Below are 57,671 nucleotides of genomic sequence, written 5' to 3' on the forward strand. Positions count from 1 at the left end.
TCTTGTTTGGAGTAAAGACTTTGCCATCATACTTACCGATGTATTCTCGCTTATGGTCAGCGCACTGTTTTTCAGCGTTCCAAAAAGGCTTGTCGATATAAGCGTAACCGTTCTGACATCTGACTTTGCTGGTGATCCAAGGCTCATTGATTTTCAGTTCCATGGTAATTACCTCCTTGGTATAATTATACCAAGGATAAAGAGGAATCGCAAGCAAACTGGGCACTTTTGATACAATATTTTGTAGTTGCAAAGCCAGTAAGCACAAGGCTTTGCGATGATTAGTCAGATGAGTTTATACCGAATCCTTGGTATAAATTCACGGGAGCTTAGGGTCAAAGTAAGCGCAACGAGAGCGTTGCACTTACTTTGCAAATCTAGCGGAAAGATTTTTTTGATTTAATGTAATAAAGACTATTGCACTTTAAAAGTCTAAAGCGTATAATACCATTCAGACAATGATGTTTGCGCAATGGGGCGTGGAGACCACTGGTTTCCTACGCCCTTTTTCTATTAAGGAAAGACGGTGTGCAGATACATTATGAATTGCGTTAATATGAGTTTTTACTCAGTAATTAAATGTTTTATGTGCTTTTGCACAGGAAGGAGAACCAAAAAATGTCATATGTAGATGAGATTTACGACTATGTCGTAGCAAAGAATCCTGCTCAGCCTGAGTTCCATCAGGCAGTAAAAGAAGTGCTTGAGTCACTTCGTGTTGTTATTGAAGCTAACGAGGACGAGTATCGTAAGGATGCTCTTCTTGAGAGACTTGTAACTCCCGAGAGACAGATCCTCTTCAGAGTACCTTGGGTAGATGATAAGGGACAGGTTCAGGTTAACAACGGTTTCCGTGTACAGTTTAACTCAGCTATCGGACCTTACAAGGGAGGACTTCGTTTCCATCCTTCAGTAAACCTTGGTATCATCAAGTTCCTTGGTTTCGAGCAGATCTTCAAGAACTCTCTTACAAGCCTTCCTATCGGCGGTGGTAAGGGTGGTTCTGACTTTGATCCTAAGGGTAAGTCAGACAGAGAAGTTATGGCATTCTGCCAGAGCTTCATGACAGAGCTTTACAGACACATCGGTGCTGATACAGACGTTCCTGCCGGAGATATCGGTGTTGGCGGACGTGAGATCGGATATATGTACGGTCAGTACAAGAGAATCAGAGACGTATACGAAGGCGTACTTACAGGTAAGGGCCTTACATATGGCGGATCTCTTGCTCGTACACAGGCTACAGGATATGGACTTCTTTACCTTACAGAGGAGCTTCTTAAGTGCAACGGCTCTGATATCAAGGGTAAGACGGTTGCAGTTTCAGGTGCAGGTAATGTTGCTATCTACGCTATCGAGAAGGCACAGCAGCTTGGTGCTAAGCCTGTAACATGTTCAGATTCAACAGGTTGGATTTATGATCCCGAAGGAATCGATGTTGAGCTTCTTAAGGAAGTTAAGGAAGTTAAGAGAGCACGTCTTACAGAGTATGCTGCAGCAAGAAAGTCTGCTGAGTATCACGAAGGTAAGGGTGTATGGTCAGTTAAGTGTGATGTAGCTCTTCCTTGCGCTACACAGAACGAGCTTCTTCTTGAGGATGCTAAGCAGCTTGTAGCTAACGGTGTTCAGGCTGTATGTGAGGGTGCTAACATGCCTACATCTATCGAGGCTACTGAGTATCTTCAGGCTAACAAGGTTCTCTTTGTTTGTGGTAAGGCTTCAAATGCAGGTGGTGTTGCTACATCAGCTCTTGAGATGTCACAGAACAGCGAGAGACTTTCATGGACATTCGAAGAGGTTGATTCTAAGCTTAAGCAGATCATGGTTAACATTTTCCACAGCATTGATGATGCAGCTAAGAAGTATGGCATGGAAGGCAACTACGTTGCAGGTGCTAACATCGCAGGTTTCCTTAAGGTTGCAGAGGCTATGAAGGCTCAGGGTATTGTTTAATACGTCTTCTTCATAACATATTTAATATATGGGAGGCTGTCACACTAAACGGTGTGGCAGCCTTTTTGAGCATATGATTCCACCGATAAATCCTACTATAACGCCGCTTACGGTGCCGGTGATCCAGAGAATTGCAAGATACCAGGCGATGTTGGCAGTGCCGGTTACGAACATGGCGACGATGATCTGGCCGATGTTGTGGGATACTCCGCCAACGGCGCTTACGCCGATGGGACTGAATTTGCCTGTCTTTTTTAACAGAATCATAATTGTGGTACTGAGAATGCCACCTACTGCGGAGAATATGAAAGCCATGAGAGTTCCGAAGAGCATGGAGACTATGGCGATTCTGACGAAGTTGATAAAAAGAGAGCTCTTATCGCCCAGTGAGTAGAGCGCGACTACCACAACGATATTTGTAAGTCCCGGTTTTATGCCGGGGACGGCGAAGAATGCCGGAAGCTGCATTTCTACATATCCAAGAATTATTGCTAGAGTGGTTAGTACGCCGTAGAGTGCTATTTTATTTGTTTTGGTATTTATATTCATAAATTCTTTTACTCCGAAATGGTGTCAAAGTTATTGTTATCTTTGGTTTTTCCTTTAATTTCAACGACTACTTTGTTTGGAAGGCAGATGATCGATTGCCCTTCTTTGCTAATATATCCCATGTTTACGCATAGTTTGTCCGGACAGGATGCATCTGTCAGATGTGCTTTTCCGTCTTTTATCTCAAGAATATTAGTGCTTCCGTGGAAGCCACCTATATTGTAGGTTGTATCTGTATCAAGGGGAAAAGATTTAACGGTCTTTCCGTCGACACTGATGACTACGGTTGCACCATCTTTTGAAAAAAAGGTGATGCCTATCAGCATGACGGCAGAAGCCAGCGCCAAGCAGATTATAAGGATCAGATCGTTTTTTTTGAATGTTTTATTGTCCACTAAAAAGCCTCGCAAAAAAATAGTTTCACACTAAAGTATAGCAGAAAACTTGCAGGAATTAGTAACAAAAAACTCACTACAAGGACTCAGGAACCTACTAAAAAACCGCTGAGCGGATGCATCAAAAAAACGTCTTGCAATTTTTATTTTTATATGTATAATAAATTTTTGTCAGTTTTCTGCTGACGAAATCCCGGATATTCATCCGAGAGGATTCCACATTTTTTAACAATATTATTTATTACTGTTTGGTGCGGTAAAAGTCTGCTTTTTTCCGCGCTTGATAAGTGATGGAAAGGAACGAAATGAATTTAAGAGAACGTTGGGAAAAGCAGAATAATTCAGTCAAACTGCTTATGAAGAAACTGAGAAGACACGACACTTTTGTTGTAACTGTGGCGGTTATCATCGCGCTTGTGCTGTGCGGGGGACTTATATACATGAGTACTCCCGTTGTTGCGGCGAGTGCAAGAGATCAAGTTGTGGAGAAGGAAAATAAGAATAACGAAAAGACTACAGAGAAACTTGATGAATTGCATAATTACCTGACGGATATCGACAAGATGATCGTTAAGAACCAGAAGGGTATTGATTCATATTATGAAAAGACCAATAACGATCGAATTGAGGGCGATAAGACTACAGATACGGTCAAAGAAAAAGTTGTTGGACTGGGTACGGACCTTAGGAATATTCATACTTCGGTAAACAGCACCGAGACCAGGATCGAGAGCCTTAAAGAACTTATCGAGAGCGGAAACGGTGAGACAAGAGAAAAGGCTGCCAAAGAATTTGACGCTATCGGAAAAGACATTGAGAATATAAAAATTGAATATGAAAATGTGAAGAAGCAGAACAAAGATCTGATGGAAAAGCTTGATGGTGCAATCAGAACCGAGGTAAAAAACGGGAATGAAAAGATATCAACGGATTCGATCAAAAGATATGAGGAGCTTCTTTCAAAGCTTACAGAGTTCGATAAGGAGCTTGAAAAAAGAAATGTAGAGTCTGTTGCGGATTTAAAGAGTGAGTTTGAATCTTTGAGTGAGGCTCTCGGAAAACGCGTCGATGAAAAGATTGATGATTATAATTCCGAAAGTAAAGCGAGGGGCGAAGCACTTGACCAAAAGATCGAGAATTATAATTCAGATAACAAGGCAATGGGAGATGCACTCGGAGAAAAAATAGAAAATTATAATTCAGAAAGTAAGGCAAGGGGCGATAAGATCGACGAAAGAATTACCAATGTCAATTCTGATATAAACAATAATATAAATGCCAATATAAATGGTATTAAAGGATATATCGATGAGAAAACTGCCGGGATAAGCAACAAACTCGACCAGGTTTTTCAGCGTGTGAGTAATGGTAAAAAGCTTTTGGCATCCGCATTACTCACTAAGGGAGTAAAGATTAAAGAGGATGCCACATTTATGGAATTTGCCAGAGCTATAGAGAAGATACCGACACAGGTTGTCGTTGATTCGGGTGATACCGCGGCAAGTATCGAATATGACTATCATTATCACAAGGACGGAAGAGGTCAGAATTGCGGTGATAATCTTGTTGCAACAGACAGATACGGCGGATGCTTCACGACTCCTGTTTATCACAGGCACAGCGACGCATGCTACAGAACAGTAAATACTTATATAATCAGTACGACCAAAGATACAAGAAATCGCGGTCATGTAAAAGATTATCATGACGGAACACCGGTTTATTCCTATGAGTGTAAATACTGCGGAGCGCGATTTAACGATACTCACGCAAGACATGAAGAAACCGTGTATTCTTTGGAGGAAGCAAGAGACAGAAACGGAAGAGTTGAAAGAGTTATAACCGATACTGTCCTTGTGTGTAATAAAAATGAGAGCACTGTTGAAGGCTATTCACCTTCTTGCGGCTTTGCGCACGGTCAGGTTGTTTCGGCGCATATTAAATTTAATGGCAGATATTCCGGATATAACTCTACTGTTCCTGCGATAAAATCATCCGGAGCGCTCAGGTCAAGAAACAGTATAGCTACAAAAGCCATCAAAGCTCCGATCACAGATCTTGATATCAATTTAGATGATATAAATTCCCGTCTTGAAGAAATGAAAAGTTATGAAGAAGATGTGGAAAAAGATGAGGAAAAAGAAGAGATTGCGGATAACACGAATAATACGTCCAATCTTTCTGAACCTATAAAAGAGGAATTAAATTCGCAGAGTGTGGATGTACAGGCTTTAAGCGAGGAAAACTCGGATAAAACAGACGACGAAAATGCCGGAGATAAAGAAGTATCTGACAGTGAAGTAAATGAAACAGATGAAGTAAAAAAAGACGAATTATCCGATGATACCAAAGTGCCCGAAGATGAGGATGAACTACAATCCGGAAATGAGCAAAAAGAAGGCGATGACGTTGAAAACGCCGATAACAGCGAAACGGCGATTCCTTGACATTTTGATACTGTGTTAATAGAATATACTTTGTTGTAGTAGATGTAGCACAGACTAACATGTGCGGAATGGAGTACAAATGACAAAGATTGATATTATATCAGGATTTTTGGGTGCGGGAAAGACTACCCTTATAAAGAAACTTCTCAAGGAAGCGCTTAACGGAACCAAAGTCGTACTTATTGAGAATGAGTTCGGTGAAATTGGTATCGACGGCGGATTTTTGAAGGAGTCGGGAATAGAGATAACAGAGATGAACTCAGGTTGTATCTGCTGTTCACTTGTCGGAGATTTTGAGACATCTCTTAAGGAAGTTATGACTACATATGCCCCTGAGAGAGTTCTTATCGAGCCTTCGGGAGTAGGTAAACTTTCGGATGTAATGAGAGCAATCCAGAATATCGCGGATTCAGACGACAATATGGAACTTAACAGTGCGGTTACTGTTGTTGACGTATCTAAGGCTAAGGTTTATATAAAGAATTTCGGTGAGTTCTTCATCAATCAGATTGAAAATGCCGGAACCATCATTCTTACAAGAACGGATAAAGCGGATCAGAAGAAGATTGAGGAAGCAGTTAAGCTTATTCGCAGCCATAATGAAAAGGCTACTATTATAACAACTCCTCTTGATGAGATAACAGGAAAAGAGATCCTTGATACATTCGAAGGAAACAGCGATCTTGAAGCTGAGCTCCTTAAGCTTGTAATGGAAGAGGAACAGGAACATCATCACCATCATCATCACGGAAGCCATAAAGAGGTGAATGAAGATGGCACTGTAGTATACAGAGCACACCACGATGATGACGATGAGGATGAGCATGAACATTGTTGTCACCATCATCACGACGACGATGAGGATGAGCATGAGCATTGCTGCCACCACCATCACGACGACGATGAGGATGAGCATGAACATTGTTGCCACCATCATCACGACGACGATGAGGATGAGCATGAGCATTGCTGCCACCACCATCACGACGATGATGATGAAGATGAGCACGATCACTGCTGTCACCATCACCATCATGACGACGATGATGAAGATGAACACGATCATTGTTGCTGCCACGGACATGACCACGATCATGCGGCACATGAAGTATTTACAAGCTGGGGAATGGAAACTCCTGTTAAATACACTGTTGAAGAGATTAAAGGAATGCTTGAAAAGCTTGACGAAGATTCTGATTACGGAATTGTTCTTCGTTCTAAGGGAGTTGTTCCCGCAGCGGACGGAACATGGATAGAATTTGACTATGTTCCCGGTGAAGCTGATGTTAGAAACGGTAATCCCGATGTGACAGGAAAAATCTGCGTAATAGGTTCAAAACTCAACGAAGATAAGCTTGAGCAGCTTTTCCGTAAATTATGATAAGGAGAGAGAAATTGAAACCGGTATATATTATCAATGGATTTCTTGACAGCGGAAAGACTGATTTCTTTCGTTATACAATAGCTCAGCCTTATTTCAGGACCAGCGGAAAGACACTTCTTATTGTCTGTGAAGAGGGCGAAAATGATTATGAAGAGAAACTTCTTAAGTCTACAAATACTATTATTGAAAAGATAGAAGACGAAGAGGAGTTTAATCCCGATAATCTTGTAAAACTTGATGCAAAGTATAATCCGGAGCGTATTCTTATCGAGTACAACGGCATGTGGAATTTCAAGAATCTGAAACTTCCCGTTATGTGGAAACTTGAACAGCAGATCACTGTGATAGATGCCTCTAATTTTGAGTTGTATTTCAATAATATGAAATCACTGCTTGCAGAGCAGCTTCGCGGTTCGGATCTTATCCTGTTCAACAGATGCGATGGATTAAAAGACCTTGCTTCATTTAAAAGAAATGTAAAAGCAATCAACCAGAAAGCGGATATCATATTTGAAGATATGAACGGTGAGGTTGATGTTACACTTGATGAGGATCTTCCTTTTGATCTTAATGCAGATCCGATAGAACTCAACAATTTCGGATACGGAATGTTCTATCTTGATGCTCTCGAGCATGTCGACAGATATGAAGGAAAGAATATCAAGTTTAAGGCAATGGTACTTGTTCCGCCTGAATTTCCGAAGAACAGATTTGTTCCGGGAAGAATGGCAATGACTTGTTGCGCTGAGGATATGCAGTTTCTCGGATTTGCCTGCGACTATGACAAGGTGGATACTCTTACAGAGAAAGAATGGGTGCTTGTGACAGCGAAAGTTACAAGGAAATTTGTTCCCGAGTACAACGGAGAAGGCCCTGTTCTTGAGGCTATTGCCATAGAGAAGACGGATGCTCCCGAGTATCCTGTGATTGATTTCTCCAACCCACAGCAATAATATAGCAATAACAGGAGAGCATAATGTTCGAATATCTACCCATACAGTGGTTATTTCTGTTTTATTTTTACAGTTTTTTTGGTTGGTGTTTTGAATCTGCATATGTCTCTATCTTAGAGAAAAAACCGGTAAACAGGGGCTTTATGAGAGGCCCCTTTTTGCCGTTATACGGATGCGGCGGCGTGATGATGCTTGTGGTATCAAAGCCTTTTTATGGAAATCTGCTCTTGGTATATGTGGCAGGTTGTATTGGTGCAACCACACTTGAGTATATCACCGGTGTAACAATGGAAGCTCTTTTCAAAGTCAGATACTGGGATTATTCTCATAAGCCTTTTAATTTTAAGGGTCATATCTGCCTTGAATCTACGTTGTTTTGGGGAGTTCTTACCGTTGTATTTTCTCATTTTTTGCAGATTCCCATTGAACATATGGTGCGTGCGATTCCCTATCATGTACTTTCTGTTCTTACTTTGATAGTAACTTTCTGCATAGGTGGAGATTTTATGATAGCATTTAAGACTGCCATCGATCTTAGAGACGTTCTTATCTACATGGAAAAGGCTAAGGACGAGATGAGAAAGATGCAAAAAAGACTTGATGCACTTGTTACATCCAAGAGTGAGAATGTGAAGGGCGGAATAGAGACTAGAGTGGATGCGCTCAGTGCGACACTTGAAAGCTCTTTTAAGAAGATAAGGGAAAAGATAAATGTAAATCCTTCAGGTTATGTAAATGATGTGAAGGATGAAATATCCGAACTGTACGCAAAATACCGTATTCTTATGTCTAAACTTACTCCGGAGCCCATAAAAGGATTTTTTGAATGGTACAGAGAAAAGACTATTCAGGGTAACCCGAGCATGGTATCTGAGAAGTTTAAGCTCAGTCTTGAAGAGATAAAAGAGAAAGTTTCAAACATCAGAAAGAAATAAAAGAATAGTTAAAAGCAATAAAAAACCTCATGCCGGTGAGAAGACATGAGGTTTTATTATATACACATTTAAAAATTATTAAGCCATTTTGTTTACGGCCTGAGCAAGACGAGAAACTTTTCTTGAAGCTGTGTTCTTCTTGAAAACGCCCTTTGACTCAGCCTTATCGATTGCAGATGTAGCAGCGAGAAGAGCCTTAGCAGCCTCATCCTTGTTACCTGCCTCGATAGCAGTTCTAACTTTCTTGATCTCAGTCTTAACTGCTGACTTGATCATCTGATTTCTTTCTGCTTTTTTCTTATTAACTAAAACTCTTTTCTTGGCGGATTTAATATTTGCCATAGTTACCTCCGAAAATAATATGATTATTATTTGTAAGTTCGTGTGCGCATTAAGCCGGACACGGACAGTTAATGCTACATACGGTAAATATATTAGATGAAATTCAAGAAACTGTCAATAGATTTTTGGCTATTATCATGGTATCATATGGTGATGTATGGAAATTAGATGATGAATAGAGGTAGTTTTGTGGACCAGAGTAAAATAAGAAATTTTTGTATAGTTGCACATATCGATCACGGTAAATCTACTCTTGCAGACAGGATGATAGAGAAGACAGGTGTTCTCACAAGCAGAGAGATGCAGAATCAGGTTCTCGACAATATGGACATTGAGAGAGAAAGAGGGATTACCATAAAGTCACAGGCTGTCAGAATGATCTATAAGGCTAAGGACGGAGAGGAGTATACCTTTAATATGATAGATACTCCCGGTCATGTTGACTTTGGATATGAGGTTTCGCGAAGCCTTGCCGCATGTGACGGAGCTATTCTTGTAGTTGATGCCACACAGGGTGTTGAGGCGCAGACTCTCGCAAATGTATATATGGCACTTGATCATGATCTCGATGTTTTTCCGGTTATCAATAAGATAGATCTTCCCAGCGCACAGCCGCAGGAAGTTAAGGACGAGATAGAGGATGTTATAGGTATAGAAGCTCAGGACGCACCTCTTATTTCCGCGAAGAATGGAATAGGTATTGAGGAAGTCCTTGAGGCGGTTGTAAATAAAATCCCTGCTCCAACGGGAGATGCAGACAAACCTCTTACGGCTCTGATATTTGACAGCATCTATGATTCTTACAGAGGAGTTATTGTATTTGTAAGAGTAAGAGACGGTGTTCTTAAGAAGGGAATGAAAGTTCGCTTCATGGCTACAGGTGCGGAATCTGATGTCGTTGAGGTTGGTTATTTCGGACCCGGAAGATTTATTCCGAGCGATGAACTTACAGCGGGCGACGTCGGATATTTCACGGCATCCATTAAGAATATTCAGGACACAAGAGTCGGCGATACAGTAACTGATTCTACAAAACCTTGCGCAGAGGCACTTCCCGGATACAAGAAGGTTATGCCTATGGTTTACTGCGGCCTTTATCCCGCAGATTCAGCGCACTACTCGGATCTAAGAGACGCACTTGAAAAATTGCAGCTTAATGATGCATCTCTTTTCTATGAGCCGGAGACATCACAGGCTCTCGGATTCGGTTTTAGAGCGGGATTCTTGGGACTTCTTCACCTTGAAGTAATTCAGGAGCGACTTGAGAGAGAGTATGACCTTAATCTTGTGACAACAGCTCCCGGAGTTGTATATAAGGTGCATAAGAATGACGGAACGGTATTTGATCTGACCAATCCATCCAATCTTCCGGATCCTACAGAGATAGAGTATATGGAAGAGCCTATGGTAAACGGCGAGATCATGGTAACTACAGATTATGTCGGTGCCATCATGCAGCTTTGTCAGGAGAGACGAGGCAGATATATAAGTACGGATTATATCGAACAGACAAGAGCAATACTCAAATATGAGCTTCCACTCAATGAGATAATTTATGATTTCTTTGACGCACTTAAGTCAAGGTCCAGAGGATATGCTTCATTTGATTATGAACTCAAGGGATATGAGAAGTCAGATCTTGTTAAGCTTGATATCCTCATCAACAGAGAAGAGGTCGATGCTCTTTCATTTATCGTACACAAAGACGGTGCTTATGAGCGCGGACGTAAGATGTGCGAGAAACTGAAGGAAGAGATCCCGAGACACCTTTTTGAAGTGCCTATACAGGCAGCAGTCGGTGGCAAGATCATTGCAAGAGAGACTGTAAAAGCTTACAGAAAAGATGTCCTTGCAAAGTGCTACGGTGGTGATATAACCCGTAAGAAGAAACTTCTTGAGAAACAGAAAGAGGGTAAAAAGAAGATGCGCCAGATCGGTAACGTAGAAGTTCCGCAGGCAGCATTCTTGAGCGTTCTTAAGCTTGACAGCACAGACTGATGAGGCGCGTTTTCGTGAAGAGATTAAGAGGCATTACCAAATGAGTAACGAACTATCTTTATATGTGCACATCCCTTTTTGCGTAAGAAAGTGCCTTTACTGCGATTTCTTGTCGTTTGGCGACAAAGAAAATCTTATGGGTGATTATTTTAAGGCTCTTTCAAAAGAACTTAAGGAAAGTGCGGACGATTATAGAGACAGAGAGGTTAAAACGGTATTCTTCGGAGGTGGGACACCTTCTTTGCCGGATGCGGATTATATCTGCGGCATTTTGAATGATATAAGGGACAACTTTAAGCTTTCAAATACTGCGGAGATAAGCCTTGAACTTAATCCCGGAACGGCTTCTTTTGACAAGATGAAAAGATATAAAGAAGCGGGATTTAACAGGCTCAGCATGGGAATACAGTCTTTTGACGACGAAGAACTCAAAAGAATCGGAAGAATACATGATTCAAAGACGGCGCTCAGAACTTACGAAGATGCGATAAGAGCAGGATTTGACAATATAAATATTGATATTATGAGCGCGCTGCCGGGGCAGAGTATGGAGTCTTACACGGACACTCTGAAAAAGGCGGTAAAGTTAGAACCTCGGCATATCTCGGCATACAGCCTCATTATCGAGGAAGGGACACCGTTTTTTGACATGGACCTTGATCTTCCGGGTGAGGATGCAGACAGGGATATGTATCACAAGACTGCTGAGATCCTTACAGAGCACGGATATCACAGATACGAAATATCAAATTATGCCAAAGACGGATTTGAGTGCGAACACAACAAAGTCTATTGGAAAAGAGGAAATTATCTGGGCCTTGGGCTTGGGGCAGCCTCATTGGTGGACGATGTAAGATGGAGCAATATCAGAAAGATAGATGATTACATATCTTATTTTTCGGGAAAAGGTTCCGGTGTCGGCGTAAGAGAAAATGTCGAGAATCTGGCACTTGAAGATCGTATGGAAGAGTTTATGTTTTTGGGGCTTCGCCTTATCGAAGGTGTTGACCTTGTTGAATTTGAATCTCTTTTTGGTCAAAAAATTGAAGAGGTATATTCCGAAGTAATTGATAAGTACGCAGAATTGGGATTGCTGCAACGTTTTGTAGAAAAAAAAACAGGCCATGAACATCTTTGTCTTACAACCAATGGGTTGGATGTGAGCAATACAGTGATGGCGGATTTTTTGCTGGATTAAGATTATCATCCGGGTGTCAAATGATGTTTTGGCACCCGGATTGCTATAAAAACTTTGATGTATATTGGGGGTCAAATGATGAATTACAATTTTTTTGCACTTATTTCAAGAATGAAATACATCGACAGATGGGCGCTTATGAGAAATACAAGGCAGGAGAATCTGTGCGAACATTGCATGGAAGTTGCCATGATAGCTCATGCTCTTTGTGTTATAGGAAATACAAGATACGGAAGGCATCTTGATGCGAATAAAGCAGCTTTGGTGGGGCTTTATCACGATGCGTCCGAGATCATTACGGGAGATATGCCTACTCCCGTCAAATATTACAATAAGGAATTAAAAGAAGCATATAAACAGGTGGAGGCTATTGCGGACGATAAGCTTTTGGAGAAGCTTCCCGATGATCTCAGACCTGCTTTTGAACAGGTTTTCAAAGCTGAAGATAACGAAGATGAGCGCTACATGAGAAAACTTGTAAAAGCAGCCGATAAACTTTCCGCACTTATCAAGTGTATGGCTGAGACAAGTGCCGGCAACAATGAGTTCAGAACTGCGAAAGAAAGTACGGAGAAGGCAGTAAGGAGTCTGTATATGGAATGCCCCGAGGTGCTTGATTTTGTGAATGAGTTTCTTTCGTCTTACGGAAATACTTTGGATGAATTGACGTGAATTAACTTGAGCTTTTATTTATTGATTTTTCCGCACGATAGCGCGATAATTAGTGTATAAATTGGGGTGTTATGCTTTGTATATATGGAGGAGATATTTACCATGCTTTTTATTAAGTGTGATGAACTTAGACCGGGGATGAGACTTGCAAGACCGATATACAGTAGGAAAGGCGCGCTTTTATATGACAGGGCCCATGTCCTTAAGGATGAGCAAAGTATTGATAATATCAGGAACTTTGGGCTTATCGGCGTGTTTATTCTTGAGCCCGCTGAGCCTGTGCCGCCTATGACTCAGGATGATATCGAGTTTGAACGTTTTCAGACTGTGATGTATCACGATATCATGGAGGAGCTTGCTCGTATTGTTAAAACGCACAAACAGGAGAAGTTTCCCAATATTTGTGCTCAGATCATAAAGAATTACGGTAATCTCAAAAAGAAGATTACTTTCCAGCAGGGACTCAGAAGTACCGAGGATTATATATACAAACACAGCCTGAATGTGGGAATCATTTCAGCAATGATCGCACATGCATTAAATGCTTCGCTTTCGGAGCAGAATGAAGCGGTAATGGCAGGTGTTATACATGATATCGGAAAGCTTACACTTTCCGCGGAGCTTCAGTCTAAGCTTAAGTGTACACCTGAAGAGATAAGTACGATTGATGCCCATGAGATAGCGGGTTATCCGATCATTGATGATGCGTTTTCGGCTTTACCGAACGTAAAGAGAGCCTGCAATCAGGCAAGGAAAGTACTTCTTGATTATAGAAAAGGAAATGAAACGGACATTTCCAAAACTCTTTTATCCGCAAGAATACTTATAGTTGCGGGAATATTTGATAAAGAAACGGCTGCAAGAGTAGATGATGCACCTATTTCTGAAGTTCTCGTTATCAGAAGGATGATGCAGAGAAGCGATGTTTTTGATCCGAAAGTTGTTCAGGCGCTTGTTGATTCGATCAACATTCTTGTTCCGGGAGTGAGCGTTGAGCTTAACACCGGTGAAAAAGCTTTGGTCATCAAGACAAACGATATTGATTTCTTGCGTCCGACTGTTTTGAGTTTTAAGGATAACAGTATTATCGACCTTTCCAATAGAAGGGCATACGGCGATATTGAGATTATAGATATTATGAAGACTATGGATAACAGATATATGATGGATCTGTCCAAGGTCAAAGGCTTGGGTATTGCTGTTGAAGAGCCTGAGTATGTGTGAAAGTGCGGATCATGCTGCATTTAGTAGCCGGGCTTTGTGCATGTACAAAATAGAATATATCAGAACAGGGATGGAAGTATATGTCTAAAATTGAAGAAATCCTGAAGGAAGCAAAGTTAAAGGGAGCGTCTGACGTTCACATTACTGTCGGTGTGCCGCCTAAGATGAGACTTAACGGCAAACTCATAGCCATGGAGAGTTATGGCAAGATGATGCCGAGCGACACTCAGGAAATCGCATATGAAGTTACAAATGATAAACAGAAACAGCTACTCGAGGAAAATGGTCAGCACGATCTTTCCTTCGCTATCATGGGAGTCGGAAGATTCAGACTTAATATCTTTAAACAAAGAGGCTCAATAGCGATGGCCTTCAGAGTTGTTGCAACAGAGATTCCCACAGCGGAGAGCCTTGGCATTCCCGAGACTGTTATAGATCTTTATAAGAAAAAAAGAGGTCTTGTGCTTGTTACGGGACCTACGGGAAGCGGTAAGTCTACTACGCTTGCTTCCATAATCGACATGATAAACAATAACAGGGAAGCGCATGTAATTACGCTTGAGGATCCCATAGAATTTACTTATCAGCACAGATTGTCGATAGTCAATCAGAGAGAAATAGGAACCGATTCGGATTCATATGCCAATGCTTTGAGAGCGGCACTTCGAGAAGATCCCGATGTTATTCTTGTCGGAGAGATGAGAGATCTTGAGACCATAAGCACGGCGATAACTGCGGCAGAGACGGGACATCTCGTTCTTTCAACTGTTCATACGATAGGATCTTCGAATACGGTGGACAGACTGATAGATGTATTTCCTTCTCATCAGCAGCAACAGGTGAGGATTCAGCTTGCAAGCGTGCTTGAAGCAATCATTTCACAGCAGCTTCTTCCTGCGGCTGACGGTTCATCGAGACTTGCGGCATTTGAAGTCCTTCACGTAAACAGTGCTGTGAGAAACCTTATCCGTGAGGGTAAAAATCATCAGCTCATTACTTATATGCAGACTTACAGAAAGCAGGGAATGATAACCATGGATGAGGCTATCATTGAACTGTACAGGCAGCAGAAGATCACGAGAGAAGCGGCACTTCAGTTTGCTCAGGATCCTGAGACTATGCAGAACAAGATGCTCAGATAATATGAGAAAAAGATGATTTATCTATCTACATAAAATCTTAAGAAAATACTAAGAAAACCTTAAAGACATTTTTGACCGGCCTGCGCTATAATCAGCAGGTCGGTTTTTCTGTTTATGCTCAGATCAGAAAAGAGGAAAAATGTATAGTTCTATTACATCCGGTGGCGTCAGAGGAATAATATCTTATCTGATGCAGATCGAAGTGGATGTATCTTCCGGGCTTCCCGGATTTAACATGGTGGGATTCATGAGTGGCGATGTAAGAGAGGCAGGCGACAGAGTAAAAGTTGCCCTCAGAAACGTCGGTATAAAGATTCCCGCATCAAAGATAACCGTCAATTTATCCCCGGCTGATATTAAGAAAGAAGGCGTTGTGGTAGATCTTCCGCTTGCCGTCGGAATATTGGAAGCGATAGGAGAGATTGGAGCGGGCTGCACCGATGATACGGTTGTACTCGGTGAAGTCGGGCTTGACGGAGAGATCAAAGAGGTAAAAGGAGTTCTTCCTATAGTCAAAAAGGCAAAAGAGGCCGGCTATAAGACAGTCATTCTTCCGGTACCAAATGCCAGAGAAGGTGCCGTTGTAAGCGGAATGAGAATCGTCGGAGTGTCATCGCTTCAAGAAGTTATCATGTATCTGACTGCACCGAAAAGTGAAAGAGACGGGCTTATAGAGCCGACGAGAGTCGATCTTGAAAAGATTCTTTCAGAAGGTGAAGAAAGTAATGAAAATCTTGACTTTGCCGACATCAATGGGCAATCTGCCGTTAAGAGAGCGGCGATGGTTGCGGCAGCAGGCTTTCACCATCTTCTGATCGTCGGACCTCCGGGCTCGGGAAAAAGCATGGTAGCAAAGCGCATTCCCACCATACTTCCGCGACTTTCGCTTGAAGAAAGCATTGAAGTTTCGACAATCTATTCGGTTGCGGGAATGATGGGAGAGAACAAGGCACTTATAACAAGGAGACCGTTTGTAAGTCCGCATCATCTTATAACCGAAGCATCGCTTGTCGGAGGAGGAACAATTCCAAGACCAGGTGCCATTTCTTTGGCACACAGAGGCATTCTCTTTTTGGATGAAATGCCTGAATTTCCCAGAACAAAACTTGATATGTTAAGACAACCCATTGAGGACAGAAAGGTTCATATCGTGCGCAACAGAGGAACTTTCATGTATCCTGCGGACTTTCAACTTGTAGGGGCGCTTAATCCTTGCCCTTGCGGGTATTATCCCGACAGGAATAAGTGTAAGTGCACGTCGAATGAGATACGAAGGTATCTTGGCAGAATATCGGGCCCAATACTGGACAGAATCGATATATGCATAGAAGCACCCAAGGTTGATATCAGGGAGCTTTCGGGAAAGAGCGATACCTGCAATGAATCAAGTGAGACCATGAGAGAAAGAGTTCTTTTGGCAAGGAAGATGCAGGAAGAAAGATTTAAGGGAACGGATCTTAAGTTTAATTCTGAGATGACGCCTGCGGATATCAGGAAGTATTGCAAGCTTGGAATGAGGGAGAGAGCTTTTTTGGAAAAGACTTTTTGCTCAATGGATCTAAGTGCCAGAGCTTATCATAAGGTGTTGAGACTTGCGAGGACAATAGCCGATCTTGACGGCAACGAGATGATAAAAGAAATACATCTGATGGAGGCTGTCAGCTATAGGATGACAGACGGAAAATATTGGAGACAGGAGGAAGGCTGATGCAGACAGCGGAAAAACATTTATCAGAAAATAAATCAAAGAATATAACAGATAATATAACGGAAAATGACTATGCCCACTGGCTTTTTTCAACTCCGGGAATAGGAAATGTCTCTGCAGACAGACTTTTGTGCGGAGGACGGACATGCAGGGAAATATATGAGATGGGTGAGGCGGAGCTTAAAAAGCTTTTAAGGCCCAAGCAGGTTTCGGCGGTCTTGGATTCAAGATATATCTGGGATTTTGCAGAGGAGAAAAAGAAACTGGCGCAGAGTGACATCAAGTTTATATCAAGGATAGACCCACGGTTCCCCGAAAAACTGAAGAACATCCCGAATCCACCTTTTGCCATTTATGTAAAAGGGGAATTGCCCGGAGATGACAGCCCTTCTGTTGCCGTGATCGGAGCGAGGCTTTGTTCCGAATATGGCAGATATATGGCAAGGCAGCTCGGAAGAGGACTTGCGCTCGCGGGAGTAAAGGTTATAAGCGGGATGGCAAGAGGTATTGACGGCGTAAGCCAGAAAGCGGCTTTGTGCGCGGGAGGAAAGTCCTATGCGGTAGTCGGATGCGGAGCGGATATATGTTATCCCGATGAGAACAGGGAAATCTATGAAGAACTTTCGCTAAACGGAGGGATCATCTCGGAGTATGCTCCGGGAACCATGCCGAAAGCATCTTTTTTCCCGATGAGGAACAGGATAATAAGCGCGTTGTCGGATATTGTGGTTGTTGTGGAAGCAAGGCTCCATTCGGGAACGCAGATAACTGTAGATACGGCTCTTGAACAGGGAAAGGAAGTTCTTGCGGTTCCCGGAAGAGTAACGGACAGGTTGAGCGATGGATGTAACCGGCTGATATGCCAGGGAGCGGGAGTTGTGCTTGATGTTGACGACGTGATAGAAAGACTTGCGTCCTGGAATTACAGAAAGGATTCTTTGGAAAGTTCCGCCGGTTTTGAAGAAGAGCGTACCGGAGAATGTGTATCACATATAGAAAAAGCAATTCTCGATCAGCTTGATGCGGTACCTGTTTCCTTTTCCTACATTGCCGACAAACTTAGCATGAACGGCATAAACATCGCGGTTCCCGACCTTCTTAAGGAACTGTTTGATATGTGCGGAAAGGGACTCATCACTCAGACGGGCTCGTATTACGTGAAGAAATTTGGTTGATTGAAAAACAACCTGCGATCCTAAAGCGCGCAGCAAGTTTTTATCTGTATACCGTATGAAAAAGTTATGTTTTGACGTATAATAATGTTATCTGTTGTGTTTTTGAAAATAATAGTTGCGGAGTTTTTCATGCAATACAATTTTTACTTTGACACATGTGCGTTATGTATACTGGCAACGATCGGAATAATCTCTTTGTCCAGAAAAAGAGTTCCGTCGTCGAGAGAGAAAGTTTATTCGATGCTTCTTTCTGCCGTATTTCTGTCGACGCTTTTTGAAAGAATAGAGACATTTCTGCAGATGAATCCGTATGAGGGTGCGTGGTATCACTATGCGGAGATGTTTTGCGGAAGTTTTTATTTTCTTGCTCATCTTGGATCGGGGCTATGTTACCTGTTATATATCATGGCCGTTCTGGATATCTTTTATGACACTAAATCCGTCAAAGGCTTCTTTGTGGTATATCTCGGATATGTCATCGGAATCATAACGGTCATAATGAACTGTTTCAGCCCGCTTTTATTTGGATATGACGAAAAGGGAATATATTTTAGAGGCGATCTGATAATTGGATTTTATTTGATTGCTTTATATTACATCATGTATGGAGTAACTTTGACGCTGAAATACAGCAATCTCATGAGATTAAAGACCAAGGTGATCATACTTACTCATGTCGGTTTTGTTGCTGCGGGTATCTATCTGCAGTATTGCTATCCCCAGCTTCTTATAGAAAATTTTCTCAGTACGATCAGTATAACCCTCGTCTTTATAACGCTTCAAAATCCGAGTGATATGGTGGACGGAAGGATAAATGTCCTTAACAGAAGAGCCTTTTTTGAGACACTCGGTCTTAAGATAAAAAAGAAAACACCGCATTATATAGTTTTTGTGACGATAGACAATGTCAGGGCTCTCAGCTCCGAGATCGGAAATAATCAGACCGACGGCGTTATCAAGACAATCGCCGATTATCTTAAAAAGGTGGGAAGAAGGGAGCTTAACATCGTCACTTATGTTTACAGATACAGCGATAATATTTTTGCGATATCGGTAAATACGAATGATAAAAAAAGAGCCGAGTCTCTTATGTATAAGATTTCTACAAGGATTCGCGAACCCTGGAACTATATGGATATGACCATAAAGGCAGAGTGCCATTGTTTTATGATGAGCTATCCCGAAAACTACGCCGGCCTTGCGGAGCTTATGTCGAAGGTTGAGCTTATAAGCGCGGATGTGGCACAGTATTCGGAAGTTGTGATCGACATCGGCAAGATAGGCTTTACTAAAAAACTTGGTGCGTATGACTACGAAGTTCTTGCAAAGAAGAATATTGCCGAGAAAAGAGCAATCGTTAAATTCAGGCCTATTCTTTCCAAAATTTACAGGATAGATTACACGGCTGAAGCAACGTGCTATATCTACGACGATAACGAAAGAGAACTTGAAGTAAGAGAGTACATTGAGGATAACGGAACAACTCAGACCATAATCGATATTGATGAGTATGTTCTGAAGAATACGCTGAGAATGCTCGCTTTTTGGAATGCCGGAGATAAGAATGGCAAGTACAGAGCAATCATACCGATGTCGCAGGCGGAAATATCAAGGACGGATTTTTTAAGGCGATTTAAGGCACATCTTAAAGAGGAAAAAGTCGAAGGGTCATGGATCAGCTTAAAACTCACTGAGACGGCGATAACAACTATGAATAATGTCGCCGAAAGAAATCTTAAGATGCTCGGTGATATCAATGTCAGCATTATTGTTGATGAATACGGAAACGGATACGGAAATATCGAGAGAATACTCTCACTTCCGGTTGTTCAGGTGAATTTTGCAAAGAGCCTCATCAGGATGGCGAAAAAATCAAAGCGGATGATGAGCGTCACAACAGGTCTTGTAAATATGTTTCATGATATAAGTCTTTTTGTGTGTGCTTCGGGAGTGGATACACCTGAAGATAAAGATGTGGCGGAAGAAATCGGTTGCGATTATCTTATAGGCAATTATGTGGGAAAACCTGTTAATGACAGTTCATATGTGAACAGAATTGATGAGTATTTTGAGAAGGGGTATTGATGGAATTTTTAACCGATCCGAACAACTATGATGCTTGTTTGTCCATATCGGCGCTTGTGCTGATGGTAGTTATCATAATTATACATTCTTCGGAAGAGTTTTCTTACGGAAAGCAGAGTCGTATCTTCGGCGAACTTGTCATAGTCGGAACGATTCTTAATGTGATGGGACTTATTCACATTCTGTGGGTTAACAACAGATGGATGAAAGACAGTTTGTCATATGAGATAAACTGCTTTGTTGTTATGGTGGAAAAGATGATGTCGTATCTTATTGCATTCTTTTCCCTCCTGTATCTGCTGGCTATTTTTGGAATACAGTTAAATAAGTTGTGGAAAAAACTTGTAATACTTTTACCGACTGTGTTTACAATGCTTATTTTGCTATTGGGGTATCTTACGGATTATTTTTATTACTTCGATCATAACGGTGAGATTATCTATTTTTTCCCGAATCAGTTTCTTGTAAGCATCGGGATAGTTATGTATCTTATCTTTGCGTTTTATCTGATGTTTAAATACGGAAGGGCGCTGGCGAGCGAAAAATCCATGGCGCTTTGTATGTATTATATTCTGATGTTCCTTGGAGTTCCGATGAGAATCGCATTCAGAACGGGGACGGTGTTTGAGTTCAGCGTTGCGATATCTCTTTTGCTGTGCGTTTTTACATTCCAGAATCCAAGTGAATTTGTGGATAGGATGTCCGGAGTCGGTACAAAAAATGCCTTGAATTTTGCGGTTTATACAAGACTTTTGCAGAAAAAGCCCTTTACGCTTATGGAAATAAGAGTGGACAAACTTTCAATAATGATTGGAAGTGAAGCGGTGGAAGTGGCATCGGATCTTTTGAGACAGATGACAGATTTTTTGAAAAAGACCGATCCCAAAGCGGAAGTTTTTATCCCGAGAGACAGCTTTTTTGCCCTGCTGATCCCTGGCATGAAATCAAATTCGGAGGATGTAGATAAGCTTTCGGATGAAATAAAAGCGAGATTTAAAGAGCCCTTCAAATTAAAGAATCTGGAGGTCAGCTTTGATGTGAGCACAAGCGCGATAGGATTTCCGGATGACGTCAAGACGATAGAGAGATTTGATGAGATAAGCAATATGATGTACAAGGCACTTTCGAGGGACAGCAGATATGTGCTCAGGGTGTCGGATCTTAATTTAAAGCATATTGAGTATGACAAAAAGATTGGAAATCTTGTGCGCCATGCTCTTGATAACGGTTTATTGGAAGTCTACTATCAGCCTATCTATTCGCCCGTTACCGGAAAGTTTTCTTCGTGTGAGGCGCTTATAAGGCTCAAGGATCCCAGAGCGGGCTATATTTCTCCTGCGGTATTTATGCCTATAGCCGAGAAAAACGGCACGGTTCTTGGAATCGACAGATTTGTGCTCTCATCAGTATGTGAGATGCTGGCAACTACAAAGGCGATAAGCTACGGCCTTGAATATGTTGAAGTTAATCTATCTGTTGTTGACTGCATCCAGACCAATCTGGCGGAGAGTATACTCAATATTTTGAAAGAGCGTAATATCGGACCTTCAAGGATAAATCTTGAGATAACCGAGACCTGGGATAAAGACGTAACGTCCGTGATCGATCAGAATATCCGAAAACTTATGAGCTCCGGAATTACTTTTTCCATGGACGATTTCGGAACGGGATATTCAAATTTTTCAAGGCTTGCAGATATGCCTGTAAAGATATTCAAGCTTGATAAGAGCACTGTTCAGGCTGCGTTCGAATCAGAGAATTCGTACATGATCATGTATAATATGATAAAGATAATCAAGAGCCTCGGAAAAGAAATAGTGGCTGAGGGAGTTGAGACGGGAGAGCAGGCAAAGCAGATAATAAGACTTGGGTGTGACCATATTCAGGGCTTTTTCTATGCAAGACCAATGCCGAAAGATCAGTTCCTTGAGTTCCTGCAGAATAATAATTAGATTGCAATGCAGGCTGTGTGAGTGTAAAATTTATGCTTGATTATAATTTAAGGATGGTAAAGTATGGCACTGATAAAGAAACCGGTAACCGGAATGAAGGACATTCTTCCTTCCGAGATGCAACTTAGAGACTATTGTATAGGAATTATTAAGAAGACATATGCTGAGTTTGGCTTCACATCTATCGAGACACCTTGTGTTGAGTCGCTTGCAAACCTTAACAGCAAGCAGGGCGGTGAGAATGAGAAGCTTATTTTCAAGGTGATGAAGAGAGGCGAGAAGCTTAATCTGGAGACTGCCAAGGAAGAGAACGACCTTACGGATTCGGGACTTCGCTATGACCTTACGGTTCCGCTTGTTCGTTTTTATGCAAATCATGCAAATGAGCTTCCTGCTCCTTTTAAGGCACTTCAGATGGGAAATGTCTGGAGAGCGGACAGACCGCAGAAGGGCAGATACCGTCAGTTTATGCAGTGCGATATTGATATATTGGGAGAACCTTCAAATCTTGCGGAGATAGAGCTTATTCTTGCAACAACCACAACGCTTGGAAATCTCGGCTTCAAGGATTTCAAGATCCGCATCAATGACAGAAGAATCTTGAAGGCAATGGCTTCATACAGCGGATTCCCTGAAGAAAAGTTCGACGATGTATTCATCACACTTGATAAGATGGATAAGATCGGACTTGACGGAGTAAAAGAGGAACTTATCAAGGACGGCTATGATGCAGGTTCTGTTGAAAAGTATATAGAGCTTTTTGAACTTATCGGCGAAAAGAGCGGAATAGATGCGCTTAAGGCAGTTGCCGACAAGATAAGTGATAATCTTGATGCTGAGGTCAGCGAAGGTCTTACTGAGATTATCGATAGCGTAGAGAAGACAAAGTCAGCTCAGTTCGAGATGGTATTCGATCCCACACTTGTTCGCGGAATGAGTTATTACACAGGTACAATCTTTGAAGTATCTATGCCTCAGTACGGCGGAAGCTGCGGTGGCGGCGGAAGATACGATAAGATGGTAGGCAAGTTCCTCGGACAGGATACGCCTGCATGTGGTTTCTCCATAGGATTTGAGAGAATCATCATGATAATGATGGATGAAGGATTTAAGATCCCGGGTGCAAGCAAGAAGGTTGCCTTCCTTATCGAGAAGGGTATAAAGGGCGACAGACTTGCCGAGATCATATCCGAAGCACAGAAGGAGAGAGCGGAAGGAAAGCAGGTTCTTGTTGTTCGCATGAACAAAAACAAGAAGTTCCAAAAGCAGAATCTTACAGAGCAGGGATATGAGGAATTCAGGGATTTTTACGAGAAGCCGCTTGATTAAAGAATTTTGACCGCGGTTATTGAGGAGGAATTTTATTGGACACCCACTTAGTCAGAATAATTACCCTGGTAATATTGGTTCTGTTGTCTGCGTTTTTTTCATCGGCCGAGACGGCATACATGACGATTAACAGAGTCAGGATCAAGGCTCTTGCAGATGATGGGAATAAAAAAGCGGGGAGGATCCTTACAATATATGACGATCCGCAGAAGATGCTTTCGGCGATACTTATCGGCAATAACATCGTAAATCTGAGTGCTTCGGCGCTTATGACTGTGTTTGTCACGGATATGTGGGGGAATCTTTATATCGGACTCGGAACCGGCGCGCTTACTTTGGTGGTGCTGATATTTGGTGAGATCATACCGAAAACAATAGCCAAGGCATATGCGGAGAGCATGGCGCTTTTTTATGAGCCTTGCATAGAACTTGTAATGATTCTTATGGTCCCGTTTAGTTTTATTATAAACGGCATAGCGACCGCACTGCTTAAGATATTCAGGATAGATACCAACAAACAGCAGAAGGTGACCGAAAATGAGCTCAAGACATATGTGGATGTAAGTCATGAAGACGGCGTTATCGAAAGCGATGAGAAGAAGATGATATTTAATCTTTTTGATTTCAGCGATGCGCTTGCAAAAGATATCATGATTCCAAGGATAGATATGAGCTGCGTAAGTTCAGACGCCGATTACAACGAAGTGATGCGCGTATTCAAAGAGGATATGTATACCAGAATTCCCGTGTATGACGGGAACGATCAGGATAATATCATAGGTCTTATAAATGTGAAGGATCTCATTCTCATCAAAGATAAAGAGAATTTCAAGGCGAAAGACCATATAAGAAAAGCGTATTACACTTATGAATACAAGAAAACGTCGGACCTTCTTGTTGAAATGAGGGAAAAGACAAGGAGCGTAGCCTTTGTTCTTTCCGAATACGGTTCAACGGTGGGAATGATAACGCTTGAGGATCTTCTTGAGGAGATAGTCGGTGAGATAAGAGACGAGTATGATCTTGATGAAGCGGAACTTATCAAGAATGTGGGCGGAAGAAAGTATCTCGTTGAAGGAAACATGAAGCTTGCAGATATAAATGATGCTCTCGGTACCGATTTTTCATCGGAAGATTACGATTCTATCGGCGGTCTTATGATAGAGAATCTGGACAGACTTCCGAGCTACGGTGAGACGGTTACTCTCGAGAACGGAATTACGCTGACGGCAAGAGGAATCAAGAGAAACAGAATCACAAAAGTTCTCATGACAGTCAACTGTGAACTATCGAAGGAACAAAAAGAAACACTTTAATATTTCAGAAATATATGGTATACTGAGTCGATGTATAAGGCTCAGAAACTATAAGTATTTTGAGGCAAACAGTAGGAGGAAAATCGATGAAGCACGTTAAGTCTTTGATTACAAGAAATCTTAAAGAATCAATGAAGAAGGGCGGATGCGGTGAGTGCCAGACATCATGCCAGTCAGCATGCAAGACATCATGCACAGTTGGAAATCAGAGCTGTGAGCAGCTTAGCAAATAATAAGGTTTAATTAATGTAAAAATTAGGCGGGCAGCGGCCATGGTCGCTGCCCGCCGTATGTAGGTTACGGGAGATATTATGATTCACGCATATAAGAACAATGGGTATAATATTGTTCTGGATGTTAATAGCGGATCGGTACATGTTGTTGACGATGTGGTTTTTGACCTTGTCACAATTATTGAGGAGAAGCTTAAGAGAACATACGGCACTGCAGCGGCACCGGAAGGTCAGACTACAGTTATTACGGGCGAACTTGACAGGTTGTATAAAGGTGTCTTGGCAAAGACAGATCTGGCATCTAAATATTCAACCGAGGATATAAAAGAGGGAATCGAAGAGATTCTTGAACTCAGAGCATCGCAGGTTCTTTTCACAGACGATGTTTATGAGGGATATGTGGATGATTTTCAGAACAGAGAAACCGTTGTTAAGGCACTTTGCCTGAATGTGGCTCACGACTGCAATTTGAGATGTAAGTATTGCTTTGCCGATGAAGGTGAGTATCACGGCAGAAGAGCACTTATGAGCGAAGAAGTCGGAAAGGCTGCGCTTGATTTCCTTGTAAAGAATTCAGGCGGAAGAAAGAACCTTGAAGTCGATTTCTTTGGCGGCGAGCCCCTTATGAACTGGGAAGTTGTCAAGAAGCTCGTTGAGTACGGTCGCTCAATTGAAAAAGAATATGACAAGAATTTCCGTTTCACTATCACAACAAACGGAACTCTTTTAAATGATGAGATACTTAAGTTTGTTAATAAGGAGATGGGCAATATTGTCCTTTCGATTGACGGACGAAAGGAAGTAAATGATGCAATGCGTCCGAGAGCGGGCGGACAGGGATGTTATGATGATATTGTTCCTAAGTATCAGAAGGTAGCGGAGAGCCGTCACCAGTTAAGATACTTCGTTCGCGGAACGTTTACTCATGCAAACCTTGATTTTTCTGAGGATGTAAAGCATCTTGCAGAGCTTGGATTTAAGCAGATATCCGTAGAGCCTGTAGTTGCTTCGCCTGAAGACTGGTATGCATTTAAGGATGAGGATATTCCGATCATCTGTGAAGAGTACGACAAACTTGCAAAGTATTATATTGAGAAACACAAGGAAGGAAAAGGATTTAATTTCTTCCACTTTAACATAGATCTTGAGGGTGGCCCCTGTGTTGCCAAGAGATTGTCAGGTTGCGGTTCGGGATGCGAGTACCTCGGTGTAACACCTTGGGGAGATCTGTATCCCTGCCATCAGTTTGTTGGAAATGAAGACTTTATCATGGGTAATGTCTTCGATGGAATAACCAGACCGGACATAAGAGATAAATTCAAGAAGAGCAATGTATATTCAAGACCTGAGTGTCAGAAATGTTTTGCAAGGTATTATTGCAGCGGTGGTTGTGCTGCTAACGCATACAATTTCAACGGAGATATCAATGCAACTTACAAGCATGGTTGTGAGCTTCAGAGAAAACGTATAGAGTGTGCGATTATGATTAAAGCGGCGTTGGCCGAATAAGAAAAATTCATGGGAGGAACTGTATAATGAAAAAGTTAAAGTGGATTCCTGCTTTGATCCTTATGCTTGCTCTTTTGGTTGGAATTGGTTACTCAGCAGCATACGGATTGGGTGCAGACAAATCCGGATCATTGTCAAGTATTGACCTTGGACTTGACCTTGCAGGTGGTGTCAGCATCACTTACGAAGTTGTTGGTGATGAGAATCCCAGCAAGGAAGATATGAGCGATACAATCTTCAAGCTTCAGCAGCGTGTCGATCAGTATAGCACAGAGGCACAGGTTTATCAGGAGGGTAGCAACAGAATCAACATCGAGATTCCCGGAGCTTCCGATGCAAACAAGATTCTTTCGGAACTTGGTCAGCCCGGTAATCTTTACTTCATCAGCCATCTTGATAAGGACGGAAATGAGAATTACACATATCACAGTGGTTTTACTACCGATGAAAACGGTAATATGAAACTTGAAGAAGGTGTTACGCCCGGATATCAGCTCAATAAGTCAATAGATGAGCTTCTTGCGGACGGATCGATCGTTCTTTCGGGTGATCAGGTTGCATCTTCTCAGGTAGTCGGACAGAATGATGAGTATGGTAAGCAGGAGCCTGTAGTATCGCTTGAGTTTACTAAAGAGGGCGGAGAAGCTTTCGCAGAAGCAACCAAAAAAGCATTTAACAACAATCAGGATACTATTGCAATCTACTATGACGGAAGATTCATAAGCGTTCCTTCTGTTAAGGCTGAAATCCTTGACGGAAAGAGTGTTATCAGCGGTGGATTTACATTTGAAGAGGCTGATAGGGTTGCAACAAATATCAGAGTCGGATCGCTTAAGCTTCAGCTTCAGGAACTTCGTTCAAACGTTGTCGGAGCACAGCTTGGTTCAAATGCTATCAGAACAAGTTTGATCGCAGCAGCTGTCGGATTCGCACTTATTGCGGTATTTATGATCGTATTCTTCAGAATACTCGGTCTTTCAGCTACACTTGCTCTCGGATTCTACTGCGGACTTATCGTATTCCTGCTTTCAGCATTCGAGATGACACTTACACTTCCCGGAATTGCAGGTATCATTCTTTCAATCGGTATGGCGGTTGACGCAAACGTTCTTGTATTTGCGAGAATAAGAGAAGAGATTGCAGTCGGAAAAGCTGTTGATGATGCGAGAAAGAACGGTTATAACAAAGCTCTTTCATCAATCCTCGACGGTAATATCACAACACTTATTATCGCCATAGTTCTTAGAGTCGGAGGAACAGGATCGATCAAGGGATTTGCCGAGACACTTATTCTTGGTATCATCCTTTCAATGTTCACGGCACTTGTTGTTACAAGAGCAATTACTTCAATCTTCTTCGGACTTGGTATTCAGAATCCTGTATTCTACGGCAAGGCTAAGGAAGTTTCAACAAAGCCTTTCGTACAGAAGAGAAAGATATTCTATGCTATTTCATGCGCTGTTGTTGCAGTCGGAGTAGTATTTATGATAGTTAATGCTTCACAGGGAAAGGGAGCATTCAATTACAGCCTTGACTTTGTAGGTGGTACATCTACAACCGTTACATTTGATAAGGCATATGATTTTGCTACAGTAGAGTCTGATATTGTTCCTAATATCAAAGAAGCTACAGGTGCCAAGGAAGTACTTCCTCAGGCTGTAGAGGGAACAAATCAGATTGTATTCAAGACAGGAACACTTACTGTAGATCAGAGAGAAGCATTTGATAAGATGATGGAAGAGAAGTATGGCGTAAGCAATGACAACATTGCTGCCGAGACAATCAGCTCAACCATCAGCGGTGAGATGAGAGTAGATGCGGTTAAGTCACTTGTTATTGCTCTTATACTTATGCTTATCTACATCTGGATCAGATTTAAGGATATTAAATTTGGTGCGGCTGCTATCATCGCACTTGCACACGATGCGCTTATCGTTGTAGTTGCTTATGCGATTTCAAGATATGCCGTAGGAACAACATTTATTGCTGTAGTTCTTACCATTATCGGTTATTCAATCAACGATACGATCGTTACATTTGACCGTATCCGTGAGAACCAGCATAATGCCACAAATAAGAAGGAGCTTGGCGAACTTGTTAATAAGAGTGTTTCTCAGACAATAACTCGAAGCTTGTTTACATCTTTGACAACATTCTTCACAGTGCTTGCTCTTTATATCTTTGGTGTAGCCGATATTAAGGCATTTGCACTTCCTCTTATGGTTGGTGTGATCTGCGGTACATATTCTTCAATCTGCATCGCATCACCTGTATGGTATGATCTTAAGACAAAGGTCAAAAAGGCAGCTAAAAAGTAATTGCTGATGTATAATAAATAAGGGCGCCGTCTTTGGTGTAGTTTTACACCCAAGACGGCGTTTTTAAGTTCACCGGGCTTAGGGGGTAGTATTACCTTTTTTCACAGCATTTATTACCAACTCATAAGCCTTTTTTAATATATATATACGGAGTTTGATATGGCAAAATGGATGATAGCAAATAAGAAGGCGGATTTTGACGGGCTGGCCCGCGAATTCTCCATAAAAAACATAACTGCGAGACTGATAGCCAACAGGCTTATCACAGACAGGACAAAAGAGAATATTCAGTGTAACGAGGAAGCGGTTAAGACCTATATAAACGGAGATATCTCTTTTCTCCACGATCCTTTTTTGATGAAGGACATGGAGCAGGGTGCAAGGATTATCCTCAATAAGATACGCGATAATAAGAGCATAAGAGTTATCGGAGACTATGATGTGGACGGAATCTGTTCCTCATACATTCTGGTATCCGGATTAAAGCTCTTTGGCGCTGAGGTTGACTGTGTTCTTCCCGACAGGATTAAAGACGGTTACGGGCTTAGTATTAAGCTTGTCGATGAGGCTTATGAAGCCGGAATTGATACCATAATTACCTGTGACAACGGAATTGCGGCAGCTGAACAGATAGCACATGCAAAGGAAAAGGGGATGACGGTTGTTGTTACCGATCATCACGAAGTTCCGTTTGAGCTTGGAGAGGATGAATCAAAAAAAGAGATACTTCCTCATGCGGATGCCGTGATAGATCCGAAGAGATCGGAGGGCGATTATCCTTTCAAGGAAATCTGCGGAGCGGTTGTTGCATATAAGTTCCTTGAAGCTATGTCGGAGCTTGAAAAAGGTGAAGGACCTTCTGAGGAAGAAAGAGAACAGTTCTTTTACCAGAAGCTTATCTTTGCAGGAATAGCCACTGTATGCGACGTAATGGAGCTCAAGGACGAAAACAGGGTTATAGTCAGAGAATCTCTTAAGCGTATCCCTATGACCGACAATAAGGGCTTAAAAGCTCTTATAGACGTTAACGGGCTGGATGCATATAACATGACCGGATATCACTACGGATTTGTTATAGGACCTTGTCTTAACGCGACGGGAAGACTTGATCTTGCAACAAGGGCGCTGTCTCTTTTTCTTGAGGAAGATGCTGCGGAGGCGGCTATTATCGCAGGAGATTTAAAGAGTCTTAACGACAGCAGAAAAGATATGACCAAGAGCGGAACTGCGGAAGCCACTTCATTCGTTGAGAAGGAAATTGAGAAAAACGGTATGCCTAAGGTGATCGTTTTGTATCTTCCCGAAGTTCACGAGTCTATCGCGGGAATTATTGCAGGTAAGATCAAAGAGAAGTATTACAGACCCACAATAGTCCTTACAAAGGCGGCAGATGGCGGTGCAAAAGGTTCGGGACGTTCTATCGAAAGCTATGATATGTACGAGGAATTATCCCGCTGCAAGGAGCTTTTTACCAAGTTTGGGGGTCATAAGATGGCGGCAGGTCTTTCTCTTCCTGAGGAGAATATAGAGATCCTCAGAACGAAGCTGAATGAGAACTGTGATCTTAGTGAAGAGGATTTTGTTCCCGTACTTCACCTTGATATGGTAATGCCGCTTAAATATATAGATATGGATCTTGTAAAAGAGTTTTCTATATTGGAGCCTTTTGGAACCGGCAATTCAAAGCCTTTATTTGCACAAAGAGACGTATCTCTTTTATCGGGACGTATAATGGGCAAGAATAAAAATTGCGGCAAATACAGAGTCACCGATGAAGGCGGTAAGTTATATGACATGTTGTTTTTTGGTGATATGGAAAGATGGCATGATTTCCTCAAAGATAAATATGGTGAAAGTAATGTGGAAAATCTGTACAGCGGTACAACAGACGGAACAATGAAAGTCAGTATCGCGTATCAGCCTGATATAAATACTTATCAGGGACGGGAAAGTATTCAGATAATTATGAATGACTTTACATGAAGTGTTCTGCATAAACCACAAAAACACACGCGAAGCGTGTGTTTGCGGTTTCTTATGAGGGGGAGATAGCGAGTTGAATTAACAACTCACTTCTATGTTATTAATCATATACTAAAATTATGAACAAATTGTGTCGAAAATATAAAAAATTAGAATTAATCTTTTTAAGCTAAAAACGATAATTAAACTTTCTTATTTTAGAGATAATTTTAGTAAAGCAAATGGAGGGTTGAATATGCTTTTAAGTGAATTATTAGAGGGACTTACATTTAACGTAACTGCCGGAAACTCAGGAAATACCGTTAATCCGGCGGATGTAGAGATCAAAGATGTTGTAAATGACAACAGAAAGATTACGGAAGGATCTTTATTCCTGTGTATCCAGGGAGCAAATTTTGACGGACATTCATGTGCCGCAGAAGCTGCTGAAAAGAAAGCAGGCGCCATAGTTGTCTGCCATGATGTTGAACTTCCCGAGGGCTGTGAGATGCCTGTAGTTCGTGTGGAAGATACAAGATATGCGATGGCATTTATTTCAGCGGCATACTTCGGACATCCCGCAAAGAAACTTAAGACCATTGGAATAACAGGAACAAAAGGAAAGACAACAACAACATATCTTATAAGAGATATGCTTCAGAATGCGGGCCATAAAGTAGGTCTTATCGGAACAATCGAAGTCATAATTGGTGACGAGCATATCCATGCCGAGAATACAACACCTGAGTCATATATGCTTCAGTATTATATGTCCAAGATGGTTGAAGCAGGATGCGACAGCGTTGTTATGGAAGTTTCATCACAGGGACTTATGCTTCACAGAAGCCAGGGATTTGTCTTTGATATGGGTATTTTTACAAATATAGAACCCGATCATATCGGACCTAACGAGCACAAGGATTTCGAAGATTATATGCATTGCAAAGGTCTTTTGTTCAAGCAGTGTAAAGTAGGTATATGTAACGCCGACGATCCCCATACAGAGGATATACTTGAAGGTCATACCTGCGAAGTTGAGAAATACGGCTTTTCAGAGGGTGCAGATATTAGAGCGATAAATCTGGCATATATACATAAGCCCGGACAGCTTGGTGTGTTCTTTGATACCGACGGTCTTATAAACATGCATGCCGAGATCAGAACTCCCGGTAAGTTCAGTGTTTATAACGCACTTTGTGCGATAGCTGTGGCAAGGCACTTTGGCTGCACTCCTGAGGAGATCGCGCCTGCTCTTAAAGAAGCTAAGGTAAAGGGCAGAATTGAAATGGTAAAGGTTTCCGATGACTTTACACTCATGATCGACTATGCTCACAACGCAATGGCGCTCAAGAGCCTTTTGACAACACTTAAGGACTATCATCCAAACAGACTTATATGCCTCTTTGGATGCGGTGGAAACAGAAGCAGATACAGACGTTTTGAGATGGGCGAAGTTAGTGGAAAATATGCTGACTTTACGGTTATTACATCGGATAATCCGAGATTCGAAGAGCCTGAAGCAATCATCGATGATATCGAGACAGGTATGAAGAAGACTGACGGAAAATATATCAAGATAACCGACAGAAAAGAGGCAATCCGCTATGTGATCGAGAATGGCGAAAAGGGAGACATTATTGTTCTTGCCGGAAAAGGCCATGAAGATTATCAGGAAATCAAAGGCGTAAAATATCATATGGATGAAAGAGAATTAATTCAGGAGATATTGGACGAGCAATAAAATTAGTTTAGTTCACTAAACTAATTTAATGGATGCGACCGATGCGTGCAAGCAGAAGCCTGCACGCATCGGCGCACAGCAAGTTACTATTAAACAAATTGTGAAGAAGGAGGGGCTGTGGCCGATTATATATACGCTAATGTAATAGTAGACATATCGCATGAGAAGGTTGACAGACCCTTTCAATATCGCATTCCCGACAGGCTGATGGGCAGAGTGGATGTCGGAAGTCCCGTGAATATTCCTTTCGGGCGAGGTAACAATGTAAGAAAAGGTTACGTCATTGAACTTACCGACGAGCCGCAGTGGGAAGTCGACAAGATAAAAGAAATCCTTGATGTGGCCGAAGACACGGTCTCGGCTGAAGATCTTTCAATGAAGCTTGCGGCCTGGATGAAGAGACATTACGGATCGACCATGAATGCAGCCCTTCGCACAGTCATTCCTTCGGGAAAGAAGCAGAACAGGCAGGTTCATAAGTATGTTTCGCTCAGATTACCCGAGAGGGAAGCAACGGAGTATTACTATGAGTGCGCTAGAAAGAAGCAGACTGCAAGGGAGAGAATATTAAAAGAACTTCTCGATAATCCCGGTGACAGGATTCCGTATGAACTTATCACAAGTAAGTTAAACGTCACTTCGGCAACACTTAAGAGTCTTTCTGATAAAGGAATCATCAGGATTGACAGCGAAGAATATTTCAGAAATCCTGTCGCTGCAGAAACTACGCGCTACGGGCAGAAGGTTCTAAGTGACGAGCAGCAGAACATTGTAGACAGCGTGGTACGTGATTATGACGAGGGCAAAAGAGAAACTTACCTGATCCACGGGATAACAGGAAGCGGTAAGACGGAAGTTTACATAGCACTTATAGATGCCATAGTAAAAAAAGGCAGACAGGCGATAGTTCTTATCCCTGAGATCGCGCTTACGTACCAGACGCTTATGCGCTTTTACAGGCACTTTGGAGACAGGGTATCCGTAGTCAATTCCTCTATGTCTCCGGGCGAGAAATTTGATCAGATGGAGAGAGCAAGGACAGGTGATATTGATATAATCATCGGTCCAAGATCGGCTCTTTTTACACCATTTCCCAATACGGGAATAATCATAATTGACGAAGAGCATGAGACTACTTATAAGAGTGAGACGATGCCTAAGTATCATGCAAGGGAGACTGCGATTGAGCTTGCAAAGCTTGTTCCGGGTGGTGCGTGTGTGGTACTCGGAAGCGCGACGCCTTCTCTTGAAGCATATTACAAGGCAAGAAGCGGAGAATACAAGCTTTTTGAACTTACGAAGAGACTTACGGGAGGAACGCTTCCTACCGTTGAGATAGCAGATTTAAGAGAAGAACTGAGAAAAGGAAACAGATCTATTTTTTCCTTAAGATTACAGGAACTTCTTGATGACAGGATAAAAAAGGGAGAGCAGGCGATGCTCTTTATTAACAGGCGAGGGCTTGCGGGATTTGTTTCCTGCAGGTCTTGTGGTCATGTGTTTAAATGCCCTCACTGCGATGTTTCTTTGTCAGAGCACAGGGGCGGAAGGCTTGTCTGCCACTACTGCGGCTATGAAGAGCCTGTTAAGAAGATATGTCCCAAGTGTGGTTCCAAGTTTGTGTCATCGTTTAGGGCAGGAACACAGCAGATTGAAGATGAAGTGAAAAAATTCTGGCCGAATGCGCGTGTTCTTAGAATGGACGCTGATACTACAAGGACAAAGGGAAGTTATGAGAAGATTTTGTCTGCTTTTGCAAACAAAGAAGCGGATGTACTTGTCGGAACGCAGATGATCGTAAAGGGACATGATTTTCCGAATGTAACGCTTGTCGGCGTTCTTGCCGCAGATATGTCACTTTATGCTTCGGACTACAGGGCGAGCGAGAGGACTTTCCAGCTTCTTACGCAGGCCGCGGGTAGAGCCGGACGTGGAGAGAGAGCGGGAAATGTAGTGATACAGAGTTATCAGCCCGACCATTACAGTATCCTTACTGCCGCAAAGCAGGATTATGAGGCTTTCTATACGGAAGAGATCGCATATAGGGACATTCTGAGATATCCGCCTATCTCTCATATGATGTCGGTTCAGATCCAGAGCAGGGATGAAGAAGAGGGAATGGCATTTTCAAACAGGCTGCGTGCCCTGATGGAACAGCAGCAGATTCAAAATGCAGTATTTATCGGACCTGCACTTGCCACAATCGGCAAGATAAATGATATATACAGATTCGCAGTCTATGTTAAACTTGATGACTACGACGGACTGGTATTTCTTAAGGATGCCCTTGAGAAGTACATCAAAGATCTTCAGGACGCCGGCAAGCTTAAGACTGTTTCCGTGCAGTTTGACTTTGATCCGGTTAATGGGTATTGAGGCTTGCGCGCATCTGCGCGCAAAGCGCTTCAAGAGTAGTAAAGAGTTTCAGGCGCTTCAAGAGTGGTAAAGATTAGCGGAGATATGCGAAACAACTCTTTTTCTTGCAATTATTTTGGTGATGGATTAAAATGCACTTTGCATGATGTTCTTGATTGTGTCATGAGATTTATCGTTGACCGAAATATAGTATTATCTTGCTATTTATTCAGAAAAATGTCTGATAATGTGAATCATCATTTCAAGTGATGATTTTCAGAGAAATTCTAATAGCGTAGGTCTTTTATTGGAAGAGGCTAAAAGCGTAATGACTAAGGTATATTGACGCTCTGCATGCAGGGGGGCGGCTATATGGGCTTGGTATCGGTAGTATGAGTGCATGAATAGTGCTCATCAGTCTTAGTAGTAATTTCACTTTATGTTATTGATTTGGATCAAGCGGGGAGGAAATCCTTCTTTGTGGAAGAACTGAATTGAGTTAAAACGGCGGTTTTCAGGGAAGATTGACTAAGAGGGAGAAAAAGAGCGGATTTAGTCAACGCAGCGAGGAAAAACGTTATCAAAGAAGAGGTGAAATCAGCTAGAGATTGACTAAGAGCAAGGAAAAGAGCGGATTTAGTCAACGCAGCGAGGGGATTCGCTTTCAAAGAAGCTGAGAAATCAGCTAGAGATTGACTAAGAGGGAGGAAAAGAGCAGATTTAGTCAATGCCGCGAGGAAATTCTCTTTCAAAGAAGTGACGAAATCAGCTAGAGATTGACTAAGAGCAAGGAAAAATGCAGATTTAGTCAACACCGCGAGGAAATTCGCATTTAAAGAAGCTGAGGAATCAGTTAGAGATTGACTAAGAGCAAGAAAAATCGCAGATTTAGTCAATTATGACGGAATAATCGATTACATGAGCAAATAAAAAAGAAAGACGAGGAAAAACAAATTGTATAATGTAGCAGAGGTTTTGAATGCACGTATTGAGTGTATAAAGCGGGCAATAAAACTTGCAGAGAAAGAGGAAGGACGTTTCCCTGAGGGAAGACTACGAACAAGTAAGAGCAGCGGAAGAGTTCGATATTATGAAGTTCAAGAAAAGAATGATACAAACGGTGAGTATCTTCATAAAACGAAACAACTTCATCTTATCAAGAGCCTTGCGCAGAAGGACTACAATGAGAAATTTCTGATAAAAGCAAGGGAAGAACAAAAACTACTGGAAAAATTACTATTAAAATACAGAAAATCATATTGTGAATCTGTGTATGAAAACTTGTCAGAAGGTAGACAGAATCTAATAAGACCATACATTTTATCTGATGATCAATTTGCCCATGAATGGCAGTCTAGAACATTCAAAACAAATCCATATCGAATAGAAAACAAAATATATGACACAAGAAAAGGTGAAAAAGTACGATCTAAATCCGAAGCGATTATTGCAGATATGCTTTTTGAGATGGGAATTCCGTATCACTATGAATATCCCTTGAGATTAAAAGATGGAAATGTGAGATTTCCTGATTTTACAATATTAAAAGTGAGTACGAGAGAAGAGATATATCTTGAGCATTTTGGTCTGTTAGATGATGAGGAGTATAGAAAAGAAAACATGTATAAGCTTGATATTTACAGAGCTAATGGGATATATATCGGAAAAAATCTGTTGTTTACTTATGAAACTGTCGATACTCCGCTTGATATAAATGGAATAAGACAAATGTTAAAAAATCTATTTTTATAGCGCCCTTGTAGCGTGAATTTTAAAAGTGAGTTTCCAAAATAGTTTTGACAAGTTATTTCGGAAACGTCATAGCAGCAGTACTATTTAAAATAATTTGATAATAGTGTGGTAGCGTTTTATAATAAGCAAGAATGCAGTAACGTTTGATATTCTGAAAAAAGATGAATTAAAGGAGACCGGAATGGCACTTAGAACTATAAGAGAATACGGCGACAATGTACTTGCGAGCCGTTGCAAAGAAGTAAAAGAAATCACACCCAGGATAAAAGAACTTGTACAGGATATGATCGATACAATGTATGAGGCAAACGGTGTGGGACTTGCTGCTCCGCAGGTTGGGATACTCAAAAGAGTATTTGTTATAGATGTTTCACCGGAGGGCGATTCACCGATAGTATTTATCAATCCCGAGATACTTGAGACAAGCGGAGAGCAGACGGGATATGAGGGATGCCTTTCACTTCCCGGAAAATCAGGAATTGTCACAAGACCTAATTATGTAAAGGCTAAGGCAATCAATCTTGAAGGCGAAGAGTTTATTATAGAAGGTGAGGAGCTTCTTGCCAGAGCGATTCTTCACGAGAACGATCACCTTGACGGACATATGTATGTTGAAAAAGTTGAGGGTGAGCTTGTAAATAACGAAGATCTCGCAGCTGAAAATGAGGACGCGTAATTATGAAAATAATTTTTATGGGCACGCCCGATTTTGCGGCGAGTGCTTTGGAAAAAATTGTTGAAGCGGGGCATGAAATCACCTTGGTGGTTACGCAGCCCGATAAGCCGAAGGGCAGAAGCGGAGAACTTCAGGTTTCTGATGTTAAGGCATGCGCTTTAAAGCATGGTTTTCCTGTGTTTCAGCCTGAAAGGATAAAGCTTCCCGAAAATGTCGCCTATTTAAAAAACTATGAGGCTGATATATACGTTGTTGCAGCTTTTGGACAGATTCTTTCACAGGAAATACTTGATATTCCAAAGTTTGGATGCGTCAATATTCATGCATCGCTTCTTCCCAAGTACAGGGGAGCTGCGCCTATCCAGCAGGCGATTATTGACGGCGAGAAAACAACCGGCGTCACGATCATGCAGATGGCAGCAGGCATGGACACAGGCGATATTCTCCTTCAGAGAGAAATACCTATAGATGACAATGAGACAGGTGGCGGCCTGTTCGATAAGTTGTCGGAACTTGGCGCCGAGCTTATTGCAGAGGCACTTCCAAAGATAGAGCGTGGCGAGCTTACTCCTGTTCCTCAGGATGAAAAACTTGCGACGAAGTGCGGTAAGCTTTCCAAGAACATGGGAAAAATAGATTTTAATAAGAGCGCAGTTACAATAAGGAACCTCGTAAGAGGTCTTAATCCTTGGCCCAGCGCTTATACCCGTCTTGATGGCAAGATGCTCAAGATCTGGTCCGCTGACGCTATTGATGATAAGAATGTAAAAGAAATTGCGGGAAACGTCGAAGTTCTGAAGAATGCTGCGCCAGGTACAGTTTCTTTTGTCACAAAAGATGCTGTCGGAGTAGCGACCGGAAAAGGAACTTTGGTTTTAAAAGAAGTTCAGCTTGAAGGCAAAAAGAGAATGCTTGTGAAAGATTTTTTGCTTGGAAACAAAGTAGAGATCGGGACAAGTTTCCAGATGCGTTGATAATATGATTTAATAAGAATTAGTCTATATGATCTTAGCAGAGCATTTATGATAGACGGCAGATTTTTACTGTAGTAGATGCAATGCATAGTGATTGGATGACAGTATACCGGAATCGGAGGTGAGTTATATGGGTTACGGTTATGGAAGAATGATGTATGGATATGGATTTGATCCTATGTATTTTCTTGTGATAATAATGGGCATATTGTGTCTTATCGCAAGCCACAGGGTTTCATCCGTATACAAGAAATATGAGAGAATCCGCAGTATGAGTGGTATGACAGGTGCTCAGGTTGCGGCTGAGATTCTTAGAAGAAACGGAATTACCGATGTTATGATACAGCATGTCAGCGGCAATCTGACAGATCACTATGATCCGAAGGCAAAAGTTATTCGCCTTTCCGATGCGACATACAATTCGCCGAGTGTTGCGGCGATAGGCGTTGCGGCGCATGAGTGCGGACACGTCTGCCAGCATTACTACGGATATGTTCCGCTTAAGATAAGAACAGCGATAGTTCCTGCCGCAAATATCGGTTCGAAAGCAGGAATTCCGCTTATCTTCCTTGGAATGCTTGTGAGTTTACCGCCTCTTATAACATTGGGTATCTGGGTATTTTCACTTGCTGTTTTATTCCAGCTTGTGACACTTCCCGTAGAATTTGATGCTTCTCACAGAGCACTTGTAATGCTTGAAGAGTACGGAATTCTCGGATACGAGGAAGTTAAGGACTCAAGAAAAGTCCTTTCCGCGGCTGCAATGACATATGTTGCAAGCGCAGCGGCAGCAGTAGTACAGCTCCTCAGACTTGTTCTCTTGAACGGCAGAAGGAGAGACTGATATTGTATGCGCAGCTTGCGGAATGGTATATAATTGCGTCGCATTACCGCTCGCGCGCTAGCATTTCGCGAGCGAAATTCTTTTTATTAGTACCATGGCAGATCGGTATAAAGCAGATTTGCCATGGTGATTTTTTACATATTATCTAAAAATTAACCGGGAGGAACAGACATGAATTATACAGATAATAAAGTAAAAGTTACCGTGATCGAGAGCCATTGCCCAAAGTATAAAGTTGGGGACGTGATTTGTTTCGAGGGAAGTCTGCTTGATAAAGAGAAAAGCGACAATGTTTGCATGGTTGCGATGAATGCAATTTATCCCTTTGTCTATGCGTTTAGAAGAGGCGGAAATTTAAGACCCGGACCGTACCAGTGCACAGACTGCGGTGAGACGGTCAAATTTATGATAGAGAGTATTGAGTAAAATATATAGTGCCGTCGGCTGCAAATAAGAGGTGTTTGATGCCGCCGGCATTAAAGAGTTGCAATTCACTACGTTACCCTGCTAAAATATATTTTGTGTTGTTTAACAGGGAGGTAGGGGGAAATGATCGGTATTTATCTAAGCGGAACAGGCAATTCTAAGCACTGTGTGGAAAAGTTTGTGCAGTTACTTGATGAAAACGGCAGGACTTTTCCGATTGAAAATCCACAAGTTATTGAAGAAATAAAGAAAGAGACGGATATTGTTGTAGGTTATCCTACGCAGTTTTCAAATGCACCTTTAATGGTGCGCGATTTTATCAGGAATAACGAAGCTTTATGGAGGGGCAAAAGAATCTTTTGCATAAATACCATGGGAGCTTTCAGCGGTGACGGAACAGGCTGTACCGCAAGACTTTTTAAGAAGTACGGCGCAGCGGTGACAGGCGGACTGCAGATCAAGATGCCTGATTCAGTATGTGACAGTAAGCTTCTTAAAAAGACGCAAGAAGCAAATAAGCAGATAGTAAGACAAGCTGATGAAAAGATCAAATTATGGGCAAATAATGTCAAAAGCGGTAAGTATCCCAAGGAGGGGCTTCATTTCTACGATCATATCGCCGGACTTTTCGGCCAGCGATTGTGGTTTTACAAAGAAACTTTAAAATACTCAAATAAATTAAATATCAGTGATGCGTGCGTCGGATGCGGACTTTGCGTCAATGAATGTCCAATGGACAATCTTGTGCAGCAATCAGGCGGTAAACCGGTGCCGCAGGGCAAGTGCACCATGTGCTACAGATGTATCAGTCATTGCCCTGCGCAGGCAATTACACTTCTGGGAAACAGGGTTGTTGAGCAGACAGCGTATGAGAAGTTTTGTAACTGAATTATAAGGCAGCAGTAAGAAAAGAGGAGACAGTCATGGGAAATATAATTCTTGAAGCAAAATCAATAAGCAAGAAGTTCGATGAAAGAAATGTACTTAATGAGGTGAGCCTTTCAATCGAAAAAGGTCATTTTATCGCAATCTTGGGACACAGCGGATCGGGAAAGTCGACGCTTCTTAATGTCCTTTCAACAATACTTACACCTACAAATGGAGAAGTTCTTTACAACGGCAAAAGTATTACGCGTTACTCAAAGAGAGAAATCGCTAACCTCCGAAGAGACAAGATAGGCTTTGTTTTCCAGCACTATATGCTTCTTCCGAATCTCACTGTCAGGGAGAATATTTTCCTTGGAGCGGAGAAAAGAGATGTTTATGAACATGATAAAACTGATATGAGTGAAATTGAGAAACTAAGCGCACTTCTTGGAATAGATAAGTATCTTGACGAGTACCCGTATAAGCTTTCGGGAGGCGAACAACAGAGAGTCTGCATTGCAAGAGCTGTTGCAAAAAATCCTGAGATCTTGTTCTGCGATGAAGCAACGGGAGCGCTTGATAAGGATAACAGCATCAATATCGTTAAGCTCCTTCATGAGATAAAAAAGAAATTCGGAACCACGATCTTTTTTACCACACATAACAGAGAAATAGCAAAGACAGCCGACAGGGTGCTGGTGCTCGAAGACGGAAATATCATAAACGATTACATGAACGATGAGATCATTGAGCCTGACGCAATGGCATGGGGGATTTGAGCACAATGAAATTATTATATAAGCATATTAAAAAAGATTTTTTGGCAAAAAAAACAATGATGGCGATTTTGTCGTTGTTTTTGATCGGTACATCCTTTCTACATTACTTTGTTCACTTTTCTGTTGATAAAAACTTAAAGATATACAGAAACCTTGATCAATCGGCTCTTGCCGAGAACGAGCTCAAGTTTATTAACGCGCTTGAGATCAATAAAGTTCTGATTCGAAATATGTCATCTGCGATGATCGTTGTATTTCTTTTGATACTATTTCTTTTTTTGACAAATACCATAAAGAAGAATCAGGCAAAGGTGGGACTCTTGCAGTCGCTTGGATTTACAACCTGGGATATAGCAAGACATACTTTCACTTTATTGAGTGTAGTGTCTTGGATTACTGCTCTGATAGGAGCTTTTACCGGATTTTTCGGCTCAAGCATACTTATTTCCGCATATAAGAAGACCTACATGGTGGAGTCTCTTTCAAAGGGTATAAGCTTTGCGGCTTTCATTTATCCATTTGCATGGGCGTCGCTTATAGATATCGTGACTCTTATTGCATATGCATTATCCGCTAATAAGGAAGCCGCACTCCTTATGAAAAAAGCTGACAGCTCAGCGGGTAAACCCGGATTTGTTGAGAAGTTCATCGGATTCTTCAAGATGAAAGGCGGATATAAGTACAAGCTTACTTTGAAGAATATAAGTGAGTTGTTTCTTCTTGTCACAGCGATTGTTACGTTTGGAATCATGTTTGTTCTTAGCGTATCACTTCTTCTAAGTAGCAGAGAGATTATGGGATCGCAGCGCGAAGGAAGAGAATACAGCTATGTGACTGAGTATGATGAGGTAAGAAATGCCGAGGAAAGTACTGCAGATGAAGGAAACACAGATATAGTACCACCTGACAGCGCCGGTGATATTTCGTATTATCTCAGATATAATGCAGCAATCGATCATGACGGCGAAAAGATATCCTACAACATCATAGGCACCGACAGCAATAATGAGCTCTTTTCCCTATATGATAAAAAGCACAATAAAATCGACCTTTCAAACGAACCGGGCGTTGTTCTTAATCCTGAACTTGCCGAGAACTATGGCATTAAAGTCGGAGACAAATTAAGTATCGAGGTTAATGGAAGAGCAGTTGAAATCGAAGCGACGAATCTCGCAAGAAATGCCGGCATAAAGAGCATGTACATTTCAAAAGAAAAACTTGCCGCGTTAATGGATGTTGATAATGCAGCATACAACGGTGTTTGGTCAAATGCTTCATTGGATGAGAGCGCAAGCACTCTCTATGAAGATAAGATGGAGGCGCTTTCAAGAGATCAGACTTCCAACAAAGCGAGCGCGATAATAAACCAGAGCATCGGCGTTGCAACAGGGTGCCTGCTTATCTTCCTTGCGATATTTATAGGACTGTCCGGAAACACGGAGAGCATCCTGATTTTTGACCTGCTTGGATATGACAATAAGAAGATAAACAGTATACTTCTTGATCCGTACCTGATCGTATCGAATATAATCTTTTTCCTATCGATTCCGATTTGCATATATGCGGCGAGAAAAATACAGATAAATACGTCATTTGCAACAGGCGATTACATGCCGTTTCAGGTTTCAGGTTTTACGATTGTCTATATGTTTGTTATATTAAACTTGATCTGTTTCCTTGTAAGAGCAGTCTTTACAAGAAAGATCAAAAAGATAATCGAGGGAGAAAAGCAAGCGGAGTACTTGTCTGAATGGTGATCGCATATGCAGGTATATGTTATAAATGCGCTAAATGAATTAAGTGATGCTGAATTTGAATGCGCTTTGTCCAAGATAGATCCTGAGCAGAAAGACAGGATAATGAGATTTCATTTCATTGAGGATAAAAAAAGAGCTCTCGCAGGAATTCTTTTATCCAAATATGCGATAGCTAAGGTGTTTGAAATTTCTTCAGATGAGATAAGAGTGGAAAAAAATAAGTACGGAAAGCCTCATGTAGTCGGAAAAAGAGGTGTTCATTTCAATATCTCACATTCGGGAGACTATGTGGTATGCGCGGTCGCCGGTAGTCCTGTCGGAATCGATGTGCAGGAGATAAAAGGCGGAAGTCTGGATATTGCCGACAGATTTTTTTCACAGGAAGAAAGAGACGCACTTGCCATGTGTGAAGGCGATGCAAAGAGGAAGCTTTTTTATGAGATATGGAGTCTCAAAGAGGCGTACATTAAGTGCATTGGAATGGGACTTTCTAAGCCGCTTGATGAATTTGGCGTTGTCAAAGAATCCGGTAAGTACAGGCTCATCGATAAGGGAGAGTGGATCGATGAGTATCATTTTTGCAAGTATGATATAGATGAGCGGTATAGCCTTTGTGTCTGCTCGCAGGATGCGAGTATTCCAACTGAAAGTGAATATGTGAAGTTTAAAGACCTCTGTCTCATATGATGGGATAGAGGCTCTTTTTATGTGCGCCGCTAGGCGCACCTACAGAAAGGCGGACACGTGAGTGCCCGCCTTTATAAATGGCTTTAAAATGTTACTTTTGACATTTTCATCATTTACATAGATATTTCTGCGCAATATGATACGAAAAATTGAATCTTCTAAGTCCCGTATATTTTTTTTCATCATCAAATTTGTAATCTTTGCGGCCGTCCTTGTAGTCATATATTAAAACTTCATTTCCTTTAAGCGCCGGAACCGCATCGTAAGAAAGAAACCACTTTATATATGAGGCGTCGGGAGACTGCACGTTTATCGACGGGCCTGTCGCTTCGATGTCGTATTTGGCAATCCTGTATTCCGGATTACTGTAGATAAATATCAGAAACGCAATTGTTATCGTCACCATTCCGGCTCTGAAGACCGGGAATTTTTTGATGTACATGCTCGCAATAAGAAATGCAAGCCAGAAACAAAGTACCGCAAGGAACCAGAGTACAAACAGTCTGAGGAATGTCAGGTGATAAACATCTATGTAGAGTATCATTCTCATTGCTGAAGATGCAATCATTATGTATGTGCATCCGGCTATGGCTGTCAGCAGGGCTTTAAGCACCTTTGATTCTTTGAAAAAAGACCGGCAAACCGAAACCATAACGATGTTAATGATACAAACGGTCAAAAGCTGGTAGAATCCTTCGTGTGCATATTCTGCATAAGTATATCCCTTTGGAAGAGCAACGCTTCCGCTGAAAAGATAAAGAAGCTGGATAATACAGAACAGAATATAAACAGCGCCGATGATGCCTGTGAATGTAATGGCAATTACAGGATTCTTTGTACCAAGGCCATTGACTTTAATCTTCAGCTCTTTTGCAATCATCGAAGTAATTATGGCATACGCACTCAAGAAGACAAATACTGCGGTTAAGACCATCATTACGGTATGATAGAGTTCTTCTGTAAGACTGAAATCGATATTTATGGTTGTCAGTATGTTTTTAAAGACCATATCTGCAGAGCAGAGTAGTGGTACGATCACAAGAAGCAGGGGCACTGCGATTGCCAATCCTATGAGTACCGCACAGACGGTTTTCTTTTTCTCACTTGTATCAACATCTTTGTTTTTAAGCTTAATATGTGCGACAAAGTCTGAGAACGGGCGGGAAAAATGCTCAAAGGGCATTATAACGGTTAAAAAAAGACTGAGGAACCATTCGCCGATACTGAATCCCGTTGTGTCCATATAAAGGTATATTACGTAACTGAAGAACAGCATGAATATAGCGGTTCTTTCCCAAAAAGCCAAGGCGAAACTGGTCGTAAGGCACCTGTGCACGGAAAGAAGCATCAGGGAAACAACATAAAAGATTCCGAGACCTCTTTTGCCGTTACAGTCGGCTGTCAGTGAGAGGCCGTCTTTTTTTCTTACAAGTTTAAGTATTATCAGGGCGCAAAGCATAAATATCGGGTATGTTATGCTTGAGTGGTTATTATACAGACAGATGCTGTATATTATGCCAAACATGGCGGATAAAATTCCGTATTTTTTGAAATGTTCCGCACCTTCTTTCTGAGCAGCTGCGGCCTTAAGCGCAAACTGATTGATGGGGTGCTGCATGGCTCCGACAGGGGTGTACGTGCCTGTCTGCCCGTTATATCCATATCCGTTATTGCTATATTGCGGCATCTGATTATTCTGTGTTTCCATACTTTTATTCCTCCTGAGAGTCAACGTATTCAAGGATATCTCCCGGTTGACAATCCAAAGCTTTACAAATTGCATCAAGGGTTTCGAGCCTTACGGCTTTTGCCTTATTATTTTTTAGGATAGAAAGATTAGCCAGGGTGATACCGACTTTGCCGGCTAGTTCGGTCAGTCCCATTTTTCTCTTTGCCATCATTACATCTAAGTTAATTACGATCATAATCTCACCTGCTCCGTTAAATGGTTAAATCGTTTTCCTGCTTGTATCTCACGGCTTTGTCAAAGACTCTTGCCAAGACTTTACTGAACAGCCCGGCAAAAAGAAATACTCCTGCGATAACTACGGCTGCCGGTGTGAAATACACGAAGCATCTAAGAAGTTTGATCGCGGTTATGATAAAAGCATAAGTTCCCATGCGGTACAGGCTTTTCACATTTGCATCAACAAAACAGTCGTCGTCTGTTACTGTTTTCATCATCTTTCGAAGTTCATACAAAATGAGAAGAGCGGCAATACCCGCGATCATGATAGAAACCAGAGCGTATGCGTAATGGTCGTTGATCGCGCTGTATTCCGTGCTTTCACCCAAAGCGTATACTGCAAGGTTGACTGCCTGCTTCAGGAAAAAAGGGATTGTGACAATTACCACCAATCCGAAATAGAAGCAAAGATCCAAGATGGCTTTAACGAAATTATTTAATCTGCTATCCATGTTATCCTCCAAAATGTGTTACCAAGTACTTGTATATTTTTTTATAACACGTTCCTTTTTGATTTGCAATATTTTTTTATTGAGAAACGATAAAAGTTTTTTGAGACTCGAGAAAAAGGTGAATAAATACCCGTGTGGCGTGTGCTTAATGGCAAGGCGTTAGCTGCAATATTTGTTATATAATGAAATAGATGATAAAAGAAATTTACGAAGGAAAGAGTTGATTTTATGAAGCTGATATTTATAAGGCACGGTGATCCGAACTACGAAATAGACGGACTTACCGAAAAGGGGCAAAGAGAGGCGCAGCTCCTTGCCGATTACATAAAGAATTACAACATCGATGAGATCTACATGTCGCCTCTTGGAAGGGCACAGCAAACTGCGGAGTATTCGCTTAAGGCACTCGGAAAAGAAGCGGTCACTTATGACTGGTTAAAAGAATTTCCGGCTCAGTTTGATCCTAATCTTTCGGAGAGTGCAAGGCAGGCTTATAAAACCGAGCTTAAGACAGATCCTAAGACCGGAAGGTATGAGACGAGAATAGTGTGGGATATGCTTCCTTCGTACTATGGCAGGCATCCTGAGCTTTTTGACAAAAATGCATGGAGAAATGCCGAACCTGTTATATACAGCGACATGTGTAAGGTGTATGATTATGTGGTTTCGTCTTTTGATGATTTTTTGCGTGAGCAGGGTTATGAGAAAGACGGACTGATATTTAAGGTAAATAAGAGTAATGACAAAGTTATAGCTTTTTTCTGCCATTATGGCATTACGTCTGTTCTTCTGTCATATCTATGGAATGTCTCACCTTTTGTTCTGTTTCAGTTCATTGCACTTGCGCCGACTTCGGTTACGATCGTAGCTTCCGAAGAGCGTGAGAAGGGGATAGGAACGTTCAGAACAATAGGAATGGGAGACATTACTCATCTTAATATCGCGGGGGAAGAACCTTCTTTTTCTGCAAGGTTCTGCGAAAGATACGAAAATAAAAATGAGAGGCACTGATCTATGGTGAATATTAGGGAGATAGTACTTAACATCCTGATGGAGTACGACAAGGATGGCGGCAGGAAAACTACGCTTTTAAAGGATGCACTTGAAAAATACGATTATCTTGAAACAAGAGACAAAGCGTTTATCAAAAGAGTGGTTGAGGGCTGCCTTGAGAGAAATATACAGATAGACTACGTTATAGATTCTTTTTCCAAGACAGAGGTAAAAAAGATGCAGCCTCTGATAAGAAGTCTGATAAGAATGGGAACGTACCAGATAATGTTCATGGATAACATTCCCGACAGCGCTGCTTGCAACGAGGCGGTAAAACTTGCGCAAAAGCATAAGTTCGCGGGACTGAAAGGCTTTGTCAACGGCGTTCTTAGGAACATTTCAAGGAATAAAGAAAATATTTCATATCCGGACAAAAATGAGAACGGGGGAGTTGATTATCTGTCCGTAGTTTATTCGCAGCCTTCATGGTTGTGCAAGATGTGGCTTACGGAGTACGGCTTTGAGAGGACGGAAGGAATGCTTAAGTTCTTCCTTGAGCCGCGCCCGACGGTTATCAGATGTACAGCGGGCAAAGCTGACACGGATAACGGCTTATCGGATACGGAAGCTGCGAAAGCTGCTGCGCTCAAGCTGAAAAAAGAACTCGAAGAATCGGGAGTTGTTGTAAAAGAAAATCCGATCCTGCCATATGCGCTTGAACTTGAAAAGACCGACAATATCAGATATCTTCCGGGATATGCGGAAGGAAAATTTGCGGTTCAGGATGTGAGTTCCATGCTTCTTACAGAAATCGCGGATCCCTTAAAAGGACACACGGTTATTGATGTTTGTGCCGCTCCCGGTGGAAAAAGTATGCACGCGGCGCAGAAAGTCGGCGCAGACGGAAAAGTTTTTTCACGAGACGTTTCTACTGCAAAAAAGGAGCTTATTGCTGAGAATGCTGCAAGACTTGGGCTTGATAATATCACAATAGAGGTTGTCGATGCCAAGATCCATGATGACAATATGAAGAGAAACGCCGATTACCTCTATCTCGACGTTCCGTGCTCGGGACTTGGAATCATAGGAAGAAAGAGCGATATCAAGCAAAATATCAAAAAAGCTAAACTTGATGAACTGACAAAACTTCAGTGGGACATAGTTAAGGCTTGCTGGGATTATGTCAAAGTCGGCGGAACGCTTATGTATTCCACATGTACGGTGAACAAGGCCGAGAATGAGCAGATGGTAAAAAGAATCTGCGCCGAGCTTCCGTTTGAACCCGTGGATATCACAGATGTGCTTCCAAAGTACATTGTTGAAAATGATAAATATAACATAAAAGATACCGCAAAGAAGGGCTACATACAGCTCCTTCCCGGAGAATTCGGAACAGACGGGTTCTTTATTGCAAAGCTTAAAAGAGTAGTGAAATAAATATATGATAATTATGAGTGAATATATTTTAGGAAAAGAAAACAAAATAGACATAAAATCCCTAAACTTCGATGAACTTACGGCTTTCATCAAGGAAATCGGTGAGCCTGCATTCAGGGCAAAACAGCTCTATGACTGGATGCATGTAAAGAGAGCAAGAAACTACGACGAGATGAAGAACATCCCAAAGTCGCTCAAAGAAAAGCTCGAGCAGAAGTGCAGTTATACATGCCTTGAGGTTGTGCAGGTGCAGGAGTCGCAGATTGACGGAACCAAGAAGTTCCTCTTCGGACTCTACGACGGCAATGTTATCGAGAGCGTTTTCATGAAATACAAATTCGGTAACAGTGTCTGCGTATCTTCGCAGGTTGGATGCAGGATGGGATGCTGGTTCTGCGCGTCGACAATTGACGGCGTTGTGAGGAATCTTTTGCCATCGGAGATACTTGATCAGATATATGCTATAGCATGCTACACAGGGGAAAAGATATCCAGAGTCGTTGTCATGGGTAGCGGAGAGCCGCTTGATAACTATGATAATCTTCTTAAGTTCATCGAGCTTCTTTCCGATGAGCACGGAATGAACCTCGGACAGCGCAATCTTACGGTATCCACATGCGGTATCGTGCCTAAGATCTTAGAACTTGCGGAAAAGAAATTGTCTATAAATCTGGCGCTTTCTCTTCACGCATCAAATAATGACAAGCGAAAAGAGCTCATGCCTATCGCAAATAAGTATGAGATTCATGAAGTGCTGAATGCTTGCAAGACCTATTTTGACAAGACCGGAAGACAGCTTACTTTTGAGTACTCGCTTGTTGCGGGAGTTAACGATTCTGATGAAGATGCAGCCGAATTGTCAAAGCTTTTGTCCGGACTTAACTGTGTTGTAAACTTGATTCCCGTGAATCCGATAAAAGAAAGAGATTTCAAACCTACCGATCGTTCTCATGCGGTTAAGTTCAAGGATAAGCTTGAAAAGAACAGAATAAATGCGACGATTCGTAGAGAGATGGGCAGGGACATAGACGGAGCCTGCGGCCAGCTCAGAAGAAGATATGTCGGTGAAAAAAAATAAGTGTCTGAGCACTGCAAAATCGTAGTGCTCAGACACTTGTTTTTTAGCCCTTGAAATCAATCGTAGTTCCGACGGTGCGCTCGGAAGTAGACATAATCTTGTTTGATGAACTGTTGTAAGCGTATGTCTGAACTTTAGATAAAAGTTCTTCCATTGAATCGGCCTCAAACATAACGAAATTTTCATCATCAATTTCATTAATATCATTGTCTGATTCAGCCTTATCAGCTTCTGCTTTTTCGGCTTTTTTCTCTTTTGCTTTCTGAATACGCTCTTCACGGGCTTCTTTTTCAGCTGCTTTCTTTTCTTTGGCTTTTTCCGCTTTCTTTTCGGCAGCCTTTTTCTCAAGGCGTTTTTTCTGCAGATCGAGAGAATCGCTTACTGTAGCGAAGAAACTCTCTTTGCCGTTTGAGTCGACGGACATTCCGAAATTCTTTATATTTGCGCCGCTGCTTGTAAGTCCCATCTTTGCCTGCATCATTTTGGCCTGCGATGAAGCGATGATTCCTTCGTACTTATTGCGGAAGGCTTCGTCTGTGGCCATGCGCTCAAGCTTTTCTTCATCTATGAGAACTACCATCTTGTTGGCATTGCCGTATGCCGCAGCATTCTGCTGAACCTGCGCCTTCATATCCTTGCTGACGGTGATGAATTCCATGTTGTGATATTTGGCTTTGAGCTTATCAAGATAGTCTTTGGCTTTATCCGAAAGCTCTACATTGCCGATGGTCATACCGTAATCCGTCATTGAGGGAACGAGCGAACTCTTTGTATCAATCGGACTCCATGACTTTAATTCTGTTTTGGAAGATTGAGAAGCTTTGGCCGCAGTTGCCTGATTGCTTTTATTTGCATAAGAAGTTTTGGTAATCTCTGAGTTACCGCCGGATGCGGAAATACTGCTTATTCCTGACATATTTTTATTACCTCCTTGTAAAAAGTATGCTCTTTCCAAGTGTAAACGTATTAGTATACTTGAATTATGAGAGCGGTGCTGAAATCCTTTTCAAATACCATGAGCGAATACTTACCCATTTCTAATTTTTTTATCGACGAAAGCATTTGGAAAATGAAGAGGAAAAATATAAAATAATTATAAAAGTAACTTGTTCATAGATTGGCTTGAATGTTATATTCAAAAATAAATAATATCGGAGACAGCACAAGATCTGAGATTGAATATGCAAAGAGACATGGGAAGACCATTTCATATCTGGAAGGAGAAAAAATATGACAGAAATCGAAGCAATCAAGGCCAGACATTCGGTTAGAAGTTATAAGCCGCAGATGATCGAGCCGGAGAAAATCATACAGCTAAGAGCCAAAGTGAGTGAGCTCAATGCTGAGAGCGGACTTCATTTGCAGTTTATTGAAGATGCGGGAAGAATATATAATAATCTGATAAACAGAGCAAGGGGACTTGGTTCGGCACCGAGCGTTATCGCATGTGTCGGCAGAGCTTCGGATGACCTGGAACAAAAGATTGGTTACTATGGCGAGAAACTGGTTCTTTTTGCACAGAGTTTAGGACTTAACACATGCTGGACAGGGGGCTTTAATCATAAGACCATATCCGCCGAAGTTGCTCCCGATGAAAAACTTGTTATAGCTATCGCAATAGGTTATGGCAAGGACCAGGGGAAAGTTAGAAAATCCAAGACTTTTGAGCAGGTGGTTGAGGCAGCAGGTGAGCGTCCGGATTGGTTTAATCAAGGCGTTGAGATGGCTCTTTTGGCTCCCACTGCAATAAATCAGCAGAAGTTCGTGATAAAATTTGCAGATGGTGAAAAAGTTGAATTTATTGACAAGGGCGGCCCTTTCAGCAAGGTGGATATCGGTATCGTAAAGTGCCACTTTGAGATCGGTTCGGGGAAAAAGATCTGATACTGTTGCTTGGAAACGCTTGAAAACACTGGGAAACGAAATATCGAAACTTAAAAAAATTCCGATTATGAGTTAGAATAGAATTCAAGTGATTGGAAAGAAAAGGAAAGGAGTAATGGTCATTTTCGGATGACCATGATAACAGGGGAATGGACAAGAAAAAGATAGCAACAATAGTGGAGATAGTACCGATAGTATCGGCAGTTTTGAATTTTATCTTTTTATATGCTTTTGAGGACTCAAACTTTATAAGAGCAATCAATTCAATTACAATGTTTTTTGCTTTTTTTGGCTTTGTGTTCTTTTTTGTGGGACGTTCATTGGGAAAAGGCGACAAGACTGTAAAGATCTTAGGTATATTTGATATATTTGCGACGGTATCGGTTATAGCGATATATATTTTGGCATTTCTTGCGATGGCAATGTAAAAGTGATCGCGGTCGATACATAAAAATGGGGATATAAAGGCATTTGATGACTAAAATATGAAAAGATTGCAAATACAATATCAAACACTTATAATTGCTAAAGACTATAAAGTTGGTTATAATTAGGAGTGAAATGGGCAGGGATAATTATGGCCCCTGTAAACTGCTTTGCAGGAGGCTTTTGGAGGAGAAAGTGTAGTACCTGCTTATTTTGTATGTGTATGATGAAAAAGGGTTTGTGGAGGATGTTGGTTTGTTAAAGACTTTTTCCGTGACGGATATTGGAAAGAAGCGAAAGCTTAATCAGGATTATATCTTTTCCTCAGATAGAAAAATCGGTAATCTTTCCAATGTGTTTATTGTTGCGGACGGCATGGGAGGTCACAACGCAGGTGACTACGCGTCCAGGTATACGGTTGACACAATGGTGGAAGAGATAGAGAAGTCTTTTGAACAGAGTCCTGTTAAGATTCTCGAGAATGCGATAAAAATTGCGAATCACAACCTCAGAGAAAAAGCGGCAGAGAACCCGTCGCTCTTTGGTATGGGAACAACGGTTGTCGCATGTACGGTTATCGGCAGATATTTGCAGGTTGCGAATGTCGGTGACAGCAGGCTCTACGTCATCAATAATAAAATCACCCAGATAACAAGAGACCATTCCCTTGTGGAAGAGATGGTCAGAATGGGCGGAATTGATAGAGAAACTGCTCGGACACATCTTGATAAAAATATTATCACGAGGGCAATCGGTGCCACGGAAACTGTAGACATCGATTTTTTTACAGTGGAACTAAATCGAGGGGATATCGTCCTTATGTGTTCGGACGGTCTCACAAATATGCTTGAAGATGAAGAAATCCGCATGATTGTCAGCGGTCAGCGAGACATTATAGAAAAGGCCCAGAAGCTGGTTGTCGCGGCAAATAATAACGGAGGCAAGGATAATATAGCAGTTATCCTGATAGAACCCTTTGCCGATGAACCCACTCGCGATGGAGGACTGAATGATTAAAATAGGTATGGTGATCGGAGATCGCTACGAGGTGCTTGAAAAGATCGGCACCGGCGGAATGTCCGATGTGTATAAAGCAAAAGATCATAAACTTAATCGTCTTGTTGCGGTAAAAATACTGAAACAGGAATTTTCGGAGAACGAGAATTTTGTAGCGAAGTTTCGTGTTGAAGCACAGTCAACAGCAGGACTTATGCATCCCAACATCGTGAATGTATATGATGTCGGCGATGAGGACGGTATCAATTATATCGTCATGGAGCTTGTAGACGGCATTACTCTCAAAAAATATATTGAGAAGAAGGTCAGACTCTCTGTAAAAGAGGCTGTCAGCATTGCTATACAGGTTGCCATGGGTCTTGAGGCTGCGCATAATAACAATATCATTCACAGAGATATCAAGCCTCAGAATATTATGATCTCCAAAGACGGTAAGGTTAAGGTTACAGACTTTGGTATTGCGAAGGCTGCTACAAGTAACACCATTACCTCCAATGTCATGGGTTCGGTGCATTATACTTCTCCGGAGCAGGCAAGAGGCGGATACAGCGATGCAAAGAGTGATATTTATTCACTGGGTATCACACTTTTTGAGATGCTTACGGGAAGAGTTCCTTTTAACGGGGACACTACCGTTGCGATAGCAATCAAACACATTCAGGAGGAACTACCCACACCGGCAGACTTTAACGAAGAAATTCCGATCAGTGTGGAGAAGATTGTTCTTAAATGTTGTCAAAAGAGTCCTGACAGAAGATATCAGAATGCAGCTGAACTTATTCAGGACCTCAAGAAATCACTTATTACACCCGACAAGGATTTTGTATCTATGGTGGATCCCGATGAGGACGGTGTAACAAGAGTTGCATCCGATGAGGAGGTGAGGCATGTGAAGAGCAGAGATTCACGTATGCCCGAACCTGAGCAGATGAGACTTAAACGTGATGTAGTCAGAGAGTATGAACAGGATGACTATGACGATTATGACAGAGAAATAAGAAAATACGGCAGAGATTACGAAGACGAAGAAGCCGAAGAAGAGGAAGATTACTACTACAGGGAAGAGCATGACAGAAGACGCAGAGGAACAATGCAGGAAGACGGTAAGATCGAGAGAATTACATCTTCAATAGCAATTGTAATGGCGGTCATTGTGGCTCTTGTTGTTGTTTTGATCGTTGCAAGAGGAATCGGACTTTTTGGAACTATTGATTCAGGTGAAGCTTCTTCGGGCGCAAGTAATGTCAAGGTATCGGCAGAGGACAGCGATAAGGGAAAGGTTCCCGATGTGGTCGGAAAGACATATGCCGAGGCAAAGTCGTTGCTTGAAGATGATAGAGGATATAAGGTAAAAAAAGAAGCCGATAAAGATAATGTAAAACCTAACAACACCGTTGTATCAACATCACCGGGGGCAGGCGAGAAGCTTGATAAAGGCTCCACTATCACTGTGTATGTAAGTAACGGTTCAAATTACAAGGGAAAAGCAGATGCATCAACTGAAGCTTCCTCAATCGAAGGTGAGATTGAAGTTCCCGATCTTGTAGGACTTGAGACGGATGAAGCTATGGCTGTATTGGTAGAAGCAGGACTTGAGCTTGGAACAGCCAAGGATGTTAAGAATTCCGATCCTAAACTTATAGATAAGGTCTGCAGACAGATCCCTGAAGCAGGAAAGAAGGTTAAGGAAGGAACTGTTGTACATATAGAGGTATCTACAGGACCCGGTGAAATTTCATATTCCTTTAAAGAGAGTTTACCTGCACCTGAAGGCGGAAAATATCCTTATAATCCCGGAGATAAGGTGCATATAACCATTACTTCCTCGGAAGGTACGGTACTTCGCGAGTTTGATACAACTTCATTCCCGTATCCTGTTGAAATTGCCGGAATTAAAACACCCACGGGAGTTGTAAGTTATACATATTATGTATCCGTACCTGCGGCAGAACCCGATGCAGGCTTTGTTCCGGAACGGGTTGATGTTCAATTGCGAGCTCAGTTTACACAGGAGACCCATTAATGCAGGGAAAGATAATTAAAGGAATTGCCGGCTTTTACTACATAGAAACTCATGATGCGAGAATCTATGAATGTAAAGCAAAGGGCATCTTCAGAAAAGATAATGTAAAACCGCTGGTTGGAGATAATGTCATGATAGACATTATCGACGAAGAGAATAAAAAGGGGAATATCACAGAGATACTTCCCCGTAAGAACCGGCTTTTAAGACCGCCTGTTGCCAATGTGGATCAGGCGGTTATTTTGTTTGCCATAGTTAAGCCCGATCCCAATTATAATTTGCTCGATCGCTTTCTTATCATGATGAGACAGCAGAATCTTCCGGTTATAATATGCTTCAACAAGCAGGACATTGCGACGCAGGAAGAGCAGCAGGAACTTTATAATGCATATGAGAAGTGTGGATACAAAGTTCTTTTTATAAGTGTAAAAGAGGAAAAGGGACTTGATGAGTTAAAAGAGCTCCTTCGCGGAAAGACCACAACTCTTGCGGGACCAAGCGGAGTCGGAAAATCTTCGCTTTTAAATAAGCTCGTACCTGATGCTCTTATGCAGACGGGAGAACTTAGTCGTAAGATAGACAGAGGAAAAAATACAACAAGACATTCGGAGCTCTTTTACGTAAGTGAGTTGTCGCAGGGCGACGAAGAGACCTATCTTTTCGATACTCCGGGATTTACTTCACTTAACTTAAATGATGTGACTACCGACAATCTTATGCAGTATTATCCTGAATTTGAAGAGTTTGAACCCGAGTGCAGGTTCGGTGGCTGCTCGCATATTGCAGAGCCTGACTGCGGTGTAAAAAATGCGCTCAGCGAAGGGAAAATCTCTGCGGTTCGCTACGAAAATTACAAGATAATATATGAGGATTTAAAGAACGCAAGGCCGGATTACAGTAAAAAAGCAAGACGATGACTTTTGCGCTTGATAATTAAGAAGCATGACATCTTAAATGAAATTGCAGAAATCCGCATTAATGGAGAATACAAGATGAAGATATACGTTACAAGACACGGACAGACAGATTACAACAAAAAAGAACTGATGCAGGGAAGAATTGATATTCCTCTCAATGAGACAGGAATGGAGCAGGCATGCGCAACCAAAGCCAAGATCGGCGATGTTAAGTTTGACGCGGTATATGCAAGCCCGCTTACTAGAGCGGTTCAGACTGCATCAATTATCGGTGATATAGATCCTTCAAATATAATAACCGATGAGCGCATAATTGAAGCGGACTTTGGAAAATATGACGGAGTAAACTATTACAAAGTTGCATTTCCAATGACTGCATACTGGACGATTCCCGAAATCTTTCCCGCACCGTCGGGAGTCGAAAAGGTAAAAGACATGGTAGAGCGCACGAGATCTTTTTTAACAGAGCTTGAGCAAAAAGATTATGAGAACGTGCTCGTTGTCTGCCACGGCGGAATCATTCGTCCGATCCGCGGCTACTTTGAAAACGCCAAGCGCGGCTACATCTGGCGTCCCCGTCCCAAGAACTGTGAAATCTTCGTATACGAATCCAAAGACGGCACACACCGCCTTGTTAAGGACATTAAGTGAATGTTGAGAAAATAGTGAAATGTTAAGGTTTTAATTAAATGAATATATTATCAACAAAGTAAAAGGTATCAGTATATAAGGTGCATTTTTGCAGTTTTTTTGTGAGTTGCAACATTCAAGAGCATAAAAAGACGGAGTAATTTATTCTGTTTTTCAATCCATTGTTTGAGCCCATTTATGGGCGAGTTTGGATTGAAAGAATAAATTACTCCGTCTTTATATGCCTTGAATATCAACGAACAAAACTTAATGCGAAAATGCACCTTATATGCCGGTACCTTGAACTTCTCGCATAACCTATCGGTTAAAGAATGATTTTACTCGTTGGGCAGTGTTTCGGCACGCTGTGCGATATTCTGCTTGAAATTTATAACATCATGGTCGTATTCCTCATCCATGAAACTTGAATGAAGGAGGAAGTCTGCGGTTGCCTTGTTGTTGGCAAAAGGAATGTCGTAAACCTGTGCGATTCGCATGAGCGCTTTGACGTCAGGATCGTGAGGTGCTGCTGTGAGCGGATCTGAGAAGAATACAACGAAATTAATCTTGCCTTCTACGATCTTTGCACCAATCTGCTGGTCGCCGCCCAAAGGGCCTGAATTATACCCGCGTACAGGAAGATTTGTGGCATCTGTGATCATTCTTGCCGTTGTACCTGTACCACAAAGAAAATGTTTTTTTAATGTCTCGGCATTATCTTTGCACCATTTTATAAGCTCGGGCTTTTTGCCGTCATGAGCAATAAGTGCGATCGATTTCTGCTTCGGAATCGTGAGTGTAATTGTATCTGACATGAAACTCCTCCTTATTTGCGCGTTATTTCTTTATCTCTTTTTTCCAAAATACACCATAAAACAAATAGTGTCAAAGAGTCTTGATTGTATTATTTGTTAATTTTTTTGACCTTTTTTCTCTAACCCCTTATAATTACGATATGAGTAGAAAAAATTTTAATTACAAAAACAAAATAATTATTCTTGCACTACTGCTTGTTACGGTGTTTTGCTTTGCAGGTTGCGGAGATTTTCTTTCACAGTTTGAAGAAACAGAGGAGATATCATCGGGACTTGCGACAGTTTCTGATGTTATGAATGGCTTTGTTTCCGATGCAAGTTCTTATCTTGAGTCTGAGTTTGGAGTCGGAATTGAGATAGAAGGCTTTAACGATGCTGACTCTGAGGCCAAGAAGA

At 41.7% G+C, this 57,671-nt stretch carries 49 protein-coding genes (1 of these 49 running past the window's edge); 41 read left to right on the plus strand and 8 right to left on the minus strand.

What is annotated here, in order from left to right; translation table 11 throughout:
- The first annotated feature begins 618 nt into the window (after nt 1-618).
- Nucleotides 619-1,953 (plus strand): NADP-specific glutamate dehydrogenase, encoded by a 1,335-nt coding sequence (gene gdhA, locus BLP87_RS10855; RefSeq protein WP_026655495.1) that lies wholly within the window; start codon nt 619-621, stop codon nt 1,951-1,953.
- 39 nt (nt 1,954-1,992) lie between these two features.
- Here gdhA and BLP87_RS10860 read toward each other — a convergent pair whose 3' ends face one another.
- Together BLP87_RS10860 and BLP87_RS10865 are read right to left on the minus strand one after the other, a co-directional pair.
- Complete coding sequence (locus BLP87_RS10860; protein ID WP_074462706.1) at nt 1,993-2,502, minus strand: Gx transporter family protein; 510 nt, start codon at nt 2,500-2,502, stop codon at nt 1,993-1,995.
- An 8-nt stretch (nt 2,503-2,510) separates the two neighbouring features.
- On the minus strand, nt 2,511-2,897 hold the full coding sequence (locus BLP87_RS10865) for a NusG domain II-containing protein (RefSeq protein WP_242871854.1): 387 nt from the start codon (nt 2,895-2,897) through the stop codon (nt 2,511-2,513).
- A gap of 305 nt (nt 2,898-3,202) precedes the next feature.
- On the opposite strand from BLP87_RS10865, the gene BLP87_RS10870 reads away from it, so the two are divergent.
- The 4 genes from BLP87_RS10870 (at nt 3,203) to BLP87_RS10885 (ending at nt 8,616) form a co-directional block, all read left to right on the plus strand.
- The gene (locus tag BLP87_RS10870; protein ID WP_074462708.1) at nt 3,203-5,344 is read left to right on the plus strand and encodes a hypothetical protein; all 2,142 of its coding nucleotides are present in this window, start codon (nt 3,203-3,205) and stop codon (nt 5,342-5,344) included.
- A gap of 79 nt (nt 5,345-5,423) precedes the next feature.
- Nucleotides 5,424-6,725: a CobW family GTP-binding protein gene (locus tag BLP87_RS10875; RefSeq protein ID WP_074462709.1), complete on the plus strand. Its 1,302-nt coding sequence runs from the start codon at nt 5,424-5,426 to the stop codon at nt 6,723-6,725.
- Nucleotides 6,722-7,681: a TIGR03943 family putative permease subunit gene (locus BLP87_RS10880; RefSeq protein ID WP_074462710.1), complete on the plus strand. Its 960-nt coding sequence runs from the start codon at nt 6,722-6,724 to the stop codon at nt 7,679-7,681. Before BLP87_RS10875 ends, BLP87_RS10880 begins: the two co-directional genes overlap by 4 nt.
- Nucleotides 7,682-7,704: 23 nt before the next feature.
- Nucleotides 7,705-8,616, plus strand: a complete 912-nt coding sequence (locus tag BLP87_RS10885; RefSeq protein WP_074462711.1) for a putative ABC transporter permease — start codon at nt 7,705-7,707, stop codon at nt 8,614-8,616.
- Nucleotides 8,617-8,694: 78 nt separating this feature from the next.
- Here the strand turns inward: BLP87_RS10885 and rpsT are convergent, their stop codons facing one another.
- The gene (rpsT, locus tag BLP87_RS10890; RefSeq protein ID WP_026515498.1) at nt 8,695-8,958 is read right to left on the minus strand and encodes a 30S ribosomal protein S20; all 264 of its coding nucleotides are present in this window, start codon (nt 8,956-8,958) and stop codon (nt 8,695-8,697) included.
- A 171-nt stretch (nt 8,959-9,129) separates the two neighbouring features.
- Between rpsT and lepA the strand changes: the two genes are divergently transcribed.
- The 26 genes from lepA to BLP87_RS11020 all read left to right on the plus strand — a co-directional run bounded on the left by lepA (nt 9,130) and on the right by BLP87_RS11020 (nt 43,637).
- Complete coding sequence (lepA, locus tag BLP87_RS10895; protein WP_074462712.1) at nt 9,130-10,956, plus strand: translation elongation factor 4; 1,827 nt, start codon at nt 9,130-9,132, stop codon at nt 10,954-10,956.
- Between the two features lie 40 nt (nt 10,957-10,996).
- On the plus strand, nt 10,997-12,154 hold the full coding sequence (gene hemW / locus BLP87_RS10900) for a radical SAM family heme chaperone HemW (RefSeq protein WP_074462713.1): 1,158 nt from the start codon (nt 10,997-10,999) through the stop codon (nt 12,152-12,154).
- Between the two features lie 78 nt (nt 12,155-12,232).
- On the plus strand, nt 12,233-12,826 hold the full coding sequence (gene yfbR, locus BLP87_RS10905) for a 5'-deoxynucleotidase (RefSeq protein WP_074462714.1): 594 nt from the start codon (nt 12,233-12,235) through the stop codon (nt 12,824-12,826).
- Between the two features lie 102 nt (nt 12,827-12,928).
- Nucleotides 12,929-14,050: an HD-GYP domain-containing protein gene (locus BLP87_RS10910; protein ID WP_074462715.1), complete on the plus strand. Its 1,122-nt coding sequence runs from the start codon at nt 12,929-12,931 to the stop codon at nt 14,048-14,050.
- 80 nt (nt 14,051-14,130) lie between these two features.
- Nucleotides 14,131-15,192, plus strand: coding sequence for a type IV pilus twitching motility protein PilT (locus BLP87_RS10915; RefSeq protein WP_074462716.1), 1,062 nt, complete (start codon nt 14,131-14,133; stop codon nt 15,190-15,192).
- A 139-nt stretch (nt 15,193-15,331) separates the two neighbouring features.
- A complete protein-coding gene (locus BLP87_RS10920; protein ID WP_074462717.1) occupies nt 15,332-16,900 on the plus strand; it encodes a YifB family Mg chelatase-like AAA ATPase in 1,569 nt (522 codons plus the stop codon).
- The gene (gene dprA, locus BLP87_RS10925) at nt 16,900-18,075 is read left to right on the plus strand and encodes a DNA-processing protein DprA (protein WP_083334579.1); all 1,176 of its coding nucleotides are present in this window, start codon (nt 16,900-16,902) and stop codon (nt 18,073-18,075) included. Before BLP87_RS10920 ends, dprA begins: the two co-directional genes overlap by 1 nt.
- Before the next feature lie 129 nt (nt 18,076-18,204).
- Complete coding sequence (locus tag BLP87_RS10930) at nt 18,205-20,160, plus strand: EAL domain-containing protein (protein WP_074462718.1); 1,956 nt, start codon at nt 18,205-18,207, stop codon at nt 20,158-20,160.
- On the plus strand, nt 20,160-22,112 hold the full coding sequence (locus BLP87_RS10935; RefSeq protein WP_074462719.1) for an EAL domain-containing protein: 1,953 nt from the start codon (nt 20,160-20,162) through the stop codon (nt 22,110-22,112). The genes BLP87_RS10930 and BLP87_RS10935 overlap by 1 nt, the downstream gene beginning before the upstream one ends.
- A 63-nt stretch (nt 22,113-22,175) precedes the next feature.
- On the plus strand, nt 22,176-23,441 hold the full coding sequence (gene hisS / locus BLP87_RS10940) for a histidine--tRNA ligase (protein ID WP_074462720.1): 1,266 nt from the start codon (nt 22,176-22,178) through the stop codon (nt 23,439-23,441).
- A 35-nt stretch (nt 23,442-23,476) separates the two neighbouring features.
- Nucleotides 23,477-24,757, plus strand: coding sequence for an HlyC/CorC family transporter (locus BLP87_RS10945; protein ID WP_074462721.1), 1,281 nt, complete (start codon nt 23,477-23,479; stop codon nt 24,755-24,757).
- 86 nt (nt 24,758-24,843) lie between these two features.
- A complete protein-coding gene (scfA, locus tag BLP87_RS10950; protein ID WP_034462031.1) occupies nt 24,844-24,990 on the plus strand; it encodes a six-cysteine ranthipeptide SCIFF in 147 nt (48 codons plus the stop codon).
- Between the two features lie 78 nt (nt 24,991-25,068).
- Nucleotides 25,069-26,499, plus strand: a complete 1,431-nt coding sequence (gene scfB / locus BLP87_RS10955; RefSeq protein WP_074462722.1) for a thioether cross-link-forming SCIFF peptide maturase — start codon at nt 25,069-25,071, stop codon at nt 26,497-26,499.
- A 26-nt stretch (nt 26,500-26,525) separates the two neighbouring features.
- Nucleotides 26,526-28,817 (plus strand): protein translocase subunit SecDF, encoded by a 2,292-nt coding sequence (locus tag BLP87_RS10960; protein ID WP_074462723.1) that lies wholly within the window; start codon nt 26,526-26,528, stop codon nt 28,815-28,817.
- Nucleotides 28,818-28,976: 159 nt separating this feature from the next.
- On the plus strand, nt 28,977-30,800 hold the full coding sequence (recJ, locus tag BLP87_RS10965; RefSeq protein ID WP_074462724.1) for a single-stranded-DNA-specific exonuclease RecJ: 1,824 nt from the start codon (nt 28,977-28,979) through the stop codon (nt 30,798-30,800).
- Nucleotides 30,801-31,035: 235 nt separating this feature from the next.
- Entirely contained in the window at nt 31,036-32,520 is a 1,485-nt protein-coding gene (locus BLP87_RS10970) for a UDP-N-acetylmuramoyl-L-alanyl-D-glutamate--2,6-diaminopimelate ligase (RefSeq protein WP_074462725.1), read from the plus strand.
- A 117-nt stretch (nt 32,521-32,637) separates the two neighbouring features.
- Entirely contained in the window at nt 32,638-34,896 is a 2,259-nt protein-coding gene (gene priA / locus BLP87_RS10975) for a replication restart helicase PriA (protein ID WP_242871856.1), read from the plus strand.
- Nucleotides 34,897-35,829: 933 nt separating this feature from the next.
- Nucleotides 35,830-36,627 (plus strand): PDDEXK family nuclease, encoded by a 798-nt coding sequence (locus BLP87_RS10980; RefSeq protein WP_074462726.1) that lies wholly within the window; start codon nt 35,830-35,832, stop codon nt 36,625-36,627.
- A 181-nt stretch (nt 36,628-36,808) separates the two neighbouring features.
- Complete coding sequence (def, locus tag BLP87_RS10985) at nt 36,809-37,303, plus strand: peptide deformylase (protein ID WP_074462727.1); 495 nt, start codon at nt 36,809-36,811, stop codon at nt 37,301-37,303.
- A gap of 2 nt (nt 37,304-37,305) precedes the next feature.
- Nucleotides 37,306-38,277 (plus strand): methionyl-tRNA formyltransferase, encoded by a 972-nt coding sequence (gene fmt / locus BLP87_RS10990; protein WP_074462728.1) that lies wholly within the window; start codon nt 37,306-37,308, stop codon nt 38,275-38,277.
- Between the two features lie 130 nt (nt 38,278-38,407).
- Nucleotides 38,408-39,121, plus strand: coding sequence for a zinc metallopeptidase (locus BLP87_RS10995; protein WP_083334581.1), 714 nt, complete (start codon nt 38,408-38,410; stop codon nt 39,119-39,121).
- 171 nt (nt 39,122-39,292) lie between these two features.
- Complete coding sequence (locus BLP87_RS11000) at nt 39,293-39,547, plus strand: TIGR04076 family protein (RefSeq protein ID WP_074462729.1); 255 nt, start codon at nt 39,293-39,295, stop codon at nt 39,545-39,547.
- A 123-nt stretch (nt 39,548-39,670) separates the two neighbouring features.
- Nucleotides 39,671-40,435, plus strand: coding sequence for an EFR1 family ferrodoxin (locus tag BLP87_RS11005; protein WP_074462730.1), 765 nt, complete (start codon nt 39,671-39,673; stop codon nt 40,433-40,435).
- Nucleotides 40,436-40,470: 35 nt separating this feature from the next.
- A complete protein-coding gene (locus tag BLP87_RS11010) occupies nt 40,471-41,193 on the plus strand; it encodes an ABC transporter ATP-binding protein (RefSeq protein WP_074462731.1) in 723 nt (240 codons plus the stop codon).
- A 5-nt stretch (nt 41,194-41,198) separates the two neighbouring features.
- Nucleotides 41,199-42,950, plus strand: a complete 1,752-nt coding sequence (locus BLP87_RS11015; protein ID WP_074462732.1) for an FtsX-like permease family protein — start codon at nt 41,199-41,201, stop codon at nt 42,948-42,950.
- A gap of 6 nt (nt 42,951-42,956) precedes the next feature.
- A complete protein-coding gene (locus tag BLP87_RS11020; protein ID WP_074462733.1) occupies nt 42,957-43,637 on the plus strand; it encodes a 4'-phosphopantetheinyl transferase family protein in 681 nt (226 codons plus the stop codon).
- A gap of 109 nt (nt 43,638-43,746) precedes the next feature.
- Here BLP87_RS11020 and BLP87_RS11025 read toward each other — a convergent pair whose 3' ends face one another.
- Genes BLP87_RS11025 through BLP87_RS11035 form a run of 3 tightly spaced genes read right to left on the minus strand, consistent with a single transcriptional unit; the run spans nt 43,747 to nt 46,055 of the window.
- Nucleotides 43,747-45,345: a DUF4153 domain-containing protein gene (locus tag BLP87_RS11025; RefSeq protein WP_074462734.1), complete on the minus strand. Its 1,599-nt coding sequence runs from the start codon at nt 45,343-45,345 to the stop codon at nt 43,747-43,749.
- Between the two features lie 4 nt (nt 45,346-45,349).
- Complete coding sequence (locus BLP87_RS11030; RefSeq protein WP_074462735.1) at nt 45,350-45,565, minus strand: helix-turn-helix domain-containing protein; 216 nt, start codon at nt 45,563-45,565, stop codon at nt 45,350-45,352.
- A 13-nt stretch (nt 45,566-45,578) separates the two neighbouring features.
- Entirely contained in the window at nt 45,579-46,055 is a 477-nt protein-coding gene (locus BLP87_RS11035) for a DUF2975 domain-containing protein (protein WP_074462736.1), read from the minus strand.
- A 228-nt stretch (nt 46,056-46,283) separates the two neighbouring features.
- Here BLP87_RS11035 and BLP87_RS11040 point away from each other — a divergent pair, with 228 nt between their 5' ends.
- Genes BLP87_RS11040 through rlmN form a run of 3 tightly spaced genes read left to right on the plus strand, consistent with a single transcriptional unit; the run spans nt 46,284 to nt 49,563 of the window.
- Entirely contained in the window at nt 46,284-47,066 is a 783-nt protein-coding gene (locus BLP87_RS11040; RefSeq protein ID WP_074462737.1) for a histidine phosphatase family protein, read from the plus strand.
- A gap of 3 nt (nt 47,067-47,069) precedes the next feature.
- Nucleotides 47,070-48,485 carry a 16S rRNA (cytosine(967)-C(5))-methyltransferase RsmB gene (rsmB, locus tag BLP87_RS11045; RefSeq protein WP_074462738.1) on the plus strand — a complete coding sequence of 472 codons (1,416 nt, stop codon included), beginning with the start codon at nt 47,070-47,072 and terminating at the stop codon, nt 48,483-48,485.
- A gap of 4 nt (nt 48,486-48,489) precedes the next feature.
- A complete protein-coding gene (rlmN, locus tag BLP87_RS11050; RefSeq protein ID WP_242871857.1) occupies nt 48,490-49,563 on the plus strand; it encodes a dual-specificity RNA methyltransferase RlmN in 1,074 nt (357 codons plus the stop codon).
- Nucleotides 49,564-49,606: 43 nt separating this feature from the next.
- Here rlmN and BLP87_RS16085 read toward each other — a convergent pair whose 3' ends face one another.
- Nucleotides 49,607-50,479, minus strand: a complete 873-nt coding sequence (locus BLP87_RS16085; protein ID WP_074462739.1) for a DUF6033 family protein — start codon at nt 50,477-50,479, stop codon at nt 49,607-49,609.
- Between the two features lie 314 nt (nt 50,480-50,793).
- Between BLP87_RS16085 and BLP87_RS11060 the strand changes: the two genes are divergently transcribed.
- The 6 genes from BLP87_RS11060 to BLP87_RS11085 all read left to right on the plus strand — a co-directional run bounded on the left by BLP87_RS11060 (nt 50,794) and on the right by BLP87_RS11085 (nt 56,481).
- Nucleotides 50,794-51,447 carry a nitroreductase family protein gene (locus BLP87_RS11060; protein ID WP_074462740.1) on the plus strand — a complete coding sequence of 218 codons (654 nt, stop codon included), beginning with the start codon at nt 50,794-50,796 and terminating at the stop codon, nt 51,445-51,447.
- A gap of 149 nt (nt 51,448-51,596) precedes the next feature.
- Nucleotides 51,597-51,875 carry a hypothetical protein gene (locus BLP87_RS11065; protein ID WP_026655448.1) on the plus strand — a complete coding sequence of 93 codons (279 nt, stop codon included), beginning with the start codon at nt 51,597-51,599 and terminating at the stop codon, nt 51,873-51,875.
- A 253-nt stretch (nt 51,876-52,128) separates the two neighbouring features.
- A complete protein-coding gene (locus tag BLP87_RS11070; protein ID WP_074462763.1) occupies nt 52,129-52,890 on the plus strand; it encodes a Stp1/IreP family PP2C-type Ser/Thr phosphatase in 762 nt (253 codons plus the stop codon).
- Nucleotides 52,883-54,913: a Stk1 family PASTA domain-containing Ser/Thr kinase gene (gene pknB / locus BLP87_RS11075; RefSeq protein WP_074462741.1), complete on the plus strand. Its 2,031-nt coding sequence runs from the start codon at nt 52,883-52,885 to the stop codon at nt 54,911-54,913. Before BLP87_RS11070 ends, pknB begins: the two co-directional genes overlap by 8 nt.
- Nucleotides 54,913-55,830: a ribosome small subunit-dependent GTPase A gene (rsgA, locus tag BLP87_RS11080; RefSeq protein ID WP_074462742.1), complete on the plus strand. Its 918-nt coding sequence runs from the start codon at nt 54,913-54,915 to the stop codon at nt 55,828-55,830. The genes pknB and rsgA overlap by 1 nt, the downstream gene beginning before the upstream one ends.
- 75 nt (nt 55,831-55,905) lie before the next feature.
- Entirely contained in the window at nt 55,906-56,481 is a 576-nt protein-coding gene (locus tag BLP87_RS11085; RefSeq protein WP_074462743.1) for a histidine phosphatase family protein, read from the plus strand.
- 317 nt (nt 56,482-56,798) lie between these two features.
- Here the strand turns inward: BLP87_RS11085 and BLP87_RS11090 are convergent, their stop codons facing one another.
- On the minus strand, nt 56,799-57,275 hold the full coding sequence (locus BLP87_RS11090; RefSeq protein WP_026655443.1) for a methylglyoxal synthase: 477 nt from the start codon (nt 57,273-57,275) through the stop codon (nt 56,799-56,801).
- A 140-nt stretch (nt 57,276-57,415) separates the two neighbouring features.
- Between BLP87_RS11090 and BLP87_RS11095 the strand changes: the two genes are divergently transcribed.
- Nucleotides 57,416-57,671, plus strand: partial view of a hypothetical protein gene (locus BLP87_RS11095; protein WP_143002132.1) — the beginning only. The gene runs 485 nt beyond the window's last position; only the first 256 of its 741 coding nucleotides appear in the window; its start codon is at nt 57,416-57,418; the stop codon falls past the right edge of the window.

This window comes from Butyrivibrio hungatei (assembly GCF_900101605.1).
GTDB classification, from domain to species: domain Bacteria; phylum Bacillota; class Clostridia; order Lachnospirales; family Lachnospiraceae; genus Butyrivibrio; species Butyrivibrio hungatei_B.

Bases quoted from the DNA above. Each gene is read 5' to 3' on its own strand.
- gdhA (WP_026655495.1), top strand. From the start codon at position 619: ATGTCATATGTAGATGAGATTTACGACTATGTCGTAGCAAAGAATCCT.
- BLP87_RS10860 (WP_074462706.1), bottom strand. From the start codon at position 2,502: ATGAATATAAATACCAAAACAAATAAAATAGCACTCTACGGCGTACTA.
- BLP87_RS10870 (WP_074462708.1), top strand. From the start codon at position 3,203: ATGAATTTAAGAGAACGTTGGGAAAAGCAGAATAATTCAGTCAAACTG.
- BLP87_RS10875 (WP_074462709.1), top strand. From the start codon at position 5,424: ATGACAAAGATTGATATTATATCAGGATTTTTGGGTGCGGGAAAGACT.
- BLP87_RS10880 (WP_074462710.1), top strand. From the start codon at position 6,722: ATGATAAGGAGAGAGAAATTGAAACCGGTATATATTATCAATGGATTT.
- BLP87_RS10885 (WP_074462711.1), top strand. From the start codon at position 7,705: ATGTTCGAATATCTACCCATACAGTGGTTATTTCTGTTTTATTTTTAC.
- rpsT (WP_026515498.1), bottom strand. From the start codon at position 8,958: ATGGCAAATATTAAATCCGCCAAGAAAAGAGTTTTAGTTAATAAGAAA.
- lepA (WP_074462712.1), top strand. From the start codon at position 9,130: ATGAATAGAGGTAGTTTTGTGGACCAGAGTAAAATAAGAAATTTTTGT.
- hemW (WP_074462713.1), top strand. From the start codon at position 10,997: ATGAGTAACGAACTATCTTTATATGTGCACATCCCTTTTTGCGTAAGA.
- yfbR (WP_074462714.1), top strand. From the start codon at position 12,233: ATGAATTACAATTTTTTTGCACTTATTTCAAGAATGAAATACATCGAC.
- BLP87_RS10910 (WP_074462715.1), top strand. From the start codon at position 12,929: ATGCTTTTTATTAAGTGTGATGAACTTAGACCGGGGATGAGACTTGCA.
- BLP87_RS10915 (WP_074462716.1), top strand. From the start codon at position 14,131: ATGTCTAAAATTGAAGAAATCCTGAAGGAAGCAAAGTTAAAGGGAGCG.
- BLP87_RS10920 (WP_074462717.1), top strand. From the start codon at position 15,332: ATGTATAGTTCTATTACATCCGGTGGCGTCAGAGGAATAATATCTTAT.
- dprA (WP_083334579.1), top strand. From the start codon at position 16,900: ATGCAGACAGCGGAAAAACATTTATCAGAAAATAAATCAAAGAATATA.
- BLP87_RS10930 (WP_074462718.1), top strand. From the start codon at position 18,205: ATGCAATACAATTTTTACTTTGACACATGTGCGTTATGTATACTGGCA.
- BLP87_RS10935 (WP_074462719.1), top strand. From the start codon at position 20,160: ATGGAATTTTTAACCGATCCGAACAACTATGATGCTTGTTTGTCCATA.
- hisS (WP_074462720.1), top strand. From the start codon at position 22,176: ATGGCACTGATAAAGAAACCGGTAACCGGAATGAAGGACATTCTTCCT.
- scfA (WP_034462031.1), top strand. From the start codon at position 24,844: ATGAAGCACGTTAAGTCTTTGATTACAAGAAATCTTAAAGAATCAATG.
- scfB (WP_074462722.1), top strand. From the start codon at position 25,069: ATGATTCACGCATATAAGAACAATGGGTATAATATTGTTCTGGATGTT.
- BLP87_RS10960 (WP_074462723.1), top strand. From the start codon at position 26,526: ATGAAAAAGTTAAAGTGGATTCCTGCTTTGATCCTTATGCTTGCTCTT.
- recJ (WP_074462724.1), top strand. From the start codon at position 28,977: ATGGCAAAATGGATGATAGCAAATAAGAAGGCGGATTTTGACGGGCTG.
- BLP87_RS10970 (WP_074462725.1), top strand. From the start codon at position 31,036: ATGCTTTTAAGTGAATTATTAGAGGGACTTACATTTAACGTAACTGCC.
- def (WP_074462727.1), top strand. From the start codon at position 36,809: ATGGCACTTAGAACTATAAGAGAATACGGCGACAATGTACTTGCGAGC.
- fmt (WP_074462728.1), top strand. From the start codon at position 37,306: ATGAAAATAATTTTTATGGGCACGCCCGATTTTGCGGCGAGTGCTTTG.
- BLP87_RS10995 (WP_083334581.1), top strand. From the start codon at position 38,408: ATGGGTTACGGTTATGGAAGAATGATGTATGGATATGGATTTGATCCT.
- BLP87_RS11000 (WP_074462729.1), top strand. From the start codon at position 39,293: ATGAATTATACAGATAATAAAGTAAAAGTTACCGTGATCGAGAGCCAT.
- BLP87_RS11005 (WP_074462730.1), top strand. From the start codon at position 39,671: ATGATCGGTATTTATCTAAGCGGAACAGGCAATTCTAAGCACTGTGTG.
- BLP87_RS11010 (WP_074462731.1), top strand. From the start codon at position 40,471: ATGGGAAATATAATTCTTGAAGCAAAATCAATAAGCAAGAAGTTCGAT.
- BLP87_RS11015 (WP_074462732.1), top strand. From the start codon at position 41,199: ATGAAATTATTATATAAGCATATTAAAAAAGATTTTTTGGCAAAAAAA.
- BLP87_RS11020 (WP_074462733.1), top strand. From the start codon at position 42,957: ATGCAGGTATATGTTATAAATGCGCTAAATGAATTAAGTGATGCTGAA.
- BLP87_RS11025 (WP_074462734.1), bottom strand. From the start codon at position 45,345: ATGGAAACACAGAATAATCAGATGCCGCAATATAGCAATAACGGATAT.
- BLP87_RS11035 (WP_074462736.1), bottom strand. From the start codon at position 46,055: ATGGATAGCAGATTAAATAATTTCGTTAAAGCCATCTTGGATCTTTGC.
- BLP87_RS11040 (WP_074462737.1), top strand. From the start codon at position 46,284: ATGAAGCTGATATTTATAAGGCACGGTGATCCGAACTACGAAATAGAC.
- rsmB (WP_074462738.1), top strand. From the start codon at position 47,070: ATGGTGAATATTAGGGAGATAGTACTTAACATCCTGATGGAGTACGAC.
- rlmN (WP_242871857.1), top strand. From the start codon at position 48,490: ATGATAATTATGAGTGAATATATTTTAGGAAAAGAAAACAAAATAGAC.
- BLP87_RS16085 (WP_074462739.1), bottom strand. From the start codon at position 50,479: ATGTCAGGAATAAGCAGTATTTCCGCATCCGGCGGTAACTCAGAGATT.
- BLP87_RS11060 (WP_074462740.1), top strand. From the start codon at position 50,794: ATGACAGAAATCGAAGCAATCAAGGCCAGACATTCGGTTAGAAGTTAT.
- BLP87_RS11065 (WP_026655448.1), top strand. From the start codon at position 51,597: ATGGACAAGAAAAAGATAGCAACAATAGTGGAGATAGTACCGATAGTA.
- pknB (WP_074462741.1), top strand. From the start codon at position 52,883: ATGATTAAAATAGGTATGGTGATCGGAGATCGCTACGAGGTGCTTGAA.
- rsgA (WP_074462742.1), top strand. From the start codon at position 54,913: ATGCAGGGAAAGATAATTAAAGGAATTGCCGGCTTTTACTACATAGAA.
- BLP87_RS11085 (WP_074462743.1), top strand. From the start codon at position 55,906: ATGAAGATATACGTTACAAGACACGGACAGACAGATTACAACAAAAAA.
- BLP87_RS11090 (WP_026655443.1), bottom strand. From the start codon at position 57,275: ATGTCAGATACAATTACACTCACGATTCCGAAGCAGAAATCGATCGCA.